General features: G+C 66.3%; 56 protein-coding genes, 1 tRNA gene and 3 rRNA genes (2 of these 60 only partly in view). 20 read left to right on the top strand and 40 right to left on the bottom strand.

Annotated elements, in window-relative coordinates; translation table 11 throughout:
* Both poxB and Q9K23_RS24480 read left to right on the top strand, forming a co-directional pair.
* Positions 1-972, top strand: partial view of a ubiquinone-dependent pyruvate dehydrogenase gene (gene poxB / locus Q9K23_RS24485; RefSeq protein ID WP_020789549.1) — the 3' portion only. 765 nt of this gene lie to the left of the window's left edge; the window shows 972 of its 1,737 coding nt (coding positions 766-1,737); the start codon falls outside the window, past its left edge; it ends in the stop codon at positions 970-972.
* Between the two features lie 187 nt (positions 973-1,159).
* Positions 1,160-2,197, top strand: a complete 1,038-nt coding sequence (locus Q9K23_RS24480; RefSeq protein WP_305950317.1) for a fused (3R)-hydroxyacyl-ACP dehydratase subunits HadA/HadB — start codon at positions 1,160-1,162, stop codon at positions 2,195-2,197.
* Positions 2,198-2,288: 91 nt separating this feature from the next.
* On the opposite strand, the gene Q9K23_RS24475 is transcribed toward Q9K23_RS24480, so the two are convergent.
* Positions 2,289-2,870 carry a hypothetical protein gene (locus Q9K23_RS24475; protein WP_020789552.1) on the bottom strand — a complete coding sequence of 194 codons (582 nt, stop codon included), beginning with the start codon at positions 2,868-2,870 and terminating at the stop codon, positions 2,289-2,291.
* A gap of 58 nt (positions 2,871-2,928) precedes the next feature.
* The gene (locus tag Q9K23_RS24470; RefSeq protein ID WP_020789556.1) at positions 2,929-3,351 is read right to left on the bottom strand and encodes a nitroreductase family deazaflavin-dependent oxidoreductase; all 423 of its coding nucleotides are present in this window, start codon (positions 3,349-3,351) and stop codon (positions 2,929-2,931) included.
* Positions 3,352-3,429: 78 nt separating this feature from the next.
* On the opposite strand from Q9K23_RS24470, the gene Q9K23_RS24465 reads away from it, so the two are divergent.
* Together Q9K23_RS24465 and Q9K23_RS24460 are read left to right on the top strand one after the other, a co-directional pair.
* Complete coding sequence (locus Q9K23_RS24465) at positions 3,430-3,813, top strand: metalloregulator ArsR/SmtB family transcription factor (protein WP_020789557.1); 384 nt, start codon at positions 3,430-3,432, stop codon at positions 3,811-3,813.
* Positions 3,810-4,304, top strand: coding sequence for an SRPBCC family protein (locus Q9K23_RS24460; protein WP_020789546.1), 495 nt, complete (start codon positions 3,810-3,812; stop codon positions 4,302-4,304). Before Q9K23_RS24465 ends, Q9K23_RS24460 begins: the two co-directional genes overlap by 4 nt.
* Before the next feature lie 45 nt (positions 4,305-4,349).
* Here Q9K23_RS24460 and nth read toward each other — a convergent pair whose 3' ends face one another.
* From nth to Q9K23_RS24440, 4 genes are all read right to left on the bottom strand, one after another.
* Complete coding sequence (gene nth / locus Q9K23_RS24455) at positions 4,350-5,021, bottom strand: endonuclease III (RefSeq protein ID WP_053777976.1); 672 nt, start codon at positions 5,019-5,021, stop codon at positions 4,350-4,352.
* A gap of 79 nt (positions 5,022-5,100) precedes the next feature.
* Positions 5,101-5,325, bottom strand: coding sequence for an excalibur calcium-binding domain-containing protein (locus Q9K23_RS24450; RefSeq protein WP_053777986.1), 225 nt, complete (start codon positions 5,323-5,325; stop codon positions 5,101-5,103).
* Positions 5,326-5,514: 189 nt separating this feature from the next.
* On the bottom strand, positions 5,515-6,891 hold the full coding sequence (locus Q9K23_RS24445; RefSeq protein WP_305950316.1) for an FUSC family protein: 1,377 nt from the start codon (positions 6,889-6,891) through the stop codon (positions 5,515-5,517).
* Complete coding sequence (locus Q9K23_RS24440; RefSeq protein WP_053777974.1) at positions 6,843-7,052, bottom strand: hypothetical protein; 210 nt, start codon at positions 7,050-7,052, stop codon at positions 6,843-6,845. Before Q9K23_RS24440 ends, Q9K23_RS24445 begins: the two co-directional genes overlap by 49 nt.
* 100 nt (positions 7,053-7,152) lie before the next feature.
* Here Q9K23_RS24440 and Q9K23_RS24435 point away from each other — a divergent pair, with 100 nt between their 5' ends.
* The gene (locus tag Q9K23_RS24435; protein WP_020790547.1) at positions 7,153-7,776 is read left to right on the top strand and encodes a TetR/AcrR family transcriptional regulator; all 624 of its coding nucleotides are present in this window, start codon (positions 7,153-7,155) and stop codon (positions 7,774-7,776) included.
* Positions 7,777-7,874: 98 nt separating this feature from the next.
* On the opposite strand, the gene Q9K23_RS24430 is transcribed toward Q9K23_RS24435, so the two are convergent.
* Complete coding sequence (locus Q9K23_RS24430; RefSeq protein WP_082365998.1) at positions 7,875-8,783, bottom strand: DUF1353 domain-containing protein; 909 nt, start codon at positions 8,781-8,783, stop codon at positions 7,875-7,877.
* A 310-nt stretch (positions 8,784-9,093) separates the two neighbouring features.
* The gene (locus Q9K23_RS24425; RefSeq protein WP_152972830.1) at positions 9,094-9,657 is read right to left on the bottom strand and encodes a hypothetical protein; all 564 of its coding nucleotides are present in this window, start codon (positions 9,655-9,657) and stop codon (positions 9,094-9,096) included.
* 54 nt (positions 9,658-9,711) lie between these two features.
* Between Q9K23_RS24425 and Q9K23_RS24420 the strand changes: the two genes are divergently transcribed.
* Positions 9,712-10,371 carry a lysoplasmalogenase family protein gene (locus Q9K23_RS24420; protein WP_053777972.1) on the top strand — a complete coding sequence of 220 codons (660 nt, stop codon included), beginning with the start codon at positions 9,712-9,714 and terminating at the stop codon, positions 10,369-10,371.
* Between the two features lie 103 nt (positions 10,372-10,474).
* Here the strand turns inward: Q9K23_RS24420 and Q9K23_RS24415 are convergent, their stop codons facing one another.
* Positions 10,475-11,479 (bottom strand): SDR family oxidoreductase, encoded by a 1,005-nt coding sequence (locus Q9K23_RS24415; protein WP_348533955.1) that lies wholly within the window; start codon positions 11,477-11,479, stop codon positions 10,475-10,477.
* On the opposite strand from Q9K23_RS24415, the gene Q9K23_RS24410 reads away from it, so the two are divergent.
* Both Q9K23_RS24410 and Q9K23_RS24405 read left to right on the top strand, forming a co-directional pair.
* Entirely contained in the window at positions 11,432-12,313 is an 882-nt protein-coding gene (locus Q9K23_RS24410; protein ID WP_020790555.1) for an RNA polymerase sigma-70 factor, read from the top strand. The genes Q9K23_RS24415 and Q9K23_RS24410 overlap by 48 nt on opposite strands.
* Before the next feature lie 5 nt (positions 12,314-12,318).
* Positions 12,319-12,702, top strand: coding sequence for a hypothetical protein (locus tag Q9K23_RS24405; protein WP_020790553.1), 384 nt, complete (start codon positions 12,319-12,321; stop codon positions 12,700-12,702).
* Positions 12,703-13,304: 602 nt separating this feature from the next.
* Here the strand turns inward: Q9K23_RS24405 and Q9K23_RS24400 are convergent.
* The 3 genes from Q9K23_RS24400 to Q9K23_RS24390 form a co-directional block, all read right to left on the bottom strand.
* Positions 13,305-13,889 carry a hypothetical protein gene (locus Q9K23_RS24400; RefSeq protein ID WP_152972829.1) on the bottom strand — a complete coding sequence of 195 codons (585 nt, stop codon included), beginning with the start codon at positions 13,887-13,889 and terminating at the stop codon, positions 13,305-13,307.
* 25 nt (positions 13,890-13,914) lie between these two features.
* Entirely contained in the window at positions 13,915-14,913 is a 999-nt protein-coding gene (locus tag Q9K23_RS24395) for an alpha/beta hydrolase family protein (RefSeq protein WP_261978024.1), read from the bottom strand.
* A gap of 949 nt (positions 14,914-15,862) precedes the next feature.
* Entirely contained in the window at positions 15,863-16,273 is a 411-nt protein-coding gene (locus Q9K23_RS24390; RefSeq protein ID WP_053777969.1) for a hypothetical protein, read from the bottom strand.
* A gap of 136 nt (positions 16,274-16,409) precedes the next feature.
* On the opposite strand from Q9K23_RS24390, the gene Q9K23_RS24385 reads away from it, so the two are divergent.
* From Q9K23_RS24385 to Q9K23_RS24330, 12 genes are all read left to right on the top strand, one after another.
* On the top strand, positions 16,410-17,192 hold the full coding sequence (locus Q9K23_RS24385; RefSeq protein ID WP_305950315.1) for a site-specific integrase: 783 nt from the start codon (positions 16,410-16,412) through the stop codon (positions 17,190-17,192).
* A gap of 258 nt (positions 17,193-17,450) precedes the next feature.
* On the top strand, positions 17,451-18,563 hold the full coding sequence (locus Q9K23_RS24380) for a site-specific integrase (RefSeq protein WP_020793212.1): 1,113 nt from the start codon (positions 17,451-17,453) through the stop codon (positions 18,561-18,563).
* A 221-nt stretch (positions 18,564-18,784) separates the two neighbouring features.
* Positions 18,785-18,970 carry a helix-turn-helix domain-containing protein gene (locus tag Q9K23_RS24375; RefSeq protein ID WP_020793213.1) on the top strand — a complete coding sequence of 62 codons (186 nt, stop codon included), beginning with the start codon at positions 18,785-18,787 and terminating at the stop codon, positions 18,968-18,970.
* Positions 18,967-19,197 carry a hypothetical protein gene (locus Q9K23_RS24370; protein ID WP_053777967.1) on the top strand — a complete coding sequence of 77 codons (231 nt, stop codon included), beginning with the start codon at positions 18,967-18,969 and terminating at the stop codon, positions 19,195-19,197. Before Q9K23_RS24375 ends, Q9K23_RS24370 begins: the two co-directional genes overlap by 4 nt.
* A gap of 245 nt (positions 19,198-19,442) precedes the next feature.
* Positions 19,443-20,702 carry a helicase RepA family protein gene (locus tag Q9K23_RS24365; RefSeq protein ID WP_160319619.1) on the top strand — a complete coding sequence of 420 codons (1,260 nt, stop codon included), beginning with the start codon at positions 19,443-19,445 and terminating at the stop codon, positions 20,700-20,702.
* A gap of 312 nt (positions 20,703-21,014) precedes the next feature.
* Positions 21,015-21,203 (top strand): hypothetical protein, encoded by a 189-nt coding sequence (locus Q9K23_RS24360; RefSeq protein ID WP_152972828.1) that lies wholly within the window; start codon positions 21,015-21,017, stop codon positions 21,201-21,203.
* Positions 21,204-21,801: 598 nt separating this feature from the next.
* Positions 21,802-22,143: a hypothetical protein gene (locus Q9K23_RS24355; RefSeq protein ID WP_053777966.1), complete on the top strand. Its 342-nt coding sequence runs from the start codon at positions 21,802-21,804 to the stop codon at positions 22,141-22,143.
* Positions 22,144-22,283: 140 nt separating this feature from the next.
* Complete coding sequence (locus Q9K23_RS24350; RefSeq protein ID WP_020790078.1) at positions 22,284-22,529, top strand: hypothetical protein; 246 nt, start codon at positions 22,284-22,286, stop codon at positions 22,527-22,529.
* A complete protein-coding gene (locus tag Q9K23_RS24345) occupies positions 22,526-22,777 on the top strand; it encodes a hypothetical protein (RefSeq protein WP_020790075.1) in 252 nt (83 codons plus the stop codon). The genes Q9K23_RS24350 and Q9K23_RS24345 overlap by 4 nt, the downstream gene beginning before the upstream one ends.
* 291 nt (positions 22,778-23,068) lie before the next feature.
* Positions 23,069-24,277 carry a phage major capsid protein gene (locus Q9K23_RS24340; protein ID WP_020790086.1) on the top strand — a complete coding sequence of 403 codons (1,209 nt, stop codon included), beginning with the start codon at positions 23,069-23,071 and terminating at the stop codon, positions 24,275-24,277.
* A gap of 90 nt (positions 24,278-24,367) precedes the next feature.
* Positions 24,368-24,784 (top strand): hypothetical protein, encoded by a 417-nt coding sequence (locus Q9K23_RS24335; RefSeq protein ID WP_152972827.1) that lies wholly within the window; start codon positions 24,368-24,370, stop codon positions 24,782-24,784.
* A gap of 48 nt (positions 24,785-24,832) precedes the next feature.
* A complete protein-coding gene (locus Q9K23_RS24330; protein WP_020790088.1) occupies positions 24,833-25,090 on the top strand; it encodes a hypothetical protein in 258 nt (85 codons plus the stop codon).
* 12 nt (positions 25,091-25,102) lie between these two features.
* On the opposite strand, the gene Q9K23_RS24325 is transcribed toward Q9K23_RS24330, so the two are convergent.
* The 28 genes from Q9K23_RS24325 to Q9K23_RS24190 form a co-directional block, all read right to left on the bottom strand.
* Positions 25,103-25,579, bottom strand: coding sequence for a DUF4145 domain-containing protein (locus Q9K23_RS24325; RefSeq protein ID WP_305950314.1), 477 nt, complete (start codon positions 25,577-25,579; stop codon positions 25,103-25,105).
* A gap of 192 nt (positions 25,580-25,771) precedes the next feature.
* Complete coding sequence (locus tag Q9K23_RS24320; RefSeq protein ID WP_053777965.1) at positions 25,772-26,236, bottom strand: hypothetical protein; 465 nt, start codon at positions 26,234-26,236, stop codon at positions 25,772-25,774.
* 135 nt (positions 26,237-26,371) lie between these two features.
* Positions 26,372-26,445 (bottom strand) — tRNA-Pro (locus Q9K23_RS24315).
* Positions 26,446-26,529: 84 nt separating this feature from the next.
* Complete coding sequence (locus tag Q9K23_RS24310; protein WP_020790072.1) at positions 26,530-26,793, bottom strand: putative membrane protein; 264 nt, start codon at positions 26,791-26,793, stop codon at positions 26,530-26,532.
* A gap of 137 nt (positions 26,794-26,930) precedes the next feature.
* Positions 26,931-28,370: a ribosome biogenesis GTPase Der gene (der, locus tag Q9K23_RS24305; RefSeq protein WP_053777983.1), complete on the bottom strand. Its 1,440-nt coding sequence runs from the start codon at positions 28,368-28,370 to the stop codon at positions 26,931-26,933.
* Positions 28,371-28,375: 5 nt separating this feature from the next.
* On the bottom strand, positions 28,376-29,059 hold the full coding sequence (cmk, locus tag Q9K23_RS24300) for a (d)CMP kinase (protein ID WP_020790076.1): 684 nt from the start codon (positions 29,057-29,059) through the stop codon (positions 28,376-28,378).
* Positions 29,056-30,066, bottom strand: coding sequence for a pseudouridine synthase (locus tag Q9K23_RS24295; RefSeq protein ID WP_053777964.1), 1,011 nt, complete (start codon positions 30,064-30,066; stop codon positions 29,056-29,058). The genes cmk and Q9K23_RS24295 overlap by 4 nt, the downstream gene beginning before the upstream one ends.
* A gap of 2 nt (positions 30,067-30,068) precedes the next feature.
* Positions 30,069-30,974, bottom strand: a complete 906-nt coding sequence (gene scpB, locus Q9K23_RS24290) for an SMC-Scp complex subunit ScpB (protein WP_020790087.1) — start codon at positions 30,972-30,974, stop codon at positions 30,069-30,071.
* Entirely contained in the window at positions 30,971-31,960 is a 990-nt protein-coding gene (locus tag Q9K23_RS24285) for a segregation/condensation protein A (RefSeq protein WP_261978022.1), read from the bottom strand. Before Q9K23_RS24285 ends, scpB begins: the two co-directional genes overlap by 4 nt.
* Positions 31,957-32,859 carry a ParA family protein gene (locus Q9K23_RS24280; RefSeq protein ID WP_053777980.1) on the bottom strand — a complete coding sequence of 301 codons (903 nt, stop codon included), beginning with the start codon at positions 32,857-32,859 and terminating at the stop codon, positions 31,957-31,959. The genes Q9K23_RS24285 and Q9K23_RS24280 overlap by 4 nt, the downstream gene beginning before the upstream one ends.
* Before the next feature lie 177 nt (positions 32,860-33,036).
* On the bottom strand, positions 33,037-33,954 hold the full coding sequence (gene xerD / locus Q9K23_RS24275) for a site-specific tyrosine recombinase XerD (protein ID WP_305950313.1): 918 nt from the start codon (positions 33,952-33,954) through the stop codon (positions 33,037-33,039).
* Positions 33,955-33,977: 23 nt separating this feature from the next.
* Positions 33,978-34,646 (bottom strand): NUDIX hydrolase, encoded by a 669-nt coding sequence (locus Q9K23_RS24270; RefSeq protein WP_053777963.1) that lies wholly within the window; start codon positions 34,644-34,646, stop codon positions 33,978-33,980.
* Positions 34,643-36,409: a CTP synthase gene (locus Q9K23_RS24265; protein WP_174519087.1), complete on the bottom strand. Its 1,767-nt coding sequence runs from the start codon at positions 36,407-36,409 to the stop codon at positions 34,643-34,645. The genes Q9K23_RS24270 and Q9K23_RS24265 overlap by 4 nt, the downstream gene beginning before the upstream one ends.
* Before the next feature lie 158 nt (positions 36,410-36,567).
* Positions 36,568-37,485 (bottom strand): copper transporter, encoded by a 918-nt coding sequence (locus Q9K23_RS24260; protein WP_053777962.1) that lies wholly within the window; start codon positions 37,483-37,485, stop codon positions 36,568-36,570.
* Positions 37,486-37,488: 3 nt separating this feature from the next.
* Positions 37,489-38,676, bottom strand: a complete 1,188-nt coding sequence (gene steA / locus Q9K23_RS24255; RefSeq protein WP_053777961.1) for a putative cytokinetic ring protein SteA — start codon at positions 38,674-38,676, stop codon at positions 37,489-37,491.
* Positions 38,677-38,771: 95 nt separating this feature from the next.
* Positions 38,772-40,520, bottom strand: coding sequence for a DNA repair protein RecN (gene recN / locus Q9K23_RS24250; protein ID WP_020791002.1), 1,749 nt, complete (start codon positions 40,518-40,520; stop codon positions 38,772-38,774).
* A 1-nt stretch (position 40,521) separates the two neighbouring features.
* Entirely contained in the window at positions 40,522-41,568 is a 1,047-nt protein-coding gene (locus Q9K23_RS24245) for an NAD kinase (protein WP_020790998.1), read from the bottom strand.
* Between the two features lie 34 nt (positions 41,569-41,602).
* Positions 41,603-42,520 (bottom strand): TlyA family RNA methyltransferase, encoded by a 918-nt coding sequence (locus tag Q9K23_RS24240; protein ID WP_020790999.1) that lies wholly within the window; start codon positions 42,518-42,520, stop codon positions 41,603-41,605.
* An 11-nt stretch (positions 42,521-42,531) separates the two neighbouring features.
* On the bottom strand, positions 42,532-42,801 hold the full coding sequence (locus tag Q9K23_RS24235) for a hypothetical protein (protein WP_020791000.1): 270 nt from the start codon (positions 42,799-42,801) through the stop codon (positions 42,532-42,534).
* 16 nt (positions 42,802-42,817) lie between these two features.
* On the bottom strand, positions 42,818-44,995 hold the full coding sequence (locus Q9K23_RS24230) for an HAD-IIA family hydrolase (protein ID WP_053777960.1): 2,178 nt from the start codon (positions 44,993-44,995) through the stop codon (positions 42,818-42,820).
* Between the two features lie 430 nt (positions 44,996-45,425).
* A 5S ribosomal RNA gene (gene rrf, locus Q9K23_RS24225) occupies positions 45,426-45,542 on the bottom strand.
* 116 nt (positions 45,543-45,658) lie between these two features.
* Positions 45,659-48,789, bottom strand: a 23S ribosomal RNA gene (locus Q9K23_RS24220).
* Between the two features lie 442 nt (positions 48,790-49,231).
* Positions 49,232-50,751, bottom strand: a 16S ribosomal RNA gene (locus Q9K23_RS24215).
* The 16S, 23S and 5S rRNA genes sit together here, the layout of an rRNA operon.
* Before the next feature lie 506 nt (positions 50,752-51,257).
* The gene (tyrS, locus tag Q9K23_RS24210) at positions 51,258-52,550 is read right to left on the bottom strand and encodes a tyrosine--tRNA ligase (protein WP_053777856.1); all 1,293 of its coding nucleotides are present in this window, start codon (positions 52,548-52,550) and stop codon (positions 51,258-51,260) included.
* A 56-nt stretch (positions 52,551-52,606) separates the two neighbouring features.
* Positions 52,607-52,819 carry a Trm112 family protein gene (locus Q9K23_RS24205; RefSeq protein WP_053777855.1) on the bottom strand — a complete coding sequence of 71 codons (213 nt, stop codon included), beginning with the start codon at positions 52,817-52,819 and terminating at the stop codon, positions 52,607-52,609.
* A 99-nt stretch (positions 52,820-52,918) separates the two neighbouring features.
* The gene (locus Q9K23_RS24200; protein WP_305950312.1) at positions 52,919-55,918 is read right to left on the bottom strand and encodes an AMP-binding protein; all 3,000 of its coding nucleotides are present in this window, start codon (positions 55,916-55,918) and stop codon (positions 52,919-52,921) included.
* A 73-nt stretch (positions 55,919-55,991) separates the two neighbouring features.
* Entirely contained in the window at positions 55,992-57,440 is a 1,449-nt protein-coding gene (gene argH / locus Q9K23_RS24195) for an argininosuccinate lyase (RefSeq protein ID WP_053777854.1), read from the bottom strand.
* Positions 57,433-57,671: the final stretch of an argininosuccinate synthase gene (locus Q9K23_RS24190; RefSeq protein ID WP_053777853.1), read on the bottom strand. 964 nt of this gene lie beyond the right edge of the window; the window shows 239 of its 1,203 coding nt (coding positions 965-1,203); its start codon lies off the right edge, out of view; the stop codon is at positions 57,433-57,435. The genes argH and Q9K23_RS24190 overlap by 8 nt, the downstream gene beginning before the upstream one ends.

The following is a 57,671-nucleotide window of genomic DNA, read 5'->3' as shown; positions in this document are numbered from 1 at the left end:
TTTTCGTCGGGTTACCGTGCCATCGAGAAGTGCGACACCCTGCTGATGCTCGGGACCGATTTCCCCTATCAGCAGTTCTATCCGTCCAAGGCGCAGATCATCCAGGTCGACATCCGGGGCGAGCAGATCGGCCGGCGCACACCGGTGGACATCCCGTTGGTGGGCTCCGTCGCCGACACCGTGGAGGCACTGCTCCCGCTGATCGACCGCGACCGTGATTCCGAGCATCTGACATCGTCACGTGAGCACTACCGCAAGGCCCGCCGGCGCCTCGACGAGCTCGCCGACAACGACCGCAACCGCTCCCCCATCCACCCGCAGTATCTGGCCCGGCTCGTCAGCGAGAACGCCACGGGTAATGCGGTCTTCATCCCCGACGTCGGGTCGCCGGTGGTGTGGGCGGCACGGTATCTGACGATGAACGGGCCCCGGCGGCTGATCGGCTCGTTCTCCCACGGATCGATGTCGAATGCGGTGTCCCAGGCGATCGGCGCGCAGGCCGCATTCCCGGGGCGACAGGTGATCGCCCTCGCCGGCGACGGCGGCCTGGCCATGCTGCTCGGCGAGCTGCTGACCATCGTCCAGAACAAGCTGCCGGTCAAGATCATCGTGTTCAACAACTCGTCGCTGAACTTCGTCGAGGTGGAGATGAAGGCCGCCGGCTTCGTCAACTACGGCACCGATCTGGTCAACCCGGACTTCGCACGGCTGGCCGAATCCGTGGGCATCCTGGGCCGCAAGGTCGAGTCGGCCGACGGGCTCGAGTCCGCGGTCGCCGAGATCCTGGCCCACGACGGCCCGGCACTGCTCGACGTGACCACCGCCCGTCAGGAGTTGTCGATCCCGCCGACCATCACCGCCGCGCAGGCCAAGGGGTTCACCCTCTACGCCCTGCGCACGGTGATGTCCGGTCGCGGCGACGAGCTGGTCGACCTCGCCGAGACCAACGTGTTCCGCCGTCTGTTCGACTGAGCTGTCACCTCAGGTGGTCCCCGGTGTGGAGCAGGACGACCTCGCGAAGCGCGCCTGATCTCGCCGCCAACCGGCCGATCCCGCACTGGAAAATCGCCTCCGCGGTACGGTCGGATCAGCGCGACACGAAACGTGATGGGTGCCACGTAATTGGATATGCACTCTGCACACCCATACCGTGGTACGGGTGACCATCACTGTGACCACCGACGAATCAGCAGGCCTCGACGCTCGGGTCGGCCATTACTACGCTGCCGACGGTACCTATGAAGTCGGCCGCGAGAAGGTGCGTGAGTACGCCCGCGCGGTGCAGGACTACCACCCGGCCCACTGGGATCCGGTGGCGGCCGCAGCACTCGGCTACTCCGGTGTCGTCGCTCCCCTGACCTTCACCTCGATTCCGGCGATGGCGGCCAACCGCGCGCTGTTCGAGTCGGTGATCGTCGGATACGACACGTATGTGCAGACCGAGCAGGTTTTCGAGCAGCATCGTCCGATCGTGGCCGGCGACCAGCTGTTCACCGACGTCGAGCTGACGAATGTCCGCCGGATCGCCGGTAAGGACCTGATCACGGTCACCAACACCTTCACCGACGCCATGGGCGAGCGGGTGCACACCATGCACACCACCGTGGTCGGGGTGACCGCCGACGAGGTCGATCCGGCGATCACCGACTCGGTTCGCACGGCGATGATGCACGACGTCAACATCCTCAGCCAGGCGGACTCCGACGAGGCCTACGTCAAGACGGTGCGTCCGGCCGACGAGGTGCGCTTCGGTTCGGACACCCGCCCGGCCACCGGCGCCCGCTCCTTCGACGAACTGTCGGTCGGCGACGAGATCCCGCTGCACCACGCCCGGCTGTCGCGTGGTGACCTGGTGAACTACGCGGGTGTCGCCGGCGACGCCAACCCGATCCACTGGGACGAGCAGATCGCCCGTCTGGCCGGTCTGCCGGACGTGATCGCGCACGGCATGCTGACCATGGGTCTGGGCGCCGGGTTCGTGTCGGCATGGTCGGGTGATCCGGGTGCGGTGACCCGCTACGCGGTGCGTCTGTCGCAGCCGGCGATCGTGTCGGCGGCCGAGGGCGGCGACATCGAGTACAGCGGCCGCATCAAGTCGCTCGATCCCGAGACCCGCACCGGTGTCGTGATCGTGGTGGCCAAGTCCGGCGGCCGCAAGATCTTCGGACTGGCGACCATGACGATCCGGTTCGCCTGAGTCCGGCCGGCACCAGGCCAGAACACGCCGAAGGGCCGCAGTCGTGTTTCGCGACTGCGGCCCTTCGGCGTCGAACTGGCCGTCTCGCCTCTCAGGCGCCGGCGCCCGCCGTCTCCGACATCGATTCGAAAGCCCGGCCGAGTTCGGTGGCGACATCGATGATCCGGGCGTGGCGGATCTCCGGCCGATCGATCTCCTCGGTGACGTAGGCGGCGATGAACCGTTTGATCTCGTCGTCGACGCGGCCGACGACGCGGATGATCTCCCCGCGGATCGTCGTGGTCGACACACCGATCCGCACGTCGCTGACCTGCGGCGGGGTCACCTCGATGTGCAGTTCCAGCGGTTCGCGGGCGCGGGCGGCCATCCGCAGATCGACCACACCGTCCACGCGGTAACGGACGCGGTCGACGCGCAGGTCCACCAGCAGCCCGATCCGCAGCGGTAGCTGCACCCCGAAGGTGATGGGTTCGCCCACCCGGCGCGAGACCCGCGGTTCGCGGATCTCGACGCGTGCGGTCACCTTGGCGATGTTGGCCGGCCCGGATGCGATCGGCCCGACCTCGAAGGAGTCGCCGACCACCGAGGAGAACGCCGAGCGAACACGGTCCTCGGTGACCGCGATCTCGAAGAACCGCCGACCGAAGTCTGCGTAGCTCAGGGTGTCGGACATGTCCCCATGATGCCGGATCCGGCCTACGCCATCGTGAGCTTTGGGCGTTACCGGCGGTCTACTCGAGGACGAACACCGGGATCTGGCGGTCGGTCTTGGTCTGGTACTCGGCGTAGGGCGGGAATGCGGCGACGGCCAGTTCCCACCAGTGGGCGCGCTCGTCGCCGTCGATCTCGCGAGCGGTCAGCTCGGTGACGGTGGTGCCGTCCTGCACGGTGATCGACGGGTTCGCCTTGACGTTGAAGTACCAGGACGGGTGGCTCGGGGCGCCGCCCTTGGAGGCCACCATCGCGTACTTGCCGTTCTCCTCCACGCGCATGAGCGGCACGTAACGCCGTTTGCCGGATTTGGCGCCGGTGGTGGTGAACAGGACCACCGGGCGGCCCTGGATCTCGACGCCGTCGGTGGTGCCCTGCGCCAGGATCTTCTCGGTCTGGCCTCGGACCCAACCCTCAGGACTCAGCTCTGCATTCGTACTCATGGCTGGGCCAACCTGCCCGGCGGGCCAGATATTCCGACCCGCCCTTGACGTATTCCCATATCGGAATACGATGATGAGGTGGCACGGGCAGCAACCACCTCGGATGTGTTCAACGCGATCGCCGAACCGCAGCGCCGGGAGATCCTGACGCTCCTGCGGTCGGGCGAGCGTCCGGTCACCGAGGTGGCCCGTGAGCTCGGGCTCTCCCAGCCCGGGGTGTCCAAGCATCTGCGGGTGCTGCGCGAGGTCGGGCTGGTCCGCGACCGCAGGGAGGGCAAGCAGCGCGTCTACGGGCTCGATGCCCGCGGGCTTCGACCCGTTCACGAGTGGACCGGCGGTTTCGAACAGTTCTGGAACGAGAGCTTCGACCGGCTCGACGCCTACGTCCGCGATCTCGAGGACACCGACACCACCATCGAGAGCAGCAACATCACCCACCGCCGCGAAAGGCCAGAACCATGAGCAACACCACACCGACCACCGGGACCACTGCCGACCGGGAGATCGTGATCTCTCGGATCATCGACGCCCCAAGGGAATTGGTGTTCACGGCGTTCACCGAGGTGCGCCATCTGTCGCAGTGGTGGGGGCCGAACGGATTCACCACCACCACAACGTCTTTCGACTTCCGAATCGACGGCGAGTGGGACTTCGTGATGCACGGCCCCGACGGCGCCGACTATCCGGAATGGATCCGGTGGACGCAGATCGTCGCACCGGAGCTGATCGTCCTGGTGCACGGTGAACGCCCCGACGACCCGAACGCCTTCACCTCCACCATCGTATTCGCCACCGATGCCACACGACCGGGGAGCACCCGAATCGAGATGCGGACGGTGTTCCCCACCAAGGAATCTCGCGACGAGGCCGTACAGAGGTACCACGCCATCGAGGGTGGCGAGCAGACCCTGGGCAACCTCGCGGCCTACGTCGGTGGTCTGACCGCGCGGTGACCACGCACCCCGCCGACCCTGCCACGTTGCGGGCAGTCGACGCGATCAGCGCGAGCCGCGGGCGACGCGGGTCGTGCGACGCTCGGCGAGGGCCTGCTTCTTGGTCGCCGCCCACGAACAGATCGGACACACGGCGAAGTCGTGACGCAGGGCCGGGCAGTACTCCCGGCCGAAGTAGATGATCTGCAGATGCCGGCGGTTCCATTCGTCTTCCGGGAACGCCTTTTTGAGGTCGGCCTCGGTGCGCTCGACGGAGCTGCCGTCGGACAGGCCCCACCGTCGGGCGAGTCGGTGGATGTGGGTGTCCACGGCGAACGCCGGGATGCCGAACGCCTGGGACATCACCACACTGGCGGTCTTGTGTCCGACGCCGGCCAGCGACTCGAGGAAGGCGTAGTCGGGAATGATCTCACCGCCCGCCTCGATGATCTGTCCGGCCGCGGTCCAGAGGTTGCGCGCCTTGGTGGGCGCCAGCCCGATCTCCCGGATGAGTTCGAGGATGCGGTCGGGGCCCAGCGCCGCCATCTTCTCCGGGGTATCCGCCACGGCGAACAGCGCCGGGGTGACCTGGTTGACCTTCTTGTCGGTGGTCTGCGCCGACAACGCGACGGCGACCAGCAGCGTGTACGCATCGGTGTGATCCAGCGGGATGGGCTGGGTGGGATACAACTCGTCGAGCAGGGTCCCGATCCGCTCGACTTTCTCCTGACGGCGCACGAACCGACACGCTACTCGACGGTCACCGCGCGTCCGGTGGAGACTCGACGTGACCCGTCCGGATCACGACGTCGTCCGCTCAGCGCTTCTCGCAGGCGATCCCGTCGCCGTCGCGATCTCGCTTGGTGTTCGCGTTGTAGAGGTCGTCGTCGACGGTGAAGTCGGTGACCGGGGTGCCCGAGGTCGAGTCGACGGCCCCGGTCCTGCCCACGCCGTGCGGGTAGTCGGCGTTGAGGGCCTTGCAGTTGGCGTAGGTCGTGGCCGCCTGCGCGGGGGCGGCCACCACTGCCGCGCCGGTGAACATCAGTCCCGCCGCCAGGCCGGCAACGACGAACTTCTTCGAGGGATTACGCATGCTGAGAACACCTTCCGGCCCGGTCCACGTCGATCGACGTCTGAAGCCTATGACCCCGCGAACCGCATCCCACAACCGCGACCGACTTTTCCTTCGATCAGATGACCGTCGAGGTCGGCCCCTCCCCGATGCGGACGCTCAGGTCGTCAGCCGAGGCTCACACCACACCCGCGCGAGCGCCAGGTATCCCCGGTCGAGCAGGTCGTGCTCGGCCAGGGTGCGCGCGTCGAGCCGCGGGTCGTCGCCGGCGGCCCGCTCGACGACGCCGAGGTGATGCAGGAGTTCGTAGACGAGTTCGGCGCGGGCCCGTCGCCCCGACTCCCCCACCGCCTGCTCGTCGGTCATCGTCTCCACCGCAACGGTCGCCGCCTCGACACGCCGGGACTGGGCGCGCAGCAATCGTGCGGGGAACCACCGGCTGGTCGCCCAGGTGACCACCACCGCGACCGCGGCACCGATCAGCGTGTCGTACAGGCGATCTCCGAGCAGGCTTCCCAACGAGCCGCCCTGGCCGGTCGCCTCGATCGACAACAACGACATCGGTGTCACGAAGATCAGGGCGACCGCGTAGTTCAGGGGCAACAGCAGATCCATCGCGATGACACAGACGATGACCACCACGATCACCGTCCACGGACCCGGGTCGATCCACGTCACCACCGCCACGATGCCCAGCCCGAGGATCGTCCCGACCGCGCGCTGTGCGGCCCGCCGCGTCGTGGCCCGTCGGTCGATCCACTGATGCAGCACGATCGTCGCCGTGAGCACCGCCCAGTACGGGTGACCGATACCGGCGATCTCACTGATCAGGCCGGCCGCCCCGGCCGCGATCGCCATACGCCACGCGGTGAACCACGCCACCGAGTTCGGTCGCACCGCGTGTGCGAGCAGAAATCGGAAACCCGGCCGGCCCACCAGGATCGGCGTGTCCGGCGCGAGGTCGCGGACCGGCGCCCGATCCCCCGCAGCCGCCAACACCGTGACCGCCAGCGTGCGGTTGATGGCGAGCAGTTCTTTCTCGCGCGCCCGATGTGCGGCGCCGCCGGTCGCCGGCCACGCGGACTGCAGGGTCACCCAGGCGCGGTTCACCGCACGGTAGGCGTCGGTGCGCGACGCGGTGCCGTCCCGGTAGGCGTCCACCTTCTCCCGGGCGGCGGCCACGGCATCCCGCTCGGGGTGACCGAGGCCGACCAGCAGGATCAGGACCGTGAGCAGCCCGGTGAAGAACGTCGCGAACGCGATGACGTGCACGATCTGCCACCCGAGGGTCTGGTCGGCACCGAAGAAGGCACCCAGTGTGGCCGCATAGAACAGGTGCAGCGGACCGGGGCCGCGCGTCAACATGAAGGCGTAGTAGATGACGGTGGTCAGCAGGACCATGCCGACGATGAGCGGCAGGGTCGCCCAGCGGTAGGGCGCCACGAGGACGCCCAGGATCATCGACACCGACATCGACGACGCGATCATCACCGCGCGTTGCGTACCCGGGCCCACAGCGGTCGGTCGGCCTCCCACAGCGCGAGCATCGAACCGAACAGCGAGATCGCTCCGACGTGTGGCCCGAAGACCGCGCACGAGACCAGGACGGTCACCGCCGACGTGAGCCCTGCCTGCAGTGACGGCCGGATCGTCTCGGGCGCGTGACGCAGCGCGAAGAATCCGGTGACAGCGCCCATGACGATGGAGCTCCCTCTCATTGAGTACAGTGTGTTCATATACAGACTGTTCATATAGTAGCGTGGATTCCAGTGTGACCACGAGCAAGGAGGTCCGACTGTGAGCGAACCGGCCTCACCCGATTCCGCCGCCCCCCGATCACGCGGGCGCGGTCGACGACCGCTCGACGAGGTCCGCACCGAGATCCTGCAGGCGGCCGTCGAGGTGCTGTTCGACGACGGGATGGCGGGTTTCACCATCGAGAAGGTGGCGGCGCGGGCCGGGGCGAGTCGCTCGACGGTCTACAAGTACTGGCCCTCCCGCGGGGCGCTGGCCCTCGACGGCTACGTCCACACCGTGGGCACGCAGATCGCCTTCCGCGACACCGGCGACATCCACGCCGATCTCACCTCGGTGCTCATCGCCTTCGCCCGCCTGATGCGCAAGAAGCCGTCGGGCCCCGCATTCGCCCAACTCATCGGCGCCGCACAGACCGATCCCGAACTCGCAGCGGCCTTCTCCGACCACTACTTCGGTCCCCGCCGCCGCGAGGTCCTGGCCCTGCTCGACGCCGCCCGCGAACGCGGTCAGATCCGCCCCGACGTCGAACTCACCACGATCGTCGACCTGCTGTGGGGCTCGTGCTACATGCGTATCCTGCTGCCCGGCGTGACCGGGACCCTCACCGACGATTTCGCACGTGACGTCGTCGCCGTCGCCCTCGCCGGGGCGGGCACGCAGTAGCCGCATCGGATCACGTCAGGCCGTGCTCGTCGCACCGATGACGACGCGGCCGACGACGCTGTTGCGCCGATCGCGCAGGATCGGTTCTTTCCCCGAGTTCAGCTCGCCCGGCGCCGGCCGGCACGGACAGCGCAGACGAGACGCTTCCAGGCCTCCTCGGACGCCAGATACGCGAGCAGCCCGAATCCGGCTGCGAGCGCGGCGGGCACCAGCCAGAACGCGACCAGTGCCGCGACGACCCCGGCACCCCATTGCCGTCCCCACAGCACCGCGGCGACGAAGATCAGGATGATCGACAGCGGCAACAGCACCGGATGCACGATCGGACAGGGCGGATGCCAACAGAACGCGACAACGCCCACCACCGCGCTCGCGATGCCCACCACGCTGAGTGCCAGCCACACGATCATCGACCACATGCGCCGGCCCCCCGCTTTGAACCTCGTGCGCAGCGCCACGGCCGCCCACATGATCCATCGCTTCAGGCACGGAACGCCCGAGGTCTTCATCATCATTCGGAGGAACCGGTCGGACAGGGTGTCGCTGCCGAGCGCCCCCGAATCCACGTCGTGGTCGATCAGTTCGTCGTGGATCAGTGCCGCGAGCGAGTGCAGGCCGTAGGGATTCTCGAACCAGCGCAGGAACTGTGGGATCGACGCGAGGTCGGTCGGATTGTCCTCGCGTGGGGTGAAGGTCCGCGCAGTGTCGACCCGCCGTCGGGCCTCGTCGGCGGACATCCCCTTCGCGGTGAGCTTGGCGATGAGATCGGCCTCGACCGCCGCATCGGAGTATCGAAAGGCACTCAGTACGACGAACTCCTCCGGGTCGATCTGTACGATCCCGACGCCGGTCGCCCGCAGCGGTGTGGAGACGTCGTGGTAGCCCTTCTGTCCTCGCGGCACCGCGACCTCGAACCCCGAGTGGGGTGCCACGAGCCACGGAAACCACTCCACGTCCGGCTGTGCAGCCGGTTCCTGCGCTCCTACGTCGTCAGCCGTTGCGCTCATGTGCACCGCGATTCGGTATCGAACGATCCCGCCGACCGTTCTGACCGGATTATCCGGTACTGCGCTGCACGTCGGCCGTACTTTGGTCGATCGCGAACAGACCTCGTCGCAGGCGCTGCTACGCGTCGTCGGCGATCGGAAGTTCTTCCCACGAGTTCGAGGTGTGTGGCGGGTCCGGGATCAGCAGGGCGAACGCAGAGTTCGGGTATGGCGCACGCATCAGGTATCCGCCGGTGGCCTCCGGTCCGAAGATCTCCTCGGCACGGCGGACTTCGGTACGCCCGTTCAGGTTCCGTGCGTGTCTGGCCGCCTATGCATCGGCACCGAGCAGCGCGATCCAACTGCGGAAGGCCTCCCGGATGTGGGCTGCCCGGACGGCGTCGAGCCGGACGTCGACGCCGACGGCAGCGTCCACCCAGCCGTCCGAACGATCGAGGATCCGGAAGCTCGCACCGGTCTTCTCCACCAGGATGCCGCGATCGGTGGCCGCCTCGTAGAGGTCACGGACCTCGTGCGGATGGTCCGCGCGGTCGCGCCGGTAGGAGCGCGGCGCGGCGATCAGGAAGGCCGCTCCCACGGCCAGCGGCGCGATCGGATACCACCGGATCAGCCACTGCAGGACGCCGAGGAATCCGTCCGCGTCAACCGGGTCCGGGCGGAAGAACAACGCGACGATCCCCACCGCCAGGAAGAACGCCCCCGCCATCGCGTAGACGACAGCACCGCCGACGGCGCCGTCGCCGGGCGCCGCGAGTCGCCGGAAGTCGTCGAGGTCACCGATGTCGGGCGGGGTCGGCCGCCCGGGTGCCGCAGCGGGAGCGGCGGCGGCCCAGACGGATTCCGGATCGCACGGCCAGGACTTGTCGTTCGGCACCGCCACATCATAGGGAGACCCACTCCGACCGCACCAGGTACTACGGTGACCGGAATGAGCTCGTCACGCCTGGCCCTCCTGTGGCTCCCCTATGTGCTGGTGTCGTTGATCCACGTCGTCGCCGTCGCAGTCGAGAGCCCGCTCGCGCCGCCGACCAAACTCCTGCTGATGCCGCTGCTCGCGGTGCCGGTTCTCGCTGCCGCAGGCCGACTCTCGTCGACGCTGACGATGCTGCTCCTCGCCGCCCTCACCCTGTCCTGGATCGGCGACGGCGCCGGTGTGGTGCTCTCCGGCGATGCGGTGCTGCCAGTGATGTTGGGCGCCTTCGGCCTTGCACACCTGGCCTACATCGCCGCGTTCACCCGGCAGCTGTCGATCCACGGATTCCCGCGTTGGGCGTGGGTCTATGCAGCCTGGTGGATCGCGATGGTCGCGGTGATCGGACCACACGCGGGCGCTCTGCTGATCCCGGTGTTGCTCTACGGCATCGTGCTGGCCGGAACCGCGGCCACCTCGACCCGCTGTGTGACACTGATCGCCGCCGGCGGCGCCTTCTTCCTCACCAGCGACTCCCTGCTCGGCATCCGACTCTTCCTTCCCGATGTCGCGCCCGGCTGGTTCTCACCGGCGGTCATGGCGACCTACACCCTCGGACAAGGACTCATCATCGCCGGAGCCGTGCGCGCGACACAGCGAGTCCGAGTTGCGACGTAGATGACCGGTGGGGATAACGGCCTGTCGCCACATCGTTCCGACTGTCCAGGAGAGCGGGGGTGCCGGACGCGCCATCACCGTCGCATCCGGCATCGAGTCACCGCTACGCCCGCGGCGGGTTGGCGGGCAGCCACTCGTCGAGCCGGGTCGAGAAGATCTGCACGCCCTCCAGGGGGATGAGCGTGCGCTCCTCGATCACCGCCCCGTAGTACGGGGCGGTGTCGTCGCGCACGACCGTCCGCGGGTCCTTGCGGAAGGCAAGAGTGCGGCGCACGAAGCCGTCCATGCCGAAGACCTCGGGGCCTGCGATCTCGATGTCGCCGACGGGCTCTCCGGCCGCGGCACGCGCCACGGCAGTCGAAACGTCTTCCGCGGCGATCGGCTGGATGAGCGCACCGGGGAGGCGCACGGTGTCACCCTCCGTCGAGATGTCGGCGATGCTACCGCCGAACTCCAGGAACTGGGTTGCGTGTACCAGCGAGTATCCGATACCGGACTCGCGGATGATCTCTTCCTGCGCGCTCTTCGCCGCGAAGTAGGGAATGGTCTGTGGGCGGTTCGTGCCGACGATGGTGAGGGCGACGTGATGTCGCACCCCCGCGGCCTTCTCGGCCGCCACCAGATTGTGCGTGGACGTGGTGAAGAATTCCATCACGTCCTCGGGTGCGAACGACGGCGAGTTGCTCACGTCGACCACGGTGTCGGCGCCGTGGAGAGCGTCGGCGAGTCCCTCACCGGTGACCGAGTCGACGCCGGTGTTCGGCGACGCGGCGACAGCCTCGTGACCGTGAGCATCGAGTTTCTTCACGACCTTCGAGCCGATGAGCCCGGTTCCGCCGATGACGACGATCTTTGCCATTTTCATGCCTTCCTCTCGAGTACGCCATGCGGCGTCGACAGTGAGGACCGAAACCACACCTCGGGTGTGACACCACATCGCCGACCCTCGGTGGCCGTCACAGATCGATGCGCACACCGGTCTTGACTTGTGGTGCCGTGCTGCCTGCTCGGGAGTGCCCGTTTGCAGCGCACGCGTCGTTAGTCGAGAGAGGATGAAGACATGAGCGTTCACGATCTGGAGGACGCCGTCCAGGTGTTCGCCGGGCACCGTCGGCGCCTGTTCGGCATCGCTTATCGAATGCTGGGCACCGTGTCAGATGCCGAGGACATCGTGCAGGAGACATGGATCCGCTGGCAGGGAACGGATCGCAGCCGGGTCACCGACCCGGCTGCGTTTTTGACGACGATCACCACACGCTTGTCGATCAACGTGCTGCAGTCAGCGCGGTCCCATAGGGAGACCTACATCGGCCCGTGGTTGCCCGAGCCGGTCAACACCGACGACGACCCCGCCCTCGGCGCCGAGCGGGCCGAGGCCCTTCAGTTCGCGATCCTCCTGACCCTCGAGAAGCTGACCCCAGCCGAGCGCGCCGCCTACATCCTGCGTGAAGCCTTCGACTACCCGTATCCCCGCATCGCCGACATCCTCTCCACGACGGTCGTGAACGCGCGCCAGCTCGTCAGCCGAGCCCGCTCGCACCTCGCATCGGCTCGACACGCAGACGTCGAGCCCAAGCATCAGCGCAGGCTTCTCCGGGCATTCCTCACCGCAGCGCAGAAGGGCGATGCCCAGGACCTCGAAGAGCTCTTCGCCGACGACGTCGTCAGCTATTCCGATGGCAATGGCATCAAACTCGCCGCACGCATCCCCGTAGTCGGGCGGACACGGGTCGCGAAGTTCGTCGCCGCCTTCGCCCATCACTTCTGGACGGGCAAACACATCGACTGGGTCCAGGTCAACGGCCAGCCCGCGGCAGCGCTCTCCGAAGAGGGGACCGTGACCACGGTAGTCGTCGTGACGACCTCGAAAGATGGCATCCGACAACTCCTCTGGGTGATAAGCCCCGACAAACTCGGCCACGTCACCTCGGTCTCAGTATGAGGCGCGTGCGGTTCCGGCATCGTGGCGATTCGCCGCACGCGATCGACTCCGCGTCGGCCGCCGTCGACCGACTCGTCGCCGTCCTGTCCTCGGGGCCGTCCGGCGCGACCGACGACATCGTCGAGGACGACGCGACCTTGATCGTCGACGGCGGGCATCCTGAACGCTCGACGTCGGCGTCGGGCAGGACCGCGGCGCTCACCGGCCTCCGCGCACTGATGACGCCCGGGATGCTGCCCGCGGTGGTGTCGGTCAACGGCGCGCCGGGAATCGTCCTCGTACACGGCGACTCCGTTGTCGCCGTGATCACAGTCGAGATCCACGACACTGCGATCTCATCGATCTGGGTCGTCAGCGCCCCAGAGAAGCTGGACCGCTGGCAGTTGTGATCTCTGCCCAAGGCTGCCGGTGCCGGACACCAGACCCCACACCTGGCGCGTGGAGGAGTGGTGCGCCGAACCGGACGATGCCGCCGCCCTGCCCCACGGATGTAACGTCGCCGGCGTCGCACGCACCTGACTCCTCGGCGCCGACAATGCAGCGCTCGGTAGCGGGCACCAGACGCTCACCTCCCCCAGCTGCACCAACCGATCCCGGAGTTCGTGCTGGGCAACCGGGCAGGCGGCAAGGTCCGCACGCTCACCGAGCCTGAACCGGAAGAATGACCGCCCCGTCGTTCACCGACAACGAAAAGAAGATCGCCTTCTACGCTGAGCACGGCCTCGACATCGTCTGAACACTGGAATGGGCGAAGGAGTACCGGTGGCGCTGGTTGACGGCGACATGTCGCTCAACCATGAGCTCTCCAGCGACGACCTGCGTTACTAGGCCCCGTCCGCCTTCGGGGGGGGGATCATGGTCGGCCAGGAGGAGTTCATCACCAACAATTTCGCGTTCTTCGACGCCATCCCCGACCGCGACCACTTGACTCCCCCCACCTCTTCGGGGTGGCTTGCGTACGTCTGTCTGTTCGCCGGTAGCGCTGTAGTCTCTAACCGATGATCCCGTCCAAACTGCCATAAGGCTTGATGGTTTCGCCTGCGTACCAGGTGTCCTTGGTTGCTCCCGAAGAAAGCAAGACCACGGCGTTACCGAGATTGGTGCAGGAGACAAGGGCTGTCGACGGCTTGGTGATTGCCGACCGTTGCGTAGGATCGTCGTTGTTGACCAGATCGGAGACGTTGCCCAGCCAATCTCCGTCCGCATTCGTCTTGTAGAAGTACGCCGTTGATTTGGCATTGGCGTCAGGTCCCACGCCGGGCAGAGTTCGGCCGATAATCGGCTGGTCGAGGCCGCCGTAGCGACCATTGGTGTTGCCAATCATGCTGTAAGGGAACGTCAGGTTTCGTTTGACTTCGCTTACATGGTCGCCCTTCCATAGTATTGCCTCGCAGCTCTGGTCAGGCTGGCCGGTTCCCCGATTATCGAACTGAACAAGCTGGCCATTATGAAGGTCGTAGGCCATCTTTGCGAAGGACTCTTCTGCCGCAGCAGCCGGTCCCGCAGCCGAGATAGTAGCGCCGACAGACAGGGCCGCCGTGGCGGCCAGTAGCATTGCGGTTCTCTTCAGAGACATGCTCGGTCCCCTCTTTCTTGTAGTGTCACCGCGCGAGCGCTGACCGGATGGAAGGCCAGGAGGCCTTGAGTTCCCGCTCCCAGTAGCCCCAGGAGTGAGTGCCGGTGTTCCGAATGTGAACCACGGCAGGAATGTTCAACTGACGGAGACGATCAGCCAGTTGCTGAGTACAGACGTTCATTGCGGTCTCGATGCCACCGCCGAGAATCACCTGATCGGACATCGACAGTGCCTGATCAGGTGAGGCACCGGGCGGCAGCGCCTCGTCTTCGCCGGGCAAGCCGGTGTTCGACGACAGGTAGACGGTCGTGCCGCGCAGCTTCTCCGCATTGAGAAAGGGGTCGTTGGCCCGCCAGCCAGGGCCATCAAGCGGACCCCACATGTTCGTCATATCCGCCTTGCCGCGGTCCTCAACCACCGCGCGAATGAACGCCTGTCCAATCGGATCGCTGGTGCGGGCGCAGCCGCTGTAGGACGCCGTCGCGCGATAGAGGTGGGGTGACCGCGCCGCCAGATTCAGCACCGACGTTCCGGACATCGAGATACCGGCGATCGCGTTCCGCCCATTTGTTCCGAGTTCCTGGTTGAGCACTGGCGGCAATTCGCGTGTCAGGAACGTTTCCCACTTCTGGCGACCGAGTCTCGCGTCATCGCGCTGCCAGTCGGTGTAATAGGAGAAGGCGCCTTTCAGCGGCGTTACCACGTTGACGTGCTTGCCGGCAAAGAACTGCTGATAATCGGTCCGCGCGGCCCAGTTCGCTCCATCTTCACCGCCGCCTGCGCCGTTCAGTAGATAGAGCATTGGGGCCGGCCGATCCGAAACGGGGCGAAGAACCATGAGTGGAATGTCGGCATTCATCGCAGCAGAGCGCACCACTATCATCAAATGCTGAGGCCCCACGACGGTCCGCTCAATGATTCGCACCCCGGATGGTTGAGCCTTGGAAACCGGAGCAGCGGCGACCATTATCGCCGCAGCAAGGACAGTGGCGACGACTACCACCAAATGCTTCCCGAAATACACGAACCCTCTACTCAAACTCGAAGATGGAGAGCTCAGTAGACCGTCTCTTCGGGCTCGACACAAGCCCGAAAACCGACAAATAGGGAAAATAGACCGAACGGGCGACACATTCTCTCGGCCGATCAGATCCTGGGTTCGGAGGTGCCCTTCCCCTTCGGATCTCAGTGTGGCTGTCACTCAGAGTGGTTGAACGCGGCGATGCCGACGTGTGAAAGCGTTGCGGGTTGGCCGCATTCACTGGCGACTGAAAGGCGAGCAGAAGTCCAGTTTGAAGACCAGGCAAGCAGTCGCCAGCCGACCGCCACCCATGCCAGGGCATGGGCCGCGCAGTCCAAGCCCGCGAACGAGTCAGACGAGTGAACCCCTCAGCAGGGGAACGCAATTCGTTGTTTGGTACCCATTTCTCACACCATCCTAGGAGGGTGAATCGTACTCAAGCACAAGACCCTGACGCTCTCGGGCGTCAAAGTCGCCAGCCTGGCCGACGGCCAGTTCGAGGGCTTCGCTTCGGTATTCGACAACCTGGATAGTCAAGGCGACGTGCGCCGTGGAGTGTTCGCCAAGTCTCTCGACTCCGGGCGCGTGACTTCAAGCGTGGCGGCCAGATCGGTGAAGACCCGGCCGCCAAGTCTCGGGCCAAGCTCGCAGCGCTGCACCGCACCAATCGCACTAGCGGGGAGCGCGCCACCGAGGCCAACATGACCCGCCGGCGCTCGGGCGAGGCCTCGGCACCGACCCGACGGAGCTCCTCAGGCTCGTCGTCGCCGGTCCATCGTCACCGCGACAGTGGAGGTGGTGGAGGTACTGCGCCGGCCTCGGCCGCACTACGGCCGGCGATGGGTGTGAGCCTCGGTGGCCGACGACAGAAGCACGAGATCGCTCCCGGCGTCCGGTGCTCCACATGCACCCTCGGGATCACCAAACCTGTCCGGTCACGCACCGGCGCCTATCAGCCCGGGTGGAATGCGGAGCGGAACCTGGACGAGATTCCGAGTGAGTCAGGGACGTCAATCGGGTAGGTGAGGAGTAGACGTCGTTCGAGCTCGCTTGTCACCTTGATTGCGGACATGATCGGGCCGTCGGGTCCGACGATGGTGTTCCACAGCTCTCGCGCGTTGCTCGTTTCCTCGGCGCCCGAGTAGTCGATCTTGACTACCCGCTGGAGAAGATCAACGGCGCGGGAATGCGTCTCGCGAACCTTTGACCAGTCCTGATCTTGCTCTAGGAGTCCGCCGAAACTGAACTTCAGCCGCTCGATGGATCTCGCAGCCAGTTCCACCTCGGCGCGTGCCTCAACCCACGTTTTGCGCGTGACCTCGCTTGCGGCCACAACCCCCTCGTGGCCGAACCACACGAACATCCGAACTGCGAGTGACGCTGAAACAAGTGACTGCCCGTAGGCTTCGAGAACCTGAATGTCGTTATCCCGGCGCTTCTACTGGGCGCCCAACTGTGCAACATCGCGGGCCGTGGCCCGGGATACGGTCGTGGTGACGATGACGAATGTTCCACCGATCAGTGCGACTAGAAGCGGTACCCACACTTTCGAGTCCGTGCACGGACATTGCCGCCTGGCCGCTGCCACACTGGAGATCGCGGTCCGCGACGGGCTCCTGGCCACCAACCCGGTGGCCAAGGTCCGGCGTCCCAAGGTCACCCGATCCGAGGCCCGCCACCTGTCCACCGCCGAGGTCAAGTCCCTCCTATCCCACGCCAAGGGCTCCCGGTACTACCCGGCCGTCTTCCTCATGGCGTTCACCGGCCTACGTCGCGGGGAGGTGGCCGGACTGGCGTGGTCGGACGTGGACCTGGCCAAGGCCGAGATGACGGTCAAGCACACGCTGGGTCGGGTCGGCGGGGAACTGGTGCTCTCCGAGCCCAAGACCACCCGGTCCCGGCGTCGGGTACCGCTGGCCGCTCCCCTGGTGGCCGAACTCAAGGCCCACAAGATCCGCCAGGACGCCGAGCGCAAGACCGCGGCCAACGTCTGGACCGAGACCGGGATGGTGTTCACCACCGCTGCCGGGACGATTGTGGACCCGAGGAACATGCTCCGCGTCGTGGAGGTGGCCGCCAAGGCCGCCGGGATTGAGGACGTGGGAGCCCACACACTCCGCCACTCGGCCGCGGTCGGGCTCCTGGAGGGTGGGGCGCACATCAAGGCCGTGGCCGACATCCTGGGCCACTCCTCCATTGCGATCACCGGCCACATCTACGGGCACACCTCCGACGACGCGGCACGGTCGGCGCTGGACAACCTCGGGGCCGGTCTGTCGTGAGATCCCCGTTGGCGTATGGCGTTGGCGTACGAACGCAAAAGAGGCGGTCTCCGGTGACCGGAAACCGCCTCTGACCTGCGTCGGGCTGACAGGATTTGAACCTGTAGCGCTCAGAGCCCCGAAAACACGTCTTGACCTGGCAGAACTAGCGCGTTTACCTGCAATATCAGACACACGCCGATCGGACATAAATGCACGTGAGCGGCACCGATGTAGTCTCTTATTGCGCGTTTATTGCGCGCAACAGAGGAGGCAATCATGGCAGGCAAGACCCGGCGCGGGTTCGGACGTATTCGCCAGTTCAGGAGCGGCAACTGGCAGGCCAGCTACACCGGCCCCAAGGGTGAGGTCTACATCGCTCCCAAGACCTACCCGACCAAGGAGGACGCGGAGGGTTGGCTGTACCAGGAGAAACGACTCATAGACCTGGAGACGTGGACCCCGCCGACCGCGCGCGCCGAGGCCAAGGCCGTCCAGGGCCTCACGCTCAAGACCTACGCCGACCGCTGGCATGACGAGACGGTCAACCGGCACAAGCCGAGGACGCGCGCCCTCAACCGCGGGTACCTGGACAACGTGATCCTTCCCGGCCTCGGTGACCGGCCGCTCAAGGCCCTCACCGTGGCCGAGGTCCGGGAGTGGCACGCGGGCCTGGGCACCGAGTACCCGACGCGCAACGCCAACGCCTACAGCCTCCTGCGGACGATCCTCAACCAAGCGGTGGATGACGAGATCCTGGACACCAACCCATGCCGGGTGAAGCGTGGCGCGGTCAAACACCGCAAGTCCGAGCCGGTGGCCCTGTCCGCCGAGGAGATCCGGGCCTTGGCCGACAAGATCACGCCGCGATACAAGGCCTGGGTACTCCTGGCCGGGTTCTCCGGGCTCCGGTTCGGTGAGCTGACCGCACTACGACGCTCAGACATCGACATGTCCAAGGACGGCCTGGCCGTCACCGTCCGGCGCGCCGTCACGCGCGTGGACGGTGGTTTCAAGGTGGACCGGCCCAAGTCCGCGGCCGCGCTCCGCACCGTCCCGCTCCCCGAGGGTCTCCGGCCCGCGCTAGAGCACCACCTCAAGACCTACACGCTCCCCGGCAAGGACGGCCTGGTGTTCCCGACCCGGACCGGCTCCATGATGTTCGCCTCCACGTTCCGGTATTCGTTCGCGCGTGCCGCCGAGGCCGCGGGTAAGCCCGAGGTCACCCCGCACGGCCTAAGACATTCGGCCGCAACGCTATTCGCGCAAGCTGGCGCGACCCTGGCCGACCACATGGTCCTCATGGGCCACACCTCGGCGGCAATGTCAGCGCGCTACACCCACTCCACCGAGAGCCGGACCCGCGGCCTGGTGCAAGGCCTCTGGAGTTAACGCTCCCCGTTAGTGTTGACCGACGAAGTCAACACGGCCACAACAGGTTTCGACGCGCCAATAATTGACGGATCGAACGACCTGGCTTACATTGTTCATCGTTAACGCATTAACGCGTAGACCGAGGGCTTACGTCTAGATCCTCGGGTGCGGGACCCGGCGGGGCTCCAGTTCGCGAGACGTGGAAACCACCCACACCTCTCCGAACTGGAGCCCCGCCCGTGTCTACTCGCACACCTTCCAAGTACGTCTCTCCCGGCCAGCTCGCCGCCGAACTCGGCCTATCCGACCGCACCGTCCGCCGGTGGATCGCAGAGGGCAAGATCGCAGCCGTCCGACTGTCCGCGCGCGTCATTCGCATTGACCGCGCCGAGGTGGATCGATTCCTCTCCGAGGCCTCCGCGTGAGCGCGGCCGTCCTGGTGGCCGTCGCAGCGCTGGCGTTCGGGCTCGGGGTCTGGGCCACCGTCATCGTGACGACCATGGCCACCCGCCACCGACCTCCGGCCAGTTGCATCCTGGCCTCGGTGCCCGCCGACGCCACCGAGTCCATGGCGCGCATCCTGGCCGCCGAGGTCCGGCCCAGGCCCTCGGGACCGGCCGACTCCGAGGCCTCAGAACGCGCGCCCGCGTGACGTTTCGCCAATCACCAACCCGACCGAGCGAACGCGTCAAGGCATTGGGCCGCAAGCACTTACGAGAACCAGGAGGCACTCACGTGCCCACGAAAACGGAAACGGCCCTCGGCCAGTCGCCAGCCGAGGACCATCCCACCAACCCGTCGAACACGTCAGCACTCGACACCGCCAGGATACCGGACCACGGTCCGGTTGCGGAGGACCGCGCCGCGTCGGCCGCGGTCACGCCGATTGAGGACCTGGTGACCGTTCGGCTGGAGAAGGCCGTCCGTCTGGTCCACCGATCCGGCGGTAACCCGCATGAGTTCGCCACCGCGGTGTCCAAGGAACGCACCCGCCGACGCGCCGCCGAGGCCGTGACCGACGCGGAGAACGCCGCCAAGGCCGGTGAGGTCGCTGCACGTATCGAGTCAATCTGGCTGGACCGCGACGACCTGGACAGCCTCCCCGGCCCCGAGCCGCTACTCGGCACGCTCCTGTTCCGTAAGTCGCTGGTGGTCCTGGCCGGTGCGCCGGGGAGCTTCAAGTCCTTTGTGGCTCTCGACTGGGCCGCGACGGTGGCCACCGGCAAGTCCTGGCAGGGCCACGGGGCCGCCCGCGGGACCGTGGTGTACCTGGCCGGTGAGGGTGAGGCCGGTTTCCCCAAGCGGCTCCGGGCCTGGGAGACCGCACACAACCGGGGAGCCAAGGCCCCGCTCCAGGTGTTCCCCCGGCCCATGGGTCTCCATCGTCCCGGAGATCCCGAGACCCAGGCCATGGTGGGCTCCATCGTCCGGCGTCACCCGGACCTGGTCATCGTAGACACCCTGGCGCGCTATTCGCCTGGGATGAACGAGAACTCGGCGGAGGACATGGGCCAGATGGTCCAGGTCCTCTCCCGAATCAAGGACGAAACCGGCGCGTGCGTCGTCGTGGTTCACCACACCACCAAGGACGGCGGCACCGAGCGCGGCTCCTCGGCCCTACGCGGGGCCTCGGACGCGCTCTACATGATGGAGTCCCCGAACAAGACCCGCCGGACCGTCCAGTTCTCCATCGACCGCGCCAAGGAGGAGGCCTCTGGCGGTCCGCCGCTCAAGCTGGTCTTGGATCGCGTGGAGACACCCATCGGCACGTCGCTGGTGATCCCGCGGGTGGACCCGTTCGCCGCCGAGGTGGTCCCCGAGGCCCCGTCCTCCATGCCAACGGCCAAGTCCACCAACAAGATCAAGCTCCTGTGGAACATGTACGTCCACATGCGCGACACCGCCAACGGGTGGACCGCGGCCGAGATCCGGGCCTTGGTCAAGGACTCACCGCTCAACCTCGGACCGAACGAAAAGCGCCGCTGGGGAGAGACCTGGGGCCAGGCCACCAAGGACAACTACGTCATCCAGGCCGCCGGGACTCAGCGGTGGGAGCTGGACACGCACCTGGTGGAAAACGAGTTCGGATTCAACGCCGAGACCGAGGACTACTACCGCTATTACGTGCTGGAGGAGGGCTCCCATGCCGACGGCTGACAGGGGTCCGCTCCGGGGGTCCGGTGGGGTCCGCTGTGACTTGGGACACAGGGGTCCGCTCCGAGGGTCCGCTCGGGGTCCGGTGGGTCCGCTCCAGTCAGTTATCCCAGGCCAGGGCATGTTTTCCGAGCGGACCCCGAGCGGACCCAGGTCGATAGGTCCGCTTGAGGGTCCGGTCCGGGGTCTTTAGCCCCGGACAAGCGGACTTGACCCAAGAAACGAACAACGAACAAGGCCGGTGAGCAACAACCAATGACCACCTCCACCAACCCGAACCGTGAGGCGAACTCCTACCGATCAGAGGAGTTCCCAGTGGCAGATCCACAACGGGCCGCCGACCGTATCGCGGCCAACTTCGCCAACGGCACCATCCCGCGGGAGACATCCCGGCGCGGCCTCGGTGACCAGCTCGGCGTCGAGAAACCCCGCCGACGACGCGGACGGTCCGCCGAGTCCAAGGCCTTGGCCGACCAACTCCTGGCCGAGGAGACCGGCGCGTGACCTCGGCTACGCGTCGGCGCGTACTTACCCGTGACCTCAACCGGCACGACGGTCCGGTGGCGTTGGCCGCCGAGATCCTCCGCGGCACCGCCGACCTGTCCGGTGCCGCGTGTGCCCGTGATCCGCGTCTATTCGACGTGGACCGGCGCGCCGAGGATCTCGGTTACCGCGATGAGGGCCAGCGGTGGGGCCGGGTCCAGGCCATGTGTCGGTCCTGTCCGGCGCGCGCGGCGTGCTGGGCATGGGCGACCAGAGCACCTCATAACCGCGCACCATCCGGCCCGACCGCGGCGTCGGTCAACTCACCGTTCAAGTCCGGCCCCGTCTCCGCCGCCGTGATGACGGCACCCGAGCAGACCGAGCCCGCGACGTGCGACGGCCAGGAGTGTGACCGGCCAGCTCGGTATCGGGGTCTGTGCATTGCCCACCTCCGCCGGTATCGACGGGACCCGGACCAGCCACGTGAACACCTGCTCCGGCCACTGACCAGCCAGCGCCGGAGATACCCACCCGAGGAGCCGAGGGCAACGGTCAAGCGTGGCGCGCGGTCCCGGATCAAGCCGTCGATCAACCGCAAGCGTCGCAACAGGACTCAACGATGAGCGCGACTGACACCACGGCCGCGAGTACGTGCTCGGTGGCCGGTTGTGACCGTTCGGCCGTCAAGCGCGGCTGGTGCTCGGCGCACTACATGCGGAATCACCGGACCGGCTCTCCCACGGGATCGGTGCCGCGGGCGCGTCTGGACATCGCCGGTCGCCGGTTCGGCCGCCTGGTGGCCACCGAGCCGGTCGCCGGTGCTGGCTGGCGCTGTCTGTGCGACTGCGGACGTACGCGCGTGGCCCGCACCGCTGACCTGACCCGCGGCATGGTCCGCGAGTGCTCACACCTCGGCGTGGCCCACGGTCCGCTTACCGATGACCAGCCAGGCGAGGGGTAGGGGGTAATCGCCGCTGGTCATCGCCCACGACGCCAGCTCCGCCGGTTACCTGGCGTGAAAGAACCGGGGACCACGGTCCGTTTATCTGGGCCGCATGTTCACCCAGGCCGTTAACACCGACAGAAAGTGACACCACCACCATGCTCGACATCACCGTGACCCCGGACGGGGTCCGCGACGTTGCCCGACTGACCAACGCACTCCGCGACGGCGACACTCCCGAGGTCCTGGAGCCGCTGGTGACCGCGGCCTCCGCCGACCCCGGCCGATTCCTCGGCGGGGCCTTGGCATTGCTGCTCACCGTCCGCACACCGGGGCAAGATCCAGGCCTCACGCTGCACCACCGCGCGGAGAACGTCATCCACGGCCTGGAGCGCGACCAGTGATCCCCGTCCGCGCCACCGGCGTCAAGTCCAGTCATCTGGTCCGCGGCGTCGGCCACCATGACCACACCGAGTACCTGACCGATGACGGTCGCCGTGTCGTCGTCGCTGAGTATCGCAAGCGCACCGACCCGCTCCGCGTCACCTGGTGGGACGCGGACGGCCAGCGTCACGAGATCCAAGCCCGGTGCTCGGCACGAATGGCGCTCGCCTGCGCCGGGTTCGAGTTGACCGCTAACGACACGCGTTAGCCTGCAACACAACGTATTTCGCTCCATCCGCCGACCCCGCCGAGGGTGTATCGTCGGCGGTGGCCGAGGTGGTCTCCGACCGCCGACGCCGATTCTCGCTCGCTGGGCCAGCCACCAGTCGCGGGTCCGCCGCTCGGGGATCTCCACGAGATCCGCTGAGACGGCCAGACCACCGCGACGGCCGCTATCCGGGAGTGCGCACTCACAGAACGGTTCGTCCGTCGTCGGTGTCCTCCCTCCAGAGCGCCGCCGACGACGGGCGGACCTCCAACACTCCCCCAGGAGGTCCCAGTGACTCATCTCCCCGGCCAGGACGGCCGATTCAGCTTCTACGACCAGACCGACGACCAACTCCGCGCACGTCGCGCCGAGCTTGCCCGTGAGGGCCAGGCGTTCCTGGCCAAGAAGTCCAAGGACGGCGCGGACATCGAACGCGCGGGCCAGGTGGTCTCGCACGTCAAGGCAATCGACGCCGAGCTGGCGGGCCGTAAGGAGCGCCGCTCCGGTGGCGGCCTCGGTTCGGGCGACATGCGCACCATCGACCACGAAAACGGCAGCATTGCCGGCGGCGTCGGCGCAGCGGGCAAGACCTACCTCACCTCGGCGGGCATGAAGGCCGCCGGTGCCGAGCTGGCCGTCAAGATCGGCGCTCCCCAGGGTGGCGGCCTAAAAGCTCTCACGGTGAGCAACGGGACCGCGGTGGCAATCACCGCACCCGGCCTGGCACCGCTCGGCCGTCCGGCCACCGTGCTGGACAAGATCCCCGTCATCGCGGCGTCGGCCCCGTCGTTCCGGTTCCTCCAGCAGACCAGCCGGAGCAACAACGCCGCGGTGGTCGCCAAGGGAGCCACCAAGCCCGAGAGCGTCTATGGAATCTCCACCGTGGACCGCACTCTCCAGGTGGTCGCCCACGTCTCCGAGCCCGTATTCGAGTACGACCTCCAGGACATCCCGAACCTCACCGCGTTCATCCAGGCCGAAATGGAGTTCGGCCTCGGGTTCGCGGTGGAAAACGCACTGTTCAACGACACCGGCGCGGCCGGTGAGCTGCACGGTCTGGCCGGGACCTCCGGCGTCCAGGCCCAGGCGTTCGGCGTGGATCTGCTCACCACCACCCGCCGCGCACTGACCAAGATCGAGAACCTGGGCTACCAGGGCTCGGTGTTCGTCGTGAGCCCGAGCGCGCTGGAGGAGATCGACCTGGCCACCACCTCGGGGTCCGGTGAGTTCCAGAACGTGCGGGCACCGTTCGACCGTGCCGAGTCGCGGCTCTGGGGAGTGCCCACCGTGGTCTCCACCCAGCTCCCGGCCGAGACGGCCTACCTCCTCGGCGCGGACGCGGTGGCGCTCTACTCCGACCCCGGCGCGCGTATCCGGGTGGAGTGGGACAAGTCCAACGATGATTTCGTGAAGAACTTCATCCGTTGCCGCCTGGAGGGCCGGTTCGAGATCGCGGCCACCCGGCCGGAGGCAATCGTCCGTATCGACACCGCGGAGTAAGTCCCACCGCACACCACCGCACGACTGGCGGCCTCGGTCCTCCTGGAGATCCGGGGCCGCCTGGCATTGGTGGGGTGGCAAGATCTCCACATGTCTATCGTCATCGCCTGTATCACCGCGCTTTCCGGGTTCGCCGGTGTCTGTATCGGCGGCCTCCTGACCCACCGGCTAGCGCTGAAACGCGAGGGCCTCTCCGAGCAGCGGGCGTTGCGGACCGAACTCAGTCTCCGAACTGCCAAGTCACTGGTGGCCGCTCTCAGCAATCCCGAGCCGGACGATTCGGTCTGGGAGGCACTGAACGACATTCTGATGATCGGCACCGATGATGAGGTCCAGGCTGTGCTGGAGTTCTTCGCGGAGCGGAAGCGGACGGGGTCGATGGATCTTTCACCTGTGCTGGAGTTGGTCCGCGCCAATCTTCGGGAGTCGCTGCAACTGTCGCCGTCGCCGCTCCCCGCAGGTGCGCAGTTGGTCGTCCCTGAGCGGAGGACTCGGTCCGAGTCGTAGACAATGAGCTGGTGTCGGCCGCACTGGCGACCTGACAGAATCTCAGGCATGGGACCACACCGCAAACGCGTTCAGCTCGCTATTGACGGCACCGACATCACCGTGTCGATTTTTCCCGACACCGGAGAGGTCCGAGTCACCTCGGCGCAGCAGGTCCCAAGCCACGAGCCGGACGGGCAGGCACGTGAATCCGGTTACACCGTGGTGGTGAAGCCAGACGGGCCGAACGCCAAGGGTCGGGAGCGCGGCAACCGAGCGACGTACCGCGTCACCGAGGACCTGGAGATCCTGCCGGTGACGCGGTGACGAAACCCGCCTCTACGGAGTGACCTGGCCCTGCTGTTTCCGAGCAGCCACCGCCGCCTTGGCCTTCGCAACCTTCGCAGGCGATTGGTAGACCTCCACGAGGATCTCCTCCATGAGGGCAATCACCATCTGGGAATCTTCCTCGGTGACCGGTTGAGCAAAGTCGCCGTGTGCCATCTCGTTGCCGAGGTCGCGGATGCTGTGAGCACCGTCCTTGATGTGTTCGCGGACAAGGCTCTTCGCGAACATCTCATCAATCTTCGCTTTGAGAACACCGTTCGATATCCCCTTGTCTTTGGCGGTTGCCTCGATGACAGCTCGCGCCAGCAAGATCGACGCGCGGTAGTGCTGCGCCGCGTGGCATTCGAACGCCTCAGTGGCGGAATCCGCAATCTTTGGCGGCACATCGTCATAGGTCTTGGTAGCGCCCGGCCGTGGCATCCAGAAGTCGACTCCATGCATCAAGAACGTCTGCTCGATGGTACGCATCCACTCACGTTGGACCTCAACCACTTTTATGCCGATGGCGAGAGCTTTGCACGAAGCGCATTTGAAAGCGCCGTAAACGGCAATGTAACCGTCACGCACCTTTGGATCATCGTGGCTCTGAGCGGCACTACCGTCCACCAACTCGTGGCTCGTAAGTGCGTTGCAGTGCCAGCAAACCGTGTTCGGCACTGGTCACACCTCCTTGCGCCAGCGACCGAACGCTGGAGGTTCGTCGGCGCGGATGGACAGCGAGGTCAAACCGTCACCAATGACACCGCTCCTACTCCTGCCGCCGAGCGACAGCCAACCGCCGGACAGGTCATGCACCTGCCCTGTCTCCTTGACTGTGATGGTCCTACGCACACCGTCCACCTCAATCGAACTGTCAGTCAGATCAAGCGTCCACCACGGCAGTGTCTCCAAATAGCCGATGTACTCCGCAACCGCTTCAATGTCGGGGAAGTACCGGTCCGCTCGACCGTCCTCCGTACCAAACGGCCTAACCGCGTAATGAGACTCGAACACCCGACCACTCTGGGACCTCTCCTCCCCGGCAGTCGTGAGCACCGCATACCCCATCGGCACGGCGCGCTCGTTCAGCTCTCTCGCTCGGTTGAAAGCCTCGGCAGTTCGCCGCACGTAGTCGTCAGTAGTCATGTGAGCACGATAGTCGGGCACCCTGACACGATGACCCGCAACGCAAAACGGCCCCGACTTCCAACGAGCCGAGGCCGCTATTGCGCGCTTATTGCGCGATGACCCTGAACCAGCACATAAGTGCTGGTCAGACGGTCGGGCTGACAGGATTTGAACCTGCGACCACTTGACCCCCAGTCAAGTGCGCTACCAAACTGCGCCACAGCCCGTTGCCTTCCGAAGAAGGCCTAGATGACATTAGCCGACCACCCCCGTCTGGGACCAATCGGCTGGTCAGAGGCGGTTTTGGGCGCTTACTCCTGTTCGGAGGTCTGCTGATACCACTGCCAGAGTGCGGTCAAGATCACAGAACCTGCCACCGCGCCGATCAGGCCGGGCCAGCTCCACCCCATTCCATGGCCGGTGACGACGCTGGCGAAGACCCCGCCGAGGAATGCGCCGGCGAGTCCGGTGGCGCATGCGAGTCCCCAGTCCAGGCTGGCGCGCTTGCGGCCGAGGATGAGCTGGGCGAGGAAGCCCACGAGGATTCCGAAGACGATGATTCCGATGAGGATCATGTGGGCAGTATCACACAGCTGCCGGTGCCTGTGTTCGGGGTTGGCACAGGGTGATCCGATCGCAACGCTCCCCCGGTCGGGTGCGTGATGCACCGGATCGAGGGAGCGTCGTCGAGGGGGTATGGCCAGAGCGGCGGTCAGCGCTTGCGCCGGTCCCGCCGCTCGCGCACACGCACGTTGATCCGCACCGGCGAGCCGTCGAACTCGAACTGCTCGCGCAGACGACGTTCCAGGAAGCGGCGGTAGCCGGCCTCGAGGAACCCGGTACTGAACAGCACGAAGGTCGGCGGACGCACCGACGCCTGGGTGGCGAACAGCACGCGCGGCTGCCGACCACCGCGCAGCGGCGGCGGATTGGCGGCGATGACCTCTTTGAGCCAGGTGTTCAGCGGGCCGGTGGACACGCGCTTGTCCCACGACTCCAGCGACGACTCCAGGGCCGGCACGAGCTTCTGCACCGCGCGACCGGTCATGGCCGAGATGTTCACGCGACGTGCCCACGGGACGCGGGCGAGCTCACGGTCGATCTCCTTGTCGAGCTGGTAGCGACGGTCCTCGTCGACCAGATCCCACTTGTTGAACGCGATCACCAGGGCGCGACCGGATTCGATCACCATCGACAGCACCCGCAGGTCCTGCTCGGTGATCGGCTGCGACGCGTCGATCAGCAGGATCGCGATCTCCGCGGCGTCGATCGCCGCGCGTGTCCGCAGCGACGCGTAGTACTCGTGACCGCTGGCGGTACGCACCTTGCGGCGCAGACCGGCGGTGTCGACGAACTGCCAGGTGCTGCCGCCGAGCTCGATGAGCTCGTCGACCGGGTCGACGGTGGTGCCCGCGACATTGTCGACCACCGAACGCTCGGATCCGGCCAGCTTGTTCAGCAGCGAACTCTTGCCGACGTTCGGCTTGCCGACCAGCGCCACACGACGCGGTCCGCCGAGCTGCCCCGACACCTCACGCGGGGTGGTGGGCAGCTTCGCCAAGATCACGTCGAGAAGATCACCGGCACCACGGCCATGGGCCGCCGACACCGGATACGGTTCGCCGAGACCCAACGACCACAACGACGCGGTCTCGGCCTCCAGACGCTCGCTGTCGACCTTGTTGGCCACCAGGATGACCGGGGTCTTGGACCGCCGGAGCACGCGCGCCACGGCCTCGTCGGTGGCGGTGGCACCCACGGTGGCATCCACCACGACGACGATCACGTCGGCGGTGTTCATCGCCCGCTCGGCCTGCGCCGCGACGGCCTGCTGCAGCCCCTTGGCGTCGGGTTCCCATCCGCCGGTGTCGACGACGCTGAACCGTCGACCCGACCACGACGCCGAGTACGACACGCGGTCGCGGGTGACACCCGGGATGTCCTCGACGACGGCCTCACGTCGGCCGAGGATGCGGTTCACCAGCGTCGACTTGCCCACGTTCGGCCGGCCGACGATGGCCACCTCGGAGACCCGCTCGAATTCCCCGAACTCGTCGAGTGCATCGAAATCACCGATTTCCCAATCGGATTCATCCGACCAGGTGCCGTCTCCGGGCAATGCGGTGATGTCGCTGGACTGCTGATCGCCGATGTCGGTCACGATGCAACTCCGATCCTCGCCCGGACCAGGTCGACCAGATGGTCGAGCACCTGCTCCAGGGTCATGTCACTGGTGTCCACCATGATCGCGTCGTCGGCCGGACGCAGCGGCGACACCGCACGGGTGGAATCGAGATGATCGCGGCGGTTCACCGCGGCGAGCACCTCGTCGAGATCACTGGGCCGGCCGGCGGCCAGATTCTGCCGATGACGACGCAGCGCGCGCGCCTCCGGGGTGGCGGTGAGGAAGATCTTCACCACCGCATCCGGGAACACCACGGTCCCGATGTCACGCCCTTCCACCACCAGCAGTTCGTTCTCGGCCTGGCGGCGCTGCAGGTCCACGAGTTTGGTGCGAACCGCCGGGATCGCCGACACCGCAGACACATTCGCGGTCACCTCGTCGGTGCGGATCGGCCCGGACACGTCCTCGCCGTCGAGCAGCACCCGTGACGCACCGGTCCCGGTGGGCTGCAAGACGATGTCGGCGGCATCCACCACGGCGGTCACCGCATCGGCGTCGTCGGCGGGCACTCCGGCCCGCAACACCGCGAGGGTCGCCGCGCGGTACATCGCGCCGGTGTCGAGATAGTGGGCACCGACCTTGTCGCCCAACAGCTTCGAGATGGTCGACTTACCGGTCCCGGCGGGACCGTCGATGGCGATCACGCCGGCGTTCACAGACCGACCGCCTTGTACAGCGCACCCACCTCGTCGCGCCCGAGCACACGCAGGCTGCCCGGCCGCTGCTCGCCGAGGGTGACGGTGCCGATGTGCGTACGCACCAGCGCCTGGACCGGATGTCCGACGGCCTCCATCAGGCGGCGCACGATCCGGTTGCGGCCCTCGTGCAGGGTGATCCGGACCTGCGACTGTCCCTCGTGCACGGCCAGCACGGTGAAGCTGTCCACCGAGACCTGACCGTCCTCGAGTTCCACACCCTCACGCAGGGTGCGGCCCAGGTTGCGCAGCACCTCACCACGCACGGTGGCGATGTAGGTCTTGGGCACCTCGTACGAGGGGTGCATCAGACGATGGGCCAGCTCGCCGTCGTTGGTCAGCAGCAGCAGACCCTCGGTGTCGGCGTCGAGGCGGCCGACGTGGAACAGGCGCTGGCCCGCCATCACGCGCTCGGCGACGATGTCACCGACGCAGGGACGGCCCTGGTCGTCGGACATGGTCGACTGCCAGCCCTTGGGCTTGTTCAGTGCCAGATACTGACGGGTCTCGTCGATGATGACGCGGGCACCGTCGACGCGGATCACCGCGGTGTCGGGGTCGATCCGCAGGCCCTGTTCGGTGACGATCTCGCCGTCCACCTCGACGCGACCGGCGGCGATCATCTCCTCGGCGCCACGCCGCGAGGCCACGCCGGCCTGGGCGAGCACCTTCTGCAACCGGACGCCGTCGGCGACGTAGGTCGCACCACCGTCGTCGGTGCCGGCGGACACCGTCTGGTGCCGAGCGGGCTTCGCATTGTTGAGCCGAATGCGTCCGGCGTTCACATCAGGCTGTGAACTGCCCTTACGATGCCTCTTCTTGCCCCGGTGCTCGGCCCCACCGACGCCGGCGGCGCCTCGGTGCGTGGGCTTCTTGCCGGTGCGTTTGGGCTGACCCGCCCCGCTCTTCGCGGTGGGTTTGCCTCGCTTGCGCGGTCCCGGTGTGCCATCTCGGCCAGCGGTTGCCATGTTCAGTCCTGTATGTCGGGGGTATCTGATCGGGCCCCGGCCGACGACCCGTCGTCCGACGCCCCCTCCGAGTCTGACGCTTTGCCCGCGAGTTTGGCGAATCGGGGATCGGCGAGCAGTTCCTCGTCGAGGTCGTCGATGAGGTCGACGTCGGGCAGCAGCGGTGCCAGATCGGGCAGCTCGGACAGGGACGCCAGCCCGAGTCGTTCGAGGAACAGGTCGGTGGTGCCGTAGGTGGTTGCGGTGGTCTGCGGCTCGGTGCCCACCTCGTTGATCAGGCCACGGGCCACCAGTGTGCGGATCACGCCGTCGACGTTGACACCGCGGATCGCGCTCACCCGGGCACGGGTGACCGGCTGGCGGTAGGCCACCACCGCGAGTGTCTCGAGCGCGGCACGGGTGAGCTTGGACCGTGCACCGTCGAGAAGGAGACGTTCGACATAGGGGGCGTAGTCGGTGCGGGTGTAGAAACGCCAGCCATCCCCGGCGAAGCGCAGGTCGATGCCGCTGCCCCGTTCGGTGAGCTCCGACGACATCCGGTTGAGCATGTCGGTGACCCGGCGCTTGTCGGAGTCGACGGCGCTCGCCAGCTCGTCGGAGGTGGCCGGGGTGTCGACGACGAGCAGCACCGCCTCCAGCGCCGCCCGCAGCGACGCGTCATCGAGGGCGATCTCGGCGGCCTCCCCCGGCTCGTCGAGTACCGCGGTGTCCTCCAGGACCACCGGCGGCTCGGAAACGACCGGTGTCTCCGGCTCGGCAGGGACACCGGGCTCGGCAGGGATGTCAGGTTCTGCGGAGTCGACGGTGTCGACGCGCGCCGACTCCCCTGCATCCGGCTCGCCGGCAACCAGGTCGCCGGCGCTCGATTCCGGGTCGTCCATCTCGGGAACCTCGTCGGTCTCGCTCACTCGTAGTCCTCCTCGGCCCGCTCGAAACTCAACTCTCCGGGGGCGCGTTCCCCGGACCAGCTCACGCGCAGATTCCCCAGCGCCTCCGGCTGATCGAAGGAGATCGCCCGCTCCCGGAACAACTCCAGCAGTCCCAGGAAGCTGCCCACCACCTCGAGCCCGGTGGCACAGTCGGCGGTGAGCTGCCGGAAGCTCAGCCAGTCATCGGGGGCTGCGCTGAGCAGCGCCGCCATCCGGCGGGCCTGCCCGGGCACCGACACCTGGTGCACGTCGTGCAGGTGGTCGAGACCCACGGTCGGGACCGGCCGCGGACGCATCGCCGCGACGGCCACCTGGGCGAACCCGTCGGCGTCGACGCCGAGTTGTACCTCCGGCAGCAGGTCGGCGTAGCGGTCCTCCAACGACACCGAGCGCGGATAGCGCTGCAGGGCGGCGGCCTCGAGCTCACCGAACAACGCCGCCACCTGTTTGTAGGCGCGGTACTGCAGCAACCGCGCGAACAGCAGGTCGCGGGCCTCCAGCAGGGCCAGATCCTCGGGATCGTCCACTTCGCCGGACGGCAGCAGTCGCGCCGCCTTGAGGTCGAGCAGGGTCGCGGCGACGACGAGGAACTCGGTGGTCTGCTCCAGGCCGAGTTCCGGCCCCATCTGTTTGGTGTAGGCGATGAAGTCGTCGGTGACCTCGTGCAACGCCACCTCGGTGACGTCCATCCGATGCTGGCTGATCAGGTTCAGCAGCAGATCGAAGGGCCCCTCGAAGTTTTTGAGTTTGACCCGGAATCCGGTCTCCTCGGCACCCTTCTGCGCCGATTCACCGTCGGCGGTCGCCGTCGGGGTATGGGTTCCCCCGGTGACCGCAGCGTCGCCCGACGGTACGGCATCTCCCGACGGCGTTGAACCGTCTGCCGGAATACCCTCTGCCGGGATACCGTCTGCCGGAATGTCGGCCGGGACGTCGGGAACCTCGTCGGTGGCCGGTTCGGTCATGCCTGCTTGACGTTGCGCGCGATCACCTCACGCGCCAGGGCACGGTATGCCTCGGCGCCGGCGGACTTGGGCGCCCACGATGTGATCGGTTCACCGGCGACGCTCGTCTCCGGGAACCGGACGGTCCGGGAGACGACGGTGTCGTACACTTTCTCGCCGAACACCTCGACCACGCGCGCCATCACCTCACGCGAATGCAGGGTGCGGGCGTCGAACATGGTGACCAGGATTCCGCCGACGTCGAGCCGCGGGTTGAGACGGTCGTGCACCTTTTCGATGGTGTCGTTGAGCAGCGCCAGCCCACGCAGGCTGAAGTACTCACACTCCATCGGGATCAGGACGGTGTCCGAGCAGGCCAGGGCGTTGACGGTGAGCAGCCCCAGCGAGGGCTGGCAGTCGATCAGCACCACGTCGTAGCGGTCGAGTACCGGATGCAATGCCCGGCCAAGGGCCTGTTCGCGGCCCACCTCGGTGACCAGCTGGATCTCCGCCGCAGACAGGTCGATGTTGCTCGGCAGCAGGTCGAGTCCGTCCACCCGGGTGCGCATCAGGACGTCGTCGGTGGCCGCATGCGGCGGCACCAGCAGGTTGTAGACGGTCTCGTCCAGCTCGTGATGAGGCACACCCAGTCCCGCCGAGAGCGCTCCCTGCGGATCGAGATCCACCAGCAGCACCCGACGGCCGTACTCGGCGAGCGCGGCTCCCAGGTTGATCGTCGACGTCGTCTTGCCGACGCCGCCCTTCTGGTTACACACCGCGATCACGGTGGCGGGGCCGTGACGCTCGAGCGGAGTGGGGACCGGCACCGCACGGTACGGCCGGCCGGTCGGCCCGATCTCGGCTTTCGGAGCTGTCTGACCAGCTTTTTCGGTCTCGTCGACACCGGTGTTCGTGGGCACCTCCAGGCGATACTGATCATCGAGACGGAACTGATCGTCGCCGGAGACGCCGTCCTGCCGTGTGGTCGGAATGCTCACAGGTGCGACGCCCCTTTCTCTGCCGGTTGTCGACGACTCGTCTCGAACCCTTGTGTCAGCCTAGTGCGTTGGCGCCGGGAACCGGCGGAGCATCGCCGTTCACCGTGCCCGCGGATGGGCAGTGGCGTAGACCTCACGCATCGTGTTGACCGTGACCAGGGTGTAGACCTGCGTGGTGGTCACCGATGCGTGCCCGAGCAGTTCCTGCACCACCCGGACGTCGGCGCCGCCGTCGAGCAGGTGGGTGGCAAAGCTGTGCCGCAGGGTGTGCGGGGAGACGCTCTGCTCGAGTCCGGCGCGTTCGGCCGCCCCGGCGAGTACCTGCCACGCCCCCTGCCGGGTGAGCCGGCCCCCGCGGGCGTTGAGGAACATCGCCGGCGTCGCGCGGGAGATCAACGAGGGCCGGCCCCGCACCAGGTAGGCGTCGAGTGCCTCCACCGCCGGACCGCCGATCGGCACCAGGCGTTCCTTACCGCCCTTGCCGTGCAACCGCACCGCACGCAGTTCGGTGTCGATGTCGTCGATGTCGAGCCCGGTGGCCTCGGAGATGCGGGCCCCGCAGCTGTAGAGCAGTTCGAGCAGAGCCCGATCCCGCAGGGCGCGTGGATGATCTCCGGCGCCCGCGGTCTCCAGGATGCGCACCACGTCGGCCACCGGCAGCGCCTTGGGCAGGCGCCGGGCGGGTGCCGGTGGCCGCACCCCGTGCGCCACGTCGTCGACGACGATTCCCTCGGCGGCGGCGAACTTGTGAAAACCTCTGGTGGCCACCAGGGTTCGCGCCACCGAGCTGTCGGCGAGCGGATCGTGGCCGGCGTCGGGATCACCGCGACGCAATGCCACCAGGAACTCCCGGACGTCGGCCTCGGACACCTCGTCGAGCCCGTCGATCCGACGGTCGGCGAGGTAGCGCCGATACCGTTCGAGGTCGCGCCCGTAGGACGCCAGGGTGTTGGCCGCGACGCCCCGCTCGACGGTGAGATGGTCCAGATAGCGCGCAACCGCATCGTCGATGCTCACGCGCGCACCCGTGGACACTCCCCTCACCCGCCGGTCGGATCCGAGCCCTCGCGGGCCTTTCGGGCGCGCAGGGCACCCGGCTCGTCCGGCCAGGGCGCCGACACCTCACGCAACGGGGCGGCGCCGCGATCGGCGGCCGCGGCCGCCAACACCCCGGCGACCGCCGTCGCGTTGACGATCTCCCCGGCGAACACCTTGGCCACCGCGTCGTCGAGGTGCACCCACTCCACGGCCATGTCGGCCTCTTCGTCGGTGCGTTCGGCCGCGGCCAGTGATGTCAGGTCGGTGGCGAGATACAGACGCAGCGCCTCGTCGGTGAAACCGGGCGAGAGCGTCAGGTCGACCAGTACCCGCCAGTGCCCGGCCGCGAGGTCGGTCTCCTCGGCCAGCTCGCGGCGTGCCGCGTCCACCGGCGACTCCCCGCCGGACTGGTCGAGCAGTCCGGCGGGCAGTTCGAGCAGACGCCGTCCCACCGGGTGGCGGTACTGACGGACCATCGCGATCCGTCCCTGCGCGTCACGGGCGACGACGGCCACCGCACCGTAGTGTTCGACCACTTCCCGTTCGGCGATCCGGCCGCCGGGCATCTCGACGTCGTCGACGCGCAGCGCCAGGATCGCGCCGGTGTACACCGTGCGCGAGTCGTGGACATCGAACCCGTGCGTGCCGGGGCCGGACGGTGCGTCGGTCAATCCTGTTCGCCCTCCTCGGCGGCGGCCACCGCAGCCACCTCGACGACGGCGTCCGGGGCGGCATCCGACGGATCGAACTCACCGAGATCAACCGGAAGACGTTCGGCTGCCTTGTATTTCAGCGAAGCGTCGATGAAGTCGCGGAACAGCGGATGCGGGCGGGTGGGCCGGCTCTTGAGCTCCGGGTGGGCCTGTGTGCCCACCAGGAACGGGTGCACCGAGGCGGGGTACTCGACGAACTCCACCAGATGTCCGTCCGGCGAGGTGCCGGAGAACTGCAGACCCGACTCGGCGATCTTGTCGCGGTAGGCGTTGTTGACCTCGTAGCGGTGGCGGTGACGCTCGGAGACGTCGGTGGTGCCGTATGCCTTGGCCACCAGCGAACCCTTGGTGAGCTTCGCCGGGTAGGCACCCAGTCGCATGGTGCCGCCCAGATCGGCCTCACCGGACACGGCGTCCTGCTGATCGGCCATGGTCGAGATCACCGGGTGCGGGGTGTCCGGGTCGAACTCGTCGGAGCTCGCGTCGGTCAGACCCACCGACCGGGCCGCCTCGATCACGATGCACTGCAGGCCCAGGCACAGCCCCAGCAGCGGGATGCCGCGGCGACGGGCATAGGAGATCGCACCGAGCTTGCCCTCGATGCCGCGGATACCGAAGCCACCGGGCACCAGGATGCCGTCGACGTCGGACAGCGCGGCCTGCGCACCGGCCTCGGTGGCGCACTCGTCGGAGGGCACCCACTTGATCTCGGCACGCGCACGCCAGGCGAAGCCGCCGGCGCGGATCGCCTCGGTCACCGACAGGTAGGCGTCGGGCAGGTCGACGTACTTGCCGACGAGCGCGATCCGCACGGTCTCGCGCGGGTCGTGCACGCGGTGCAGCAGCTCGCCCCACTCGGTCCAGTCGACGTCACGGAACGGCAGACCCAGCTTGCGCACCACGTAGGCGTCGAGCTGCTCGCTGTGCAGCACCTTGGGGATGTCGTAGATCGACGGCGCGTCCGGGGTGGAGATGACGCCTTCGACGTCGACGTCGCACATCAGCGCGATCTTCTTCTTCAGCCCCTCCGGCACGTCCCGGTCGCAGCGCAGGATCAGCGCGTCGGGCTGGATGCCGACGTTGCGCAGCGCGGCCACCGAATGCTGGGTCGGCTTGGTCTTCAGCTCCCCCGACGGCGCCAGGTAGGGCACCAGCGAGACGTGCAGGAAGAAGATGTTGTCACGGCCGACATCGTGGCGGATCTGACGGGCGGCCTCGATGAACGGCAGCGACTCGATGTCGCCGACGGTGCCACCGATCTCGGTGATCACCACATCCGGGGCGTGCCCGTCGGCGTCGGGCTCACGCATCGCGAGCACCCGCGACTTGAGTTCGTCGGTGATGTGCGGGATCACCTGCACTGTCTCACCGAGGTACTCGCCGCGACGCTCCTTGGCGATGACGGTCGAATACACCTGTCCGGTGGTCACATTCGCCGACTGCGAGAGGTTGCGGTCGAGGAACCGCTCATAGTGTCCGACGTCGAGGTCGGTCTCGGCACCGTCCTCGGTGACGAACACCTCGCCGTGCTGGAACGGATTCATCGTTCCTGGATCGACGTTCAGATACGGATCGAGCTTCTGCATCGTCACGCGGAGGCCACGTGCGGTCAGTAGCTGCCCAAGACTTGAGGCGGTCAGCCCCTTGCCGAGTGACGAGGCCACACCGCCTGTGACAAAAATATGCTTCGTGTCAGTGTTGACATGGCGAAGAGGTCGCAAAAGAAAGTCTCCCGTCGGCCGGATCAGGTCCTGAAAGCCTGCTCACCTACGGGACTCCAGCCTAACACCACCGACCCGGTTCCCTTGCCACCACACCGAGATCGGCGGCATGGGATACGTGGGGTGCGCCACTCTCCGGGTCGGCGGACCGAAGCCGATCAGGCTCCGACGGTGATCGCGGTGGCACCGGCACCGGTGCCATAAGCCCCGGTCTTGCCGTCGCTTTCCTGGTTGAGCACCAGCACCGTGGTGATCAGACCGGTCTGCTGATCGACGTCGTCGACGGTCGACACCGCGTTGCGCAACGCCGGGTCGGAGCGGATCACCGCGATCGGTGAGCCGCCACCGGCCGAGCCGGTACGGCCGACGAAGGCGCCGCCCTGGGCGCGGGCGGTCATCGCCGCGGCGAGGCGTGCGGTGACCTGTCCCTGGGCGCCGGAATCGGTCGGGAGCGCATCACCGGAGACGAACACGACCAGATCGGCCGGTTTGATCGCGTTGTCGACGTAGCTGATGAACCCGCCCTCGCGCAGGGTCTGCAATGCGGTGGTGCGGTCGTTCGTCGCGGCCGCCGGCTGACCCGCACGGTGCAGCAGTACCGTGCCGAGCAGATCACCGGCCCGCCCGCCGGAGTCGACGAGTTCGGTGCGCAGCGTGGCGCCGGCCGGGATGGTCTGGTCGACGATGGTGCGCAACTGTTCGGACTTGTCGTCGCGGATCAGGGTGTCGGTGAGGCCGATCTGCCCCCCGAAGGCCCCACCGGCGGCGGAGATCGACTCCTTGACCGCGGTGATGTCGGAGTCGGCGGCGTTCGGCGTGGTGACCACCAGGACCGTCTGACCGCGCAGCTGACCGGCGATCACCCGGGGGGCGATCGCGGCGTCGAAGCTGTTGGCGGCATTGACCTGATCGTTGAGGGCATCGCGCTCGCGCTCGAGGTCCCCGATCCGGTCACGACTGGTCCCGGTCAGCGAGTTCATCCGGTCACCGACGAAACCCGACCCCAGGAACAGTCCCAGGGCCAGTGCCAGGAACACCGCCACCAGTGAGATGACGTGCTGGCGAATCGTGATCATGCGTTACCTGTTCCAGACTCCCCGAACCCACTCGACGAGCTGGTTCCATTGCGCGACAATCCAGTCGGTGACGTCGGCACCGGCACTCGACAGCATCACCGCGGCGATCACGGCGACCAGTGCGGCCAGGACGACACAGGCGATCGCCGCGCCGGACACCCGGCTGCGGTACAGCGTCGCCACGGCCTTGGCGTCCACCAGTTTGGGGCCCACCTTGAGTCGGGTGAGGAAGGTCGACGGCGCACTCTCCCGCCGGGAACGGTCGAAGAAGTCGTCGAGGCTGCCGCCGTAGCCGACGGTGACGATCAGATCGGCGCCATGGAAGTCGGCCAGCAGCAGGGCGAGGTCGCCGGCGGATCCGGCCGCCGGGAAGGTGGTGGCACCGATGCCGAGGTCCTGGATGCGTTCGAGCCCGGGGGCGTGGCCGTCGGTGTCGGCGGGCAGCACCACCTGCGCACCGCACTTGAGGGTGGCGGCCTTCATGTCGTCGGGGTCGCCGACGATCACCGCAGGCTTGTAGCCGGCCTTGACCAGGGTGTCGGCACCCGCGCCGACGCCCACCAGCACCGGTGCGTACTCCTTGATGAACGGCTTGAGCGACTTGAGATCGGCGGCGTGGTCGAGCCCGTCGGCGACCACCACGACATGCTTGCCGACCAGCGAGACGTCGATGTCGGGCACGCCGACACCGTCGACCAGCAGCGGCGATTCGCTGCGGATGAACTCGATCGTGTTGCCGGAGAACGCCTCCAGGTGATCGACGAGGCCGGTCTTGGCGTCGATCATCATGCTCGCGATGTCGGGTTCGTCGAGGGTGATGCCCTTGGCCAGGCGCCGCTCGCCGACGAAGATGCGGTCGTCGTGCAGGCGGATCTTGGCACCGTCCTTGACCCGCTTGAACACCTCGGTGCCGACCTCGTCGAGCAGCACGATGCCCGACGCGACCAGCACCTCGGGACCGAGGTTGGGATAGCGGCCACTGATCGACGACGACGCGTTGACCACGGCGACCACATTGGCCGCCACCAGCGCGTCGGCGGTCACCCGGTCGAGGTCGACCTCGTCGAGGATCGCGATGTCCCCGGGCCCGACCCGTTCCAGCAGACGTTTGGTGTTCTTGTCGATTCTGGCGACTCCGATGACGCCAGGCAGTTCTTCGGTGTTCCGCGCGAGCAGTGCAGGCATCTTCATGCCCGCAATGATCAGCTCATCGCGACGGCAAACCCAGGAGGCGCGCCGTAACACACGCAACTTTTGTCACAGGCATCCCATCCAGAACTTGAGTCTCAGGAGTCTTTTTCTCCCTCAGCAGTGGTCAAGAGTTCCTCGGCGTGCGCCTTGCCGGTGTCGGATTCGCCCAGGCCGGCGAGCATCCGGGCCAGCTCGGCGATCCGCTCGTCGCGGTCGAGGGCGCGGACGGTGCTGGTCTGCGCGGCGCCCTTTCCGGAATGTTTGCCGATCACCAGATGGTTGTCGGCAAAGGCCGCCACCTGCGGCAGATGGGTCACCACGATCACCTGATGGGCGCGCGCCAGTCGTGCCAGGCGCCGTCCGATCTCCACCGCCGCACGACCGCCGACACCGGCGTCGACCTCGTCGAAGACCATCGCCGAACCCGAAGTCGGTTCGGCCAGAACCACTTCCAATGCCAGCATCACGCGCGAGAGCTCACCGCCGGACGCCGAGGTGGCGATCGGCAGCGGCCGGGCGCCCTTGTGCGGCACCAGCGCGAACTCGATCCGGTCGGCGCCGTCGGACCCCGCATGCGCGGGTTTGTCACCCACGGTGATGGTCAACCGGTCGTCGGCGCCCGGGGCCTCGAGTGCGACGTCGACGGCCAGGGTCGCATCCCCCATCGCCAGACCGGCCAGCTCCTTGGACACCTTCGATGCCATCGACGACGCCGCCTTGGCCCGGACGGTGTGCAGCTTGCCGGCAGCCTCGGCGACGGCGGTGCGCGCGATCTCCGAGCGTCGTTCGAGCTCGTCGATACTCGCCTGCGGGTCGTCGATCTGGGCGAGTCGCTCGGTGGACTCGTCCCGCCACGCGATCACACCGTCGATGTCGGGGGCGTACTTGCGCACCAGCGACTTGAGCTCGCCCTGACGGCTCAGCAACTGGTCGAGGGCGTCGGCATCACCGGGCAGCCCGGACAGGAAGTCGGTGAGCTCGGCGCCGATGTCGGTGACGACGGTCAGTGCCTCGCCGACGCGGCCGGCCAGTCGTTGCAGTTCGGCATCGGCGGCGCCCTCCAGGAGTGAGCGCACCTGCCCGAGTCCCTCGATCACCGATCCGGCGTCCCCGGCGATGACGTCCTGCGATCCGGCCGCGGCGGACCGGATCGATTCGAGGTCGCTGAGCCGTCGGATGGTGTCGGCGAGTTCCTCGTCCTCCCCCTGCTGGGGGTTCACCGCGTTGATCTCGTCGATGCCGAACCGCAGCCGGTCGGCCTCCTGCGCGAGATCGCGTGAGTTGGCGCGCAGGGCGTCGAGCTCGTCGAGGATGGTGACCCACTGTTCGCGGGCCTTGCGGTAGGCGGTCAGCGCGTTCTGCGCCCGACTGCCCGCGAAGGTGTCCAGGGCCGCGCGCTGACGTTCCGGACGCAGCAGGCGCAGCTGGTCGTTCTGTCCGTGGACGGTGAGCACCGAGCTGACCAGCTTGCCCAGCACACCGACCGGCACCGACCGTCCACCCAGGTGGGCGCGGGATCGGCCGTCGGCGCCGACCGTGCGGATCGCGATGACGGTGCCGTCCTCGTCGAGTTCGGCGCCGCTGGACTCAACGAGTTCGGCGATGTCGGCCGACAGCTCGCCGTCGGCGCCGACCACCCGGAATCGGCCCTCGACGGTCGCCTTGGGACTGCCCGAACGCACCCGCCCGGCGTCGGCACGCCCACCCGAGAGCAACCGCAGGCTGGTCACGATCATGGTCTTACCGGCACCGGTCTCACCGGTCAGCGCGGTGAATCCGGCGGGGAACGACGCGGACGCGGAGTCGATGACGCCGAGTCCCGCGATCGACAGTTCTTCGAGCACGCTAGGTCTGCCTCCCCCGCCAGCCGGTCACCGGCAGATCGAATTTGCGCACCAGACGATCGGCGAACGGATCGGAATCGATCCGTACCCATTGCACCGAGCGGTCGCTGCGGACCACCTCCACCCGCGCCCCGGCCGGGACGTCGAGTCGCCGGCGACCGTCACACAGCGCCACCGCGGCCCGCCCGAGTTTGTCCACCTCGACCGCGATCCGCGATCGGGGGCTGGTCACCATCGGGCGCGCGAACAGCGCATGGGCATTGCTCGGCACCACCAGGATGGCCTCGAGATCGGGCCACATCACCGGGCCGCCCGCGGAGAACGCATACGCGGTCGAGCCGGTCGGGGTGGACACCAGCACACCGTCGGCGCCGAACGCCGACACCGGCCGTCCGTCGACCTCGGTGACCAGCTCGAGTACCCCGGTGTTGGTGCGGTTGAGGATGGCGACCTCGTTGAGCGCCCAGCTGCGGAGTTGTTCACGCTCCGGCCGGGCGGGGTCGATGACGGTGACGTCGAGGGTCATACGGTGCTCGATGCGGTAGTCGCGATCGATCAGCTGACGCATCACCTCGTCGACGCGGTGGGCCTCGGCCTCGGCCAGGAACCCGATGTGGCCGAGATTGATCCCGAGGACCGGCACCCCGGCCGGATAGGCGAGTTCGGCGGCCCGCAGGAACGTGCCGTCGCCACCGAGCACGATGACGATCTCGCAGCCCTCGGCCGACTCGGCATCACCTTCGGTGACCTCCACGTCGACGCCGATCCGACGCAGCTGGTCCGGGTCGACCGGATTGCGGGTCTGACGAACCGGCGCACCGGGCAGTCCCGCCGACTGCGGATAGGCGCGGGCCTCGCTCTCCGGATCGGGATCGGGCTGGATGTCGTGATCGACCACCCGCAAGGTCACACCCGCCTCGGCACAGTGCCGGGCGATGGACGCGATGGTCTCGGTCACGACCTCCCGACCGGTGTGGGCAACCACGAGGAACTCCCGATGGTCGGTGCCGGATGCCGGTCGGGCCTCCGCTACCGATGCGTTGTCCACAGACTTCCCTTCGTCGTAGGCGGTCGTCTCCGGATCAGGCGGGGCCGTCGGCGACGGCCTGCCGGATCATCGCGAGCGTCTCCGGTTCCACTGCGGCGGTGTCGAGCACCCCCGGATCGCGGTGATCGTCCGCGCGATGATCGTCATCGCCTTCCCCGAGACCGGTACTGACGATAGCCTCCGATTCCGACAGTTCGCCGTCCGGCCGTCGCAACCAGAGGAAGTACTCCACGTTGCCCGACGGTCCCGGCAGCGGGCTGGCGGTGACGCCCCGCAACTGCAGGCCGAGTCGTCGTGCCTCGGCGACGACCTTGGCGACCGCGGCCACCCGTAGTTCCGGATCGCGCACCACGCCACCGGCGCCGACACGTTCCTTGCCGACCTCGAACTGCGGCTTGACCATGGGGATCAGATCGGCCCCCGGCCGCACGCATGCGACAAAGGCCGGCAGCACCAACGACAGCGAGATGAACGACAGGTCGGCGACCACGAGGTCGACCTCACCGCCGATGTCGGCGGCGTTCAGGTGTCGGACGTTGGTGCGGTCGTGGACATCCACGCGGGGGTCGTTCTGCAGCCGCCAGATCAGCTGGCCGTAGCCGACGTCGACGGCGACGATCTCCCGCGCGTCACGGCGCAGCAGCACATCGGTGAACCCACCGGTGGACGCCCCGGCATCCAGGCAGCGTCGGCCGCCGACGGTGAGGCCCTGCGGCTCGAACGCCTCGAGCGCACCGAGTAGTTTGTGGGCGCCCCGCGATGCCCAGTCGTCCTTGGCGGCGTCGTCGATCAGGACGATCGGGGTGTCCTTGCCGACGTTGGTCGCAGGTTTGGTCGCAACCACCCCGTTGACCTTGACCATGCCGCCGTCGACCAGCTCACGCGCCTGTTCGCGGGAGCGCGCCAGTCCACGTCGGACCAGTTCGGCATCCAGCCGGGCTCGCGCCGCCACTCAGCTACTCCTCATCGACGATCCAGTTCGGACAGGGTGGAGGTCAGCACGTCGTGGGCCTCCTCGAGCAGGTTGGTCTGCCGGGCCAGGGCGACGAGGTCGAAGCTCTCGCCGGACCCCGACTCGGTCTGTTCCGACCTGATCTGGTCGACCTGGTCGAGCAACTCCCGTACCCGGGCGGTCACCGTGGTGGCCAGCTCGGGGTCGATCTGGTGCACACCGGGTCCGGTCGGCCGCGAACCCGGCATCATCTGCGGGTTCGGACGGGGCGGAGTGGTCATGCGGTCCTCCCTGACGTCAGCGTTCGGACACCACGCCGAGTGCGGTCAGCGCCGCACCGGTCGACTCGTCGGATCCGACGACGATCAGCTCGGTCAGATCCACCGCGCCGGCATCGGCGAGCGCCCACACCGCAGCGGCCAGGGCCGGGAGCATCGACGTCGGGTCGGCCTTCGGTCCGGCGGACTCGATGGTGATGGTGTTCTTCTCGGCGCGGACCGCCCAGTCGGCGTTCGGCGCGATGCGCGCGGACTCCACCGGGGTCAGCAGACCGGCCAGATCGGCGGTGACGAAGGTCGGCCGCTGCTCCGGCGGGGCGTTCAGCAGATCCGACGCGGTGCTGACACCGGTGAGCACGAGCAGGCTGTCGAGGCCCACCGAATGCGCACCCTGGATGTCGGTGTCGAGGCGGTCGCCGATGACGAGCGGGGCGTCGGCACCGCTGCGTGCGATCGCATCGGCCATCAAGGGGGCGGCGGGCTTGCCGGCCACCAGCGGTTCCTGACCGGTCGCGTTGGCGACCGCGGCGACCAGCGAGCCGTTGCCGACCAGCAGTCCACGCTCCGACGGCAGGGTCGCGTCGACGTTGGTGGCGATCCACAGCGCCCCGGCCCGGATGGCGAGGGCCGCCTCCGACAGTTCGGCCCAGCCGGTGTCCGGGGAGTAGCCCTGGATCACCGCCGCCGGCCGGTCGTCGGCGCTGCGGGTCACCGCGATCCCGACCTCACGAACCTCCTGCACCAGTCCCTCGGAACCGAGAACCAGTGCGCGCGAGCCGGGTTCGAGATGCTCGGCGAGCAATCGCGCGCCGCTCTGCGCACTCGTCACCACCTGCTCGGGCGTGGCGGTGAAGCCCAGCTCGGTGAGGTGCTCGGCGACGGCATCGGGGCGGCGGCTCGCATTGTTGGTGACGAAGAACGTCGGCAGATCCAGCCGCTCGAGGGTCTCGGCCGCGTTGGGCACCGGGCTGTGCCCGGCGAAGACCGTCCCGTCGAGATCCAGCAGCAGTGCGTCGTATCCGGCGACGAGCGAACCCGACGGTGGACGCCGCGACTTCCGGGTCGAACGCACCGGCTCAGGGGCGGCTTCGACCACCGGTTCTGCGGCGACCTCACGCACCGGCTCTGCGGCCGGTTCGGGTACCACGACATCGGCTGTCTCGACAGCCACAGGCTTGGTCTCAACGGGCTCGGCGGAGACAGACTCAGCGGCAACAGGCTTCGTCACAACTGGCTCGCTGACAACGGGCTCAGCCGCTACAGGCTCGGCCACCGCAGGCTCCGGCTCCGCCGCCACCCGCGCGGGCGTCTGCGGTTCGGGAGATGCCGGTTCGGCCACCGGCTCTGCCACGACGCTGTCGGCTGCCGGTGCCGGAGCCACGTCCTCGTCTGCGGCGTCGGACTCGACTCCGTCGAGATCAGGAGTGCCGCCGGAGAGCTCCATGAGACGGAACTCGGCGTCGGTGGCGTCTTCGACGTCGGCGGATGCGGCGTTCATGAACCAGGTGAGGGCGTCGTCGGCACGGCCGGCGGCCTCGAGTGCGGCTGCGTACGCGTAGAAGAGACGAGCAGCGGTGGTTCCGGTACGCGCCGGTGAGAGATCCTCACGTTGCAGGGTGACGATCGCCTTCTGCGGCTCACCGAGATCCATGCGGGCGCCGGCTTCGACGATCCGCATCTCGGTGGCCTCTTCACCCGCGAGTTGCCGTCCCTCGTCGCTGCGGGCGATCTCGATGGCGCGGTCGGGGCGTCCCAGGCCGCGCTCTGCGTCGGCGATGAGCGGGAGCAGCGCAGCACTGCCGGTGATCCTGCGTGCGGCCCGGAGCTCGGAGATGGCCTCCTGCCACTCTCCCGCGGAGTAGGCGGCGATACCGGCGGTCTCACGGACCACGCCGACCCGTGTGGCCCGACGACGCGCTGCACGTGCATGTGCAAGGGCCAGCATCGGGTCCTCGTCCAGAAGCTGGGTCACCATCACCAGATGCCGGGCAACGATCTCGGCCGTGGCCTTGTCCAGCGTCAGGAGGTCGCGACGGACTGCACCGTCGAGATCCGATGCCGCCACGTCAACGGGTAGTTGCGGCTCATCGGCGCGCGGCTCCGGCCTACTGGTTCGTTCGGGCCTGCCCGAGGAGCGTTGCGGTCGTCCGGACGACCGTTCCGGTCGCCGGCCCCGATTGCGATCGCGATCGTTCATGCCTGCCAATCTATGCCCTCCACACTCGCCTCGCCGACACCACCCACGCGCCGAACCCCACTCATTCTGTGCCTCACCCATTCCGCGTCGTGGATCCGTCGTCGAATCGCGGAGAACGGCTCATCCCCGGTCATCACGTCAGCCACATTCGGACCTGAAACCAGGGGAAGGATCCTTCCCCCAGTTTCGCCACCCTCCCCGGGTTACACCACGGGGAAGAACACGAACCTCGGGGAAACACGGCTTCCCCTACTTTCAGGCACCCCAGGCAACCCCAGACACCCCTGAGGTTCAGGCACCACACCGAGGAACTCGGTCACCGTCCACCCATGTCCGACGACACTCTGCCCGCCCGACCACAACACAAAAAACACCCCAACAACGAGAAATACCCCGCAACCAAAAGGCTGCGGGGCATCCCCAAAAAATTGTTCGGCGGTGTCCTACTCTCCCACACTGACTAAAGTGCAGTACCATCGGCGCTGGCAGGCTTAGCTTCCGGGTTCGGAATGGGACCGGGCGTTTCCCCACCGCTATAGCCGCCGAAACTCTATGAAACAAACGCTCACGCGTCCGCACTATCATGCGTGCATTGTTTCAGAAGTACATAGTGGATGCGCAAAACCATCTCCATCAAACCCACTCACAAAAATGTAAGAGTGTTGTTGTAAGTCCTCGGCCGATTAGTACCAGTCACCTACACCTGTTACCAGGCTTCCAGTTCTGGCCTATCAACCCCATGATCTGTAGGGGGCCTTAACCCTTCAAGAGGGAGAGAAACCTCATCTTGGAACAGGCTTCCCGCTTAGATGCTTTCAGCGGTTATCCCTTCCGAACGTAGCCAACCAGCAATGCTCCTGGCGGAACAACTGGCACACCAGAGGTTCGTCCGTCCCGGTCCTCTCGTACTAGGGACAGGTTTCCTCAAGTTTCTAACGCGCGCGGCGGATAGAGACCGAACTGTCTCACGACGTTCTAAACCCAGCTCGCGTGCCGCTTTAATGGGCGAACAGCCCAACCCTTGGGACCTACTCCAGCCCCAGGATGCGACGAGCCGACATCGAGGTGCCAAACCATCCCGTCGATATGGACTCTTGGGGAAGATCAGCCTGTTATCCCCGGGGTACCTTTTATCCGTTGAGCGACACCACTTCCACACGTTGGTGCCGGATCACTAGTCCCGACTTTCGTCCCTGCTCGACATGTACGTCTCACAGTCAAGCTCCCTTGTGCACTTACACTCAACACCTGATTGCCAACCAGGCTGAGGGAACCTTTGGGCGCCTCCGTTACATTTTGGGAGGCAACCGCCCCAGTTAAACTACCCACCAGGCACTGTCCCTGAACCCGATCAGGGTCCGAGGTTAGAAGTCCAATACGATCAGAGTGGTATTTCAACAACGACTCCATGAACACTGGCGTGCCCACTTCACAGTCTCCCACCTATCCTACACAAACCGAACCGAACACCAATACCAAGCTATAGTGAAGGTCCCGGGGTCTTTTCGTCCTGCCGCGCGTAACGAGCATCTTTACTCGTAATGCAATTTCGCCGAGTCTGTGGTTGAGACAGCAGAGAAGTCGTTACGCCATTCGTGCAGGTCGGAACTTACCCGACAAGGAATTTCGCTACCTTAGGATGGTTATAGTTACCACCGCCGTTTACTGGGGCTTAAATTCTCAGCTTCGCGGGACGAATCCCACTAACCGGTCCTCTTAACCTTCCAGCACCGGGCAGGCGTCAGTCCGTATACATCGTCTTACGACTTCGCACGGACCTGTGTTTTTAGTAAACAGTCGCTTCTCTCTGGTCTCTGCGACCACCACCAGCTCCCACCGAAAAAGTGTTCACCAATCGTGGTCCCCCTTCTCCCGAAGTTACGGGGGCATTTTGCCGAGTTCCTTAACCACAGTTCTCTCGATCGCCTTAGTATTCTCTACCTGACCACCTGTGTTGGTTTGGGGTACGGGCCGTGTACCAACTCACTAGAGGCTTTTCTCGGCAGCATAGGATCATGGAATTCGCCACAACGGCTACGCATCACCTCTCAGGCATCATGAGTGACGGATTTACCAACCACTCGCCCTACAGGCTTACACCAGTACAACCACTCACTGGCCCCACTACCTTCCTGCGTCACCCCATCGCTTGCCTACTACCAGCCAAGGTCCCATGCAGCCCCCGCCGGCTACCCGAAGGCAGTCCATTGGGATTTGGATGGTTAGTACAACTGATTCAGCATGGGCGCGGATACACGGGTACGGGAATATCAACCCGTTGTCCATCGACTACGCCTGTCGGCCTCGCCTTAGGTCCCGACTCACCCTGGGCGGATTAGCCTGGCCCAGGAACCCTTGGTCATCCGGCGGCAGAGTTTCTCACTCTGCTTTCGCTACTCATGCCTGCATTCTCACTCCCACACCCTCCACACCTAGATCACTCCGGCGCTTCCACGGATGCAGGACGCTCCCCTACCCACCCCACCCACTACACAACCCCCCGTAGAGGATCGCGGATGTCATGGTGGAGTGCCGCGGCTTCGGCGGTGTACTTGAGCCCCGCTACATTGTCGGCGCAGGATCACTTGACCAGTGAGCTATTACGCACTCTTTCAAGGGTGGCTGCTTCTAAGCCAACCTCCTGGTTGTCTTCGCGACCCCACATCCTTTTCCACTTAGTACACGCTTAGGGGCCTTAGCCGGCGATCTGGGCTGTTTCCCTCTCGACTACGAACCTTATCGCCCGCAGTCTCACTGCCACACTCTCACTTACCGGCATTCGGAGTTTGGCTGACGTCAGTAACCTAGTAGGGCCCATCGGCCATCCAGTAGCTCTACCTCCAGTAAGAAACATGCAACGCTGCACCTAAATGCATTTCGGGGAGAACCAGCTATCACGAAGTTTGATTGGCCTTTCACCCCTACCCACAACTCATCCCCTCCATTTTCAACTGAAGTGGGTTCGGGCCTCCACAACATCTTACTGCTGCTTCACCCTGGCCATGGGTAGATCACTTCGCTTCGGGTCTAGACCCAGCGACTCAACGCCCTATTCAGACTCGCTTTCGCTACGGCTACCCCACACGGGTTAACCTCGCCACCGAGCACTAACTCGCAGGCTCATTCTTCAAAAGGCACGCCATCACCCACCACCCGAAGGTGCACAGGCTTTGACGGATTGTAAGCGTCCGGTTTCAGGTACTATTTCACTCCCCTCCCGGGGTACTTTTCACCTTTCCCTCACGGTACTAGTCCGCTATCGGTCACCAGGAAGTATTCAGGCTTACCGGGTGGTCCCGGCAGATTCACAGCAGATTCCACGAGCCCGCTGCTACTTGGGAAAACATCACGCAAGACCACACGCTTTCAGTTACCGGACTCTCACCGTCTACGGCAGACCATTCCAGGCCACTTCACCTAACATGCGATTTTCTGACTCACGTCCTGACAGGTAGATCAGGAAAGACACTCCCCACAACCCCACACACACAACCCCTACCCGGTATCACATGCGCATGGTTTAGCCTCATCCGCTTTCGCTCGCCACTACTCACGGAATCACAATTGTTTTCTCTTCCTATGGGTACTGAGATGTTTCACTTCCCCACGTTCCCCCCACACAGCCTATACATTCAGCTGGTGGTAACACGACATCACTCGTGCTGGGTTTCCCCATTCGGACACCCTCGGATCACAGCTCGTTTGACAACTCCCCGAGGACTATCGCGGCCTACCACGTCCTTCATCGGCTCCTGGTGCCAAGGCATCCACCGAACGCCCTAAAACACTTACAACAACACCTAACAACAACCCCCACACACAACAGTCACAGACCATCATCACGTGAGGACCGAAATTAGACACGTTCTTGAGAACAAACTCGAACAAAACACACAAACCAAAAACAGTTTGTCATGCATTGCAATAAATAAAGATGCTCGCATCCACTATGCACTTCTCAAACAACACACACCCACAACCGAACCCTCCTCCAACCCCCATCACAGGAGCCATCACCGGAACATTCCGCATCATGGGCAGAAGAAACGGTGTGTTCCCTCAGAACCCCGACAGTGTGTTGACAGCACCACGACAGTCACCCATCGCAGTCACCCGGCCACCGACCTCTCTGATGAGACCGACAACCATGCTGGCGTGTTTGATGTTTCACCCTATGAACACACACCCACCCAACGGACAGACGCCGCCGGCATGGGAATGTTGCATGCTCCTTAGAAAGGAGGTGATCCAGCCGCACCTTCCGGTACGGCTACCTTGTTACGACTTCGTCCCAATCGCCGATCCCACCTTCGACGGCTCCCTCCCAAGGGTTAGGCCACCGGCTTCGGGTGTTACCGACTTTCATGACGTGACGGGCGGTGTGTACAAGGCCCGGGAACGTATTCACCGCAGCGTTGCTGATCTGCGATTACTAGCGACTCCGACTTCATGGGGTCGAGTTGCAGACCCCAATCCGAACTGAGACTGGCTTTAAGGGATTCGCTCCACCTCACGGTATCGCAGCCCTCTGTACCAGCCATTGTAGCATGTGTGAAGCCCTGGACATAAGGGGCATGATGACTTGACGTCATCCCCACCTTCCTCCGAGTTGACCCCGGCAGTCTCCTGCAAGTCCCCGGCATAACCCGCTGGCAATACAGGACAAGGGTTGCGCTCGTTGCGGGACTTAACCCAACATCTCACGACACGAGCTGACGACAGCCATGCACCACCTGTACACCAACCACAAGGGAAACGATATCTCTACCGTCGTCTGGTGTATGTCAAACCCAGGTAAGGTTCTTCGCGTTGCATCGAATTAATCCACATGCTCCGCCGCTTGTGCGGGCCCCCGTCAATTCCTTTGAGTTTTAGCCTTGCGGCCGTACTCCCCAGGCGGGGTACTTAATGCGTTAGCTACGGCACGGAACTCGTGAAATGAGCCCCACACCTAGTACCCACCGTTTACGGCGTGGACTACCAGGGTATCTAATCCTGTTCGCTACCCACGCTTTCGCTCCTCAGCGTCAGTTACTACCCAGAGACCCGCCTTCGCCACCGGTGTTCCTCCTGATATCTGCGCATTTCACCGCTACACCAGGAATTCCAGTCTCCCCTGTAGTACTCAAGTCTGCCCGTATCGCCTGCACGCCTGCAATTGAGTTGCAGAATTTCACAGACGACGCGACAAACCGCCTACGAGCTCTTTACGCCCAGTAATTCCGGACAACGCTTGCACCCTACGTATTACCGCGGCTGCTGGCACGTAGTTGGCCGGTGCTTCTTCTCCAGGTACCGTCACTTGCGCTTCGTCCCTGGCGAAAGAGGTTTACAACCCGAAGGCCGTCATCCCTCACGCGGCGTCGCTGCATCAGGCTTGCGCCCATTGTGCAATATTCCCCACTGCTGCCTCCCGTAGGAGTCTGGGCCGTGTCTCAGTCCCAGTGTGGCCGATCACCCTCTCAGGTCGGCTACCCGTCGTCGCCTTGGTAGGCCATTACCCCACCAACAAGCTGATAGGCCGCGGGCCCATCCCCAACCGCAAAAGCTTTCCACCAAACACCATGCGATATAAGGTCATATCCGGTATTAGACCCAGTTTCCCAGGCTTATCCCGAAGTCAGGGGCAGATCACCCACGTGTTACTCACCCGTTCGCCACTCGAGTACCCAGCAAGCTGGGCCTTTCCGTTCGACTTGCATGTGTTAAGCACGCCGCCAGCGTTCGTCCTGAGCCAGGATCAAACTCTCCATGAAAAAATAGCGAAACAAAACCAGCCAAAGCCGGCGTTTCAACACAATCCTTCAACCAGGAAAGCAAAACCTGACCAAAAATGATTCTCAAAAAAACAAACTGGCATCAAAAAACTTCATAAACCAATGAACTCCCTGACACCAAAATAATTTGGCATCAAACAATCCACCAACACACTATCGAGTTCTCAAAGAACACACACCCACCAACACCACCCCACAACAAGGGCGAACTCCGGTGAGCTGTACTCAACTTTTTGGATTCGCTACCCGATCCCGGGCAACTTCTCCAGCTTACTAGATCCGATTTCCGTTCGCAACTCGAGGGTTGCTCACCTTGTCAGGCCCAGCTGCTCCGCATGTCCGAACCGAAGTGCGGACACCTCGCTTACCCCGATTCCGTGTGGCCCCGGGGTCTTGCTCGCTGCGGTGCAACAAGAAAGTTACACACACAAGAACAGGGCGTCAAATCTCCTGGTCACAGGCCTGCTCGAGCGAGCAGGCCGGCACTAGCGGTCGATCCGCGCACCCGCGAACGACTTCTTGCCGCGGCGGATGACGAGCCAACTCCCATGCAGCAGGTCGGCGTCGGCCGGCGTCCAGTCGGCGTCGGTGATCTTGACGTTGTTGACATACGCACCGCCTTCGCCGATCGCGCGCCGTGCCGCCTTGTTGCTCTCCGACAATCCCGAGTCGACGAGGAGCTCGACGATCGTGGGGGTCGAATCGCTGTACTCGGCGATCCGGGTCTCCCCCAGCGCCGCGGACAAGGTGCCCTCGTCGAGTCCGTCCAGTTCACCGCGTCCGAACAACGCCTGGCTCGCCAACTCGACGGCGGCGGTCGCCTCCGCACCATGGATCAGCGTCGTCATCTCCGCGGCCAGCCGCTTCTGCGCGGTACGCAGATGCGGCTTCTCCGCCGTGAGCTGCTCCAGCTCGGCGATCTCCTCGCGACCGAGGAAGGTGAACCACTTGAGGTAGCGCACGACGTCGGCGTCGGCGGTGTTCACGAAGTACTGGTACCAGGCGTACGGGCTGGTCAGGTCGGCATCGAGCCACAGGCTTCCACCACCGGTCGACTTACCGAACTTCTTGCCGTCCGACGAGGTCACCAGCGGCACCGTCATCGCGTGCACGCTCTGCCCGTCGACGCGGCGACACAGGTCGACACCGCCGATGATGTTGCCCCACTGATCCGACCCGCCGATCTGCAAGACGCAGTCGTAGCGGCGACGCAACTGCAGGAAGTCGTTCGACTGCAGCAGGATGTAACTGAATTCGGCGTAGCTGATGCCATCGGTCTCGAGTCGGCGCTTGACCGTCTCCCGGGCCAGCATCACGTTCACCGAGAAGTGCTTGCCGAGATCGCGGAGAAAGTCCACGACACTCATCGGTCCGGTCCAGTCCAGGTTGTTGACCAGCACCGCGCTGTTCGGGGCGTCGTCGATGGTCACGAACCGGCGGAGCTGGCCACCGATGCGGTCGGCCCATCCGGCGACGGTGTCGGCCGGGTTCATGCTCCGCTCGCCGACCTCCCGGGGATCACCGATCAGACCGGTGGCGCCACCGGCGAGAACCAGCGGCCGGTGCCCGGCCAGCTGGAACCGGCGCAGCGTCAGCAGCGGCACGAGATGGCCGGCGTGCAGACTCGCCGCGGTCGGATCGAATCCGGCATAGAGGGTGATGGACCCCTCGTCGACGACCTTGCGCAATTCGTCGAGATCGGTGGATTGCGCGATCAGGCCGCGCCATTCCAGTTCGTCGATGATGTCGATGGTCGTCTCCGCGGTCTGTCCACTCACGAGTTCGATTTTCTCATCCCCCGGCCCGGGCGCCGATGCCGGGGATGACGTCGTGGCTACCGCCCGTCGGTCAATCGGGCGTGTTCGGCGTCGTCGACGCTGCGTGCCTCGTCGGCGAGCATCACCGGGATACCGTCGGCATCGATCCGGTAGGCGACGTGCAGTCGCGGGTTGTAGAGCTCGTCGCCGGCATCGAGCAACGGTCCCCGATCCTGGGGGCAGACCAACCGCTCTCGGACGATCGGGTCGATCGCTTCTGCACGAGACATCTCGCTGACTCCTCCCGGGGATGGCGTCGGGACGCATCCCCACCGCTGCTGTGGGTGGATCCGCTCTCCGGCGGATCCCCATTCACCGTATCGACCCGGTCACCGTATCGACGTCTCGGCGGTGGCCGCCCTGCCGGCCCACCCCAGACGCGTCATCGCCGCCCGGGTGTACCGGCGGTACCGCCCCTCCTCGTCGCGATACCACATGCCCGCGGCGGGACGGGGGACGCCGTCGGCGGCCAGCGCGGCCGCGACCGGTCGGTAGGACCCCGACACCGGGATCTCCTCGACCAGGCAGATCAGGTGCGGGCGCTCCTCGGCCGGCAGGTCACCGAGTGCGACCCGCAGCTGGGTGACGGTGAGCGATTCGGGCCTGGCGTCGGCACGCAGGGTGATCGCGGCGATCGCGATCTGCCCGTCGGGCACCCTCGCCCCGTAGGCGACCACCTGGTCGACGAGCGACAACCGCGACAGCGCGCGCTGGATCGGCGGCAGGTACACGATCCCGCCGGCCGAGCGCACCGCCGACTCGACCGATCCCACGAACCACAGGTCGTCGTCGGCGTCACGGTAGAACAGGTGCCCTGACACCTCCCACCGATCATGGGCGGTGAACACATCGCGCAGCACCGTCGACGAGGCGTCGAACCGATACTTGGTGCGGGACAACAGGAGTCCGACCTCACCCGGTTCGGTACGCCGGACGAATCCGCCGTCACCCTCGATCAGCTGCAGATTCTCGAGGTCGAACGCGGCGATCTCCACCGCATTGGTCTCCGGCAGGGCACGACCCATCGCACCGACCTTGTCGCCGGTGATGTTGGCCAGGATCGCCGAACCGTCTGCGGTGGCGAAGAACTCGAGCACGCGAGCCCGCGGGAAACTCTCCACCACGTCGTCCCACAGCCCGGCGGGCATCCCCGATCCCATGAACAACCGGACCTGGTTGTGCTGGTTGATCCGGAAATCCTCGGCCCGCACGATCTCACGCATCATCGTCCACGTGTACGAGACCACCGTGACCCCGTAACGCTGGATCTCGGTGGCGAAGGTGTCGATGTCGATACCGTTCGACAGCGCGATCCGCGAGCGGCCCACGACGGTGGCGCCGAGGGTGGTCAGCAGTCCGGATGCATGGTGCAGCGGCGGCAGGCAGTAGACGGTGTCGCGATCGGTCAGGCCGGCCGCCGAGGCCGCACCGAACGCCGACATCGCGAACCGGTGATTGGTCACCGGCCAGGTCTCGAGCTTGCCCTGGGTACGGGTGAACAGGATGAACGCGAGGTCGGCGGCGAGACCGGGGTCGGGGCGATACCAGCGCGGGATCTCGACGGCGCCCGGATCGATCTGTTCCATGTCGACGATCCGATGACCGTCGGCCCGGTCGATCTCGCGTGAGTCGCCGCTGCCGCCGCCGAGGATGAGCACCCGATCGCAGTGTGCGGCAGCGGTGTCGAGGTTCTTGGGGTCGGCGATCACCACCGAGCATGCGGCCAGCCGCAGCATCTCGCCGAGATCGGCGTCGGCGGCCGGCAGGGCGGCGACCGCACCGAGCCGCGACAGGGCGGCGACCACCACCAACGCGCTCGGACGGGTGTCCATCAACACGCCCACGTGCTGGCCGGGCCGGATCCCGCACTCGATCAGCCCGGCGACGACGTTGTCGATGCGGGCGTTCACCTGTTCGTGGGTCAGCACCCGGCTCTCGAACAGGAACAGTTCCTTGTCGCCGCCGCGTCTGGTGTTCTCGGCCATCAGTTTGCCGAGCGAGATCTGGGTGCCCGCCTGGATCTGGCCCAGCCGGAAGAGTCGGGGCACCGTGCGCACCGACTCCTGGGCGACCGCCCGGGAGGCACGTTGGGCATTGGACGCCAGACTCAGCAGTTCACGGGTGACCCCGGCCCCGGCGTCGGCGACCGACCCCAGCCCGTGGGTGATCCGGGAGGTGAAACTGACTCCGCTGCCGTGTCCCGGTTCGGGCACCACCATCGGCTCGATCAGTTCGGGACGCTCCCCCATCCCCGATTGCCAGGCGATCCACTCGGCGGTCACCGGCCAGGTGTGCGCACCGGATGCACTACCCACGACGAGTCCGAAATGTCCTACCGGAAGCCGAGATTCGTAGACATCGGCATCGGGAGCGGCCCGCACGATCCCCCGGACCGCGGCCGGCTGACCGATGTCGTCGGCCTCGCCCACGAATGCCAGCACCGGACAGGTGATCTCGGCGAGTGTCACCACGTCACCGTTGATCACGAAGCCACCGCCCACCATCCGGTTGTGCACGACGAACTGCCGGAGCAGTTCGGCGATCGCCGGGCCCGACCAGGCGACCCACCCGTCGGATTCGAGGAAGCGGCGCTGGTCCTCACGCGGCAGCAATGCATCGCGGTCGTGCAGTTGCCGGAGGAAGTCGAGGCGGCTGCGGGCGGTCTTGACCGGGTCGAGCATCTGGAAACCCAACCGGGCCAGCCATCCCGGCACCCACAGATGACTGACCACGCGGTCGGCGAGGATCTCCGCGCCCGGGACCACCAGGCCCGCGGGCAGACCCAGCGGCAGCGCCGCGAGGACGTCGACGGGACTGCCGAAGGTGATCAGGCTGGCGATGTTCTTCGACCGGCGGTACGCGGCAGCCTGATAGGCGAACATCCCGCCCTGCGAGTAGCCGGCGAGGTGGACGTCCTTGCCGGTCGCCTCGACGATCAGGTCGATCGCCCGGCTGATCGCGACGACGTGATCGGCGAGATCACGTTCCAGCCCGCCCTCCTCGGAATCGGGCGAGCCGAAGTCGATCACCCAGGGGGTGATCGAGTCACGGTCCAGGATCGACACCGCACCGTTGTGTTCGGTGACGTCATAGACGTTGGCCGACACCATCATCGGCGGGATGAGGACCACGTTCGGGCCGGTCGACGGCGAGTCCGGGAAGTACCGCCGCAGCTTGAACATCTTCTCGGTCTCCACCACGACGAACGGAGCCGGTTCGGTACCGGTCTCCAATCCGCCGAGGCGAAGCACCTCGAGTCCGTTCTGTGCGGTGGCGACGACCCGCTCGACCACCGCGCCGACGTCCGGAACCCCGCCGAATCCCACCATCGATGCGCCTCCCCCTCGTCGAAGACTGTGGCCTGCTTCACTCTACCGACCCGGACCACAGCGGATACACATCCTACGTGGTGTCGCGACCGCCCCAACGCGCACGCAGGCGGGCCACCTCGGTGGCGAGCACCGACAGTTGGCGCTGCACCTGCTCGGGAGCGGTGCCACCATGGGCATTTCGCGATTCGATCGACCCGCGCACGGTGAGCACGTCGCGGACCTGCGGGGTGAGCGCCGGATCGATCGACGCGAACGTCTCGTCGTCGAGCTCGTCGAGTCCGACGCCGCGACCCTCGGCCTCCCGCACGCATGCCCCGGCGACCTCGTGGGCCACCCGGAACGGCACACCCTGGCGCACCAGCCATTCGGCGATGTCGGTGGCGAGGGTGAACCCGGCGGGCGCGAGCTCGGCCATCCGGTCCTCGTGGAACTCCAGGGTGGCGACGAGACCGGTGATCGCCGGGAGCAACAGCTCGAGCTGTGCCACCGCGTCGAAGACCGGCTCCTTGTCCTCCTGCAGATCCCGGTTGTAGGCCAGCGGCTGCGCCTTGAGCGTGGCGAGCAGACCGGTGAGGTCACCGATCAGCCGGCCGGCCTTGCCGCGGGTGAGCTCGGCGACATCCGGGTTCTTCTTCTGCGGCATGATCGAACTGCCGGTCGACCACGCGTCGGCCAATGTCACATAGCCGAATTCCGGTGTGCTCCACAGGATCACCTCTTCGGACAGACGTGACAGGTCGACGGCGATCATCGCGAACACGAACGCTGCCTCGGCGGCGAAGTCACGAGCCGACGTCGCGTCGATCGAGTTCTCGGCGGGTCCGTCGAAGCCGAGCTCGGCGGCGATCGCGGCCGGGTCGAGACCCAGCGACGAGCCGGCGAGCGCCCCGGAACCATACGGCGACACCGCGGTCCGCCGATCGGCGTCGCCGAGCCGGTCGACGTCACGGATCAGCGGCTGCGCATGGGCGAGCAGGTGGTGGGCCAGCAGCACCGGCTGCGCGGCCTGCAGATGCGTCTTACCCGGCATCACCGCATCCGGATGCGCCGCGGCCTGCGCGGTGAGCGCCTCCACCACGTCGAGCAGCCCGAGCGCGACACGGCCCATCGCCGCACGCACCCACATCCGGAACAGGGTGGCCACCTGGTCGTTCCGCGACCGCCCGGCACGCAGCCGGCCGCCGAGTTCGGCGCCGACCCGCTCGATCAGTCCCCGCTCGAGCGCGCCGTGCACGTCCTCGTCGGACTCGGCCGGGGTGAAGGTGCCGTCGGCGACGTCGGCGGCGAGCCGGTCGAGACCGGCCAGCATCCCCGCCAGGTCGTCATCGGCGAGCAGTCCCGCCGAGTTCAACACCCGTGCATGCGCTTTGGACGCGCGGATGTCGAACGGGGCGAGCGCCCAGTCGAAATGGGTGGACTTGCTCAGCGCGGCCATGGCCGCGGCCGGTCCATCGGCGAACCGGCCGCCCCACAGCGAACCCTCGTTGGTGGTTCCGCCGCCGTGCGGATCGTCACTCACCGAAGAGATCCCGACGGGCGGCGATCTTCGACGACAGGCCGTGCAGCTCGACGAAGCCGCGGGCCGCGGACTGATCGAAGCTGTCGCCCTCGTCGTAGGTGGCCAGGTTGAAGTCGTACAGCGACTCCGAGCTGCGGCGACCGTTGACGGTGATGTGACCGCCGTGCAGCACCAGGCGGATGTCGCCGGAGACGTGCTCCTGGGTGGAGTCGACGAAGGCGTCCAGCGAAC

The sequence above is a fragment of the Gordonia sp. NB41Y genome (assembly GCF_030718915.1).
In the GTDB taxonomy this organism is placed as follows: Bacteria; Actinomycetota; Actinomycetes; order Mycobacteriales; family Mycobacteriaceae; genus Gordonia; species Gordonia desulfuricans.
Note: the sequence above shows the minus strand (reverse complement) of the source record. Positions and strands in the feature narration are given on the sequence as shown.

Coding starts and splice junctions, on each gene's coding strand:
- Q9K23_RS24420 (WP_053777972.1), top strand. CDS start 9,712: ATGAGCTCGTCACGCCTGGCCCTCCTGTGGCTCCCCTATGTGCTGGTG.
- Q9K23_RS24335 (WP_152972827.1), top strand. CDS start 24,368: ATGTCTATCGTCATCGCCTGTATCACCGCGCTTTCCGGGTTCGCCGGT.
- Q9K23_RS24460 (WP_020789546.1), top strand. CDS start 3,810: ATGAGCAACACCACACCGACCACCGGGACCACTGCCGACCGGGAGATC.
- Q9K23_RS24235 (WP_020791000.1), bottom strand. CDS start 42,801: ATGACCACTCCGCCCCGTCCGAACCCGCAGATGATGCCGGGTTCGCGG.
- Q9K23_RS24400 (WP_152972829.1), bottom strand. CDS start 13,889: ATGTCTCTGAAGAGAACCGCAATGCTACTGGCCGCCACGGCGGCCCTG.
- Q9K23_RS24350 (WP_020790078.1), top strand. CDS start 22,284: ATGCTCGACATCACCGTGACCCCGGACGGGGTCCGCGACGTTGCCCGA.
- Q9K23_RS24295 (WP_053777964.1), bottom strand. CDS start 30,066: ATGGCAACCGCTGGCCGAGATGGCACACCGGGACCGCGCAAGCGAGGC.
- steA (WP_053777961.1), bottom strand. CDS start 38,676: ATGAAGATGCCTGCACTGCTCGCGCGGAACACCGAAGAACTGCCTGGC.
- Q9K23_RS24260 (WP_053777962.1), bottom strand. CDS start 37,485: ATGATCACGATTCGCCAGCACGTCATCTCACTGGTGGCGGTGTTCCTG.
- Q9K23_RS24330 (WP_020790088.1), top strand. CDS start 24,833: ATGGGACCACACCGCAAACGCGTTCAGCTCGCTATTGACGGCACCGAC.
- Q9K23_RS24475 (WP_020789552.1), bottom strand. CDS start 2,870: ATGTCCGACACCCTGAGCTACGCAGACTTCGGTCGGCGGTTCTTCGAG.
- Q9K23_RS24410 (WP_020790555.1), top strand. CDS start 11,432: ATGAGCGTTCACGATCTGGAGGACGCCGTCCAGGTGTTCGCCGGGCAC.
- Q9K23_RS24200 (WP_305950312.1), bottom strand. CDS start 55,918: ATGGTGGGATTCGGCGGGGTTCCGGACGTCGGCGCGGTGGTCGAGCGG.
- Q9K23_RS24390 (WP_053777969.1), bottom strand. CDS start 16,273: ATGTTCGTGTGGTTCGGCCACGAGGGGGTTGTGGCCGCAAGCGAGGTC.
- Q9K23_RS24205 (WP_053777855.1), bottom strand. CDS start 52,819: ATGTCTCGTGCAGAAGCGATCGACCCGATCGTCCGAGAGCGGTTGGTC.
- Q9K23_RS24380 (WP_020793212.1), top strand. CDS start 17,451: ATGGCAGGCAAGACCCGGCGCGGGTTCGGACGTATTCGCCAGTTCAGG.
- Q9K23_RS24285 (WP_261978022.1), bottom strand. CDS start 31,960: ATGACCGAACCGGCCACCGACGAGGTTCCCGACGTCCCGGCCGACATT.
- Q9K23_RS24450 (WP_053777986.1), bottom strand. CDS start 5,325: ATGTTCACCGGCGCGGCAGTGGTGGCCGCCCCCGCGCAGGCGGCCACG.
- Q9K23_RS24440 (WP_053777974.1), bottom strand. CDS start 7,052: ATGGGCGCTGTCACCGGATTCTTCGCGCTGCGTCACGCGCCCGAGACG.
- Q9K23_RS24325 (WP_305950314.1), bottom strand. CDS start 25,579: ATGCGTACCATCGAGCAGACGTTCTTGATGCATGGAGTCGACTTCTGG.
- Q9K23_RS24320 (WP_053777965.1), bottom strand. CDS start 26,236: ATGACTACTGACGACTACGTGCGGCGAACTGCCGAGGCTTTCAACCGA.
- Q9K23_RS24230 (WP_053777960.1), bottom strand. CDS start 44,995: ATGAACGATCGCGATCGCAATCGGGGCCGGCGACCGGAACGGTCGTCC.
- Q9K23_RS24355 (WP_053777966.1), top strand. CDS start 21,802: ATGAGCGCGACTGACACCACGGCCGCGAGTACGTGCTCGGTGGCCGGT.
- Q9K23_RS24470 (WP_020789556.1), bottom strand. CDS start 3,351: ATGAGTACGAATGCAGAGCTGAGTCCTGAGGGTTGGGTCCGAGGCCAG.
- Q9K23_RS24310 (WP_020790072.1), bottom strand. CDS start 26,793: ATGATCCTCATCGGAATCATCGTCTTCGGAATCCTCGTGGGCTTCCTC.
- Q9K23_RS24385 (WP_305950315.1), top strand. CDS start 16,410: ATGACGAATGTTCCACCGATCAGTGCGACTAGAAGCGGTACCCACACT.
- Q9K23_RS24430 (WP_082365998.1), bottom strand. CDS start 8,783: ATGAGCGCAACGGCTGACGACGTAGGAGCGCAGGAACCGGCTGCACAG.